Origin of the sequence: Phycicoccus jejuensis (assembly GCF_000720925.1) — a bacterium.
GTDB lineage: Bacteria > Actinomycetota > Actinomycetes > Actinomycetales > Dermatophilaceae > Phycicoccus > Phycicoccus jejuensis.
In genome coordinates this window covers 450,728-507,627 of record NZ_JOEE01000004.1, presented here as the reverse complement: position 1 = coordinate 507,627, position 56,900 = coordinate 450,728, and the positions used below count along the sequence as shown (strand labels likewise).

Sequence of the window (56,900 nt, the reverse complement as noted above, 5' to 3'; positions counted from 1 at the left end):
GCTGACGCGGCCGACGTCCTCGCGCCCGTCGTCGAGATGCTCGAGGGTCGGTAGACCCCCGCACGGCGGCAACGTCGGGCTCTCGGGGGCTTCCCGGACGCCCGACCGGCTGCTACGTTCTCCCCCACTTGGGGTGGTGCACCAAGGTCACAGGGGGTTCATCGTGCGTAGGTTCTCAGTTCCGTCCTTCCTCGCCGGCGTCCTCGGATCAACTTGCGTCGTGGGAGCGTGACATGAGACGTGTGATCTCGATCGTCGCGGCGGGCTTGGGGCTGAGCCTGGGGCTGACCGGATCTTCCATGGGGGCCACGGGGGCGGCCTCGACATCGACCTGGCTGCAGCCCCAGAGCGATGCGGCCCACAGTAACCGCAGCCTCAACGAGACAACGATCACGGCCGGTTCGGTGCTGAACCTGAGCGTGGAGTACTCACTCGGGCGACTCCCGGACTACGGTGCGTGCGGTCGCCCCAGCGAGCACGCCGCGGTGTCGACGGCGACCGCGCTCTACTACTTCGACGGCCGGCGGGTCGTCGCCGTCGACCTGGCAACAGGCCAGCCTCTGTGGCGGGGCACGGATCTGGGAGGATCCGACGGCTACAGGGTGACGGACATCGCCGTCACAGGATCTCGCGTCATCATCCAGGGAAGTGGAGGGTGCTGGTCGCAGAGCGATCCCGGGGTCACCGTCAGGGGCCTCGACATCGCCACCGGGCGGCAGGTGTGGTCGGCCGGCCGCTCCGGGTACAACCTCAGCATGCTGGTGTCAGGCAACACCGTGCTGTCCGACGGCGAGGCTCCTGGTGGCGGCGTCAGGACGGTGTGGGCATACAACGCCACTACCGGCGCTCAGATGTGGACCCGAGATGGGTGCTCCAGATCTCAATACGGCCCCGCAGGTGGATTGTTCGCGTCCAACGACAACATCATGACGACCTGTGGCGCCATCTCGTTCTCCAAGGCGGGAGCGACGAACTGGACCAAGCCGGCAGGGTGGACCTATCTGCGCGCCGATCCCAGCGGCACCACCTCGCCGAACATCTATGCGACGGACCCACTCGGCAGGATCTCCGCGCTCGGCCCCACCGGCACGCTCAGATGGACCTCTGCCGAGAAGGGTGCAGTTCTCGCGGCGGGGCCGTCACGGCTGCTGGTCACGTGCGACTCCGGCAGCATCTGCGCGCTGAACCGGACAACGGGAGCCCGGGCCTGGAAGGCCACGAGGACCACTCCCGCAGCCAGTGCCATCCTCGCCGGCGACCTCGTGTACGTCATCCCCGGCCGAGAGCCCCTGAACGCCACCACCGGACAGCCGATTCCCGAACCTGACGAGGACTTCCTGGGCCCGTTCACCTTCCTCGGAAGCGGGTCCGTACAAGTGGCGGGTGGCCGTCTCATCCACATCACCCCTCGCAACATCGATGTGTACGCCGTCCGGTGACCGAACACGGCGGTGGCTACGAGGAGCACATTTAATCTTCGGCTCTTCCCGGATGAGCAAGTGGCTGCTACGTTCTCCCCACTTGGCGTGATGCACCAAGGACACAGGGGGTCATCGTGCGTAGATTCTCGGCTCCGTCCTTCCTCGCCGGCGTCGTGGTCGCCGCCAGCCTGGTGGCCGTTCCGGCGAGCGCTCTGCCGGGCTCCGGAAGCGCCGCTGGACTGTCCGACAGCCCCGAAGGAGTCACCCCGTCGCTGTCGGTCGACCCCTTGAGCTTCCGGCTGGGCGAGAGCATCGACGCGACGACGGCATCCAGCGACTGGTGTGACACCGTCGGTTACCACTCCGACATCCCGTTGCGGCTCACCTGGTCCGCCACCGACGCGGGCAGTGGGCTGCAGGGCTTCGACGTCATCGAATACAGCGACAACGTCTTGACCTACGAGGCCCAGGACACGAGCCAGACCTCCTTCGATGTCAGAGGCATCACGTACGACGGCCAGTGCGGAGGCGGCCCGGGTGGGGTGCGGTACACCGTGAAGGCCAGAGACCACGTCGGGAACACCGCGATGTCCCGCCTCAGCGGGAGTTCGTTCGTTTCTGTGTGGCAGCAGGACGGCAAGCCCAACCCCCCGTACTCGACGTACACCGGCGATCTGGGTGTGACACGAGTGGGGACCTGGCAGACCGCCCCGTGCGTCTGCTTCGACGCAGGCTCGACGTGGTACTCGACGAAGGGCGGGAGCTCGTTGACCTACGCGGTGACAACCGGGCCCGGTCAAACCTTCGCGGTCGTCATGGAGAAGAACAGCAACCGAGGCCGAGTCGGCATCCGGGTCAACGGCGGCGCCGCGACGACCGTCGACACCTACTCATCGACCGGGAAGCACCGGGTCATCGTCTGGCAGAGCCAGCTCACCGAGGGCACGAGCACGATCACGGTGACGAACCAGGCAACGGCCGGAAGACCACGTGTGGACATCGACGCGGTGATGTTGACGTCCCCTCCCACGGGAGAGGTCCCCATGTTCCTCACCCCGGACTTCTGACACGGGTCCTGGAGCGTCAGCTCTCCGTCTCAGAGACATCCGGGGTGGCCCCCAGGTCGGCCTGGGCCTCGGCCAATGCCTGCGGCGTGTCGACGTCGCGCGCCGCGGCCGTCCCGACGCGCACGGCGACGTAGCCGGCGTCGAGCAGCGCCATCGCCCGGCCGCCGTGGCCGGTGCCGAGCCCGAGGTGGGCCAACGACGAGCGCCGGTAGACGCCGAGCAGCGGCGTGACCCGGCCCTCGTCGTCCTCGGCGACGGCGGCGCCGACCGTCTCTTCAGCACCGAGCGCGGCGACGAGCGACGGCAGCACCACCCCACCGGCCGGCATGTCGCCGGCGAGCACGGCGACCACGTCGCCGTCGCACGCCGCGAGACCCGTGAGCACCGCGGCCAGCGGACCGCCGCCGGGCGGGTCCTCGCGCACCCATCGGGCTCCCGGACGGGCCAAGGGGCGCGCAGGACCGACGAGGACGACCGGCCACCCGGACGGGATGCCCGCCACCGCCCGCTCGAGCACGCTCGACCCACCCAGGGGCGCCGCGAGCTTGTCGGCCCCGAAGCGGCGTGACGACCCGCCCGCGAGGACGACGACCGGGACGCCCTCCCGAGGCGCCGTCACCAGTCGGTCCCGTGGCAGGCCGCGGCGCCGGGCGACTCGACCTGCACCGTCGCGTGCGCGATCCCGAACCGCTCGCGCAGGACACCGGCGGCCCGCTCCAGCACCGCTTCCCCCGCCTCGTCGCTCACGAGGTGCGCGGTGGCGACGTCCATCCCGGAGGTGAGCGTCCACAGGTGCAGGTCGTGCACCTCGACGACGCCGTCGACCTCCTCGAGCGCCGTGCGCACGGCCTCGGGGTCGACCCCGGCCGGGGCGTGCTGGCCGAGCACGGCCAGCACCTCGCGCCCCAGGTGCACGGCGCGGACGAGGACGAACACGCCGATCGCCAGCGCGACCACGGTGTCCCACAACGGGTTACCGGTCGCACCCACCAAGAGCGCCGCCACGATGACGCCGACGGACCCGGCGGCGTCGGCGAGGACCTCGAGGTAGGCGCCCCGCACGTTGAGGCTCTCGGCCGCCCCGCCGCGCAGGAGGGCGAGTGAGACGAGGTTGACGACGAGCCCGATCGCCCCGACGCGCACCATCGTCCCGGAGGCCACCTCCGGCTCGGCGCCGAGGCGACGCAGGGCCTCGACGACGACGTACACCGACACCCCGACCATGACGAGGACCGCGAAGCCGGACGCGAAGACCTCGGCCCGGTAGGAGCCGTACGTGCGCCGCCCGGTCGTGTCCGGACGCGTCGCCATCCGGGTCGCGACGAGCGCCGCGCCGAGCGTGACGACGTCGGCCGCCATGTGGCCGGCGTCCGAGAGGAGGGCCAGCGAGCCCGACGCGAGGCCGGCGAGCAGCTCGACGACGAAGAAGGCCGCAACGAGGCCGAACGCGACGGCCAGCCGCCAGCGGTGCCGCCCGCCGGCGTGCCCACCGTGGCCGTGCGAGCCGCTCACGCGGTGGCCGCCCTGGCGCCGTGCCGGGCGTGGTCGCGCGCGACGCCGAGCAGCGTGCGGACGTGCTCGTCGGAGAGGGAGTAGTGGACGTGGCGTCCCTCGCGCCGGCCGACGACGACCCCCGACGCGCGCAGCAGCCGCAGCGCCTGGCTCGCCGTCGACTCCGCCGTCCGGGTCGCCTCGGCGAGGTCGTGCACGCACAGCTCCCCCGCGTCGTGCAGCGTCAGCAGCAGCCGGACCCGCGTCGGGTCACCGAGCAGCCGGAAGACCCGGGCCATCTCGTCCGTCTCGTCCACGTCTCTCCTGACATCTGATCGTCTGCTCAGATGTCATGATGCCACGTCCGGCCCGGCAGCCCGTCAGCGCGGGCGCACCGTGACGCACTGCGCGAGCGACCCGAGCGGGCCCCTCGCATCGTGCAGGCGGCTGCTGGTCAGCCCGATGCCGTTGTCGCCGAACGTGATCGACGCATCGACGCCGAGCCACTCCCCCACGGGCTCACGCAGCAGGTGCGCCGTGAGGTCGATGTTCGGGTAGTGCACCTCGCGTGGGTCGGCACGGACCGTCATCCCGTTGGCGATGTCGAGCAGGCCGGCGACCCGCGCCGTGGCACCGACCGGCTCGCCCTCGACGAGCGGCACCGGCGTCCGCACCCAGAACCACCCGCGGCCCGGCTCCTCGAGGTGGCGGCGCACCTCGACACCACCGATGAAGCCACCGGGCCACGTCTCACCCGGCGCCCAGGCCTCGAGCTCGTCGGGTCCGGGGATGCCGGGCAACGCGGTCCCGGCGACGGCGGCCGTGTCGCGCTCCGCCATGAGCCAGGCCCGCAGCAGCGCGACCGGACGGCCGGCGTGCGAGAGGCTCGCCTCGACGAGCTCGATGGTCCGTCCGGGCCGGACGACGCGCACCTCGGTGGCCACCTCGGCGACCGGGACCGTCCCGAGGATGTCGTAGCAGAGGCGCGAGAGCACGAGCCCGTCGTCGCGGCGCGCGTCCCGGTCGCGCTCGACGACGTGGGCGAGGAGGCCGAGGGCCGGCGCGATGTGCTGCTCGTCCTCGCGCCACGCGCCGCCGGTGTGCTCGCTCGCGCGGAAGGTGTGCTCGTCCAGCCGGTGGAAGTACGCCACGCCGTCGTCCTCTCGTCGGGTCCTCCAGACCCTACGCACGCCGATGCACGCGAGCGCGAACGCCGCCTTGGTGTCCTCGCGAACCCTTGCCTGAGCAAACACCGCTGCGTAAACTTGAGTGCACACCACTCATGGCGACTCCGGTCGCCACCGATCCCGAGGAGGTTCCCATGGCCACCACCTTCGACCCGTTCCGCGACCTCGACCGCATGCTCACGGGCAGCTTCCGTCCCGCGGCGACCGCCATGCCGATGGACCTCGTGCGGTCGGCCGACGCCTTCGTCGCGCGGATCGACCTGCCCGGCGTCGACCCCGCGTCGATCGACGTCGACGTCGAGGACCGGACGCTGACGATCCGGGCCGAGCGCCGCGAGGCACCGGGCGGCGAGGTCCAGTGGCTCTCGCACGAGCGCCCGACCGGCACCTTCGCCCGACAGCTGACCCTCGGCCACGGCGTGGCGCTGGACCGCATCGCGGCCGACTACGCCGACGGGGTCCTCACGCTGACCATCCCCGTCGCCGAGGAGGCGCGTCCCCGGAAGATCAGCGTCAACCACAGCGGCTCGCGCCGCAGCATCGAGGCCGAGGCCAAGCAGCCGGCCACGGTCTGAGCGCACGCGTCCGCACGGCGGCGCCGCCCACGGTCGTGGGCGGCGCCGTCCGTTGCGCACGAGCAACCGGCGTGCGACGGGGCCGGCTGTGCGCGTACGGTCGACGGCGGCCGTCCGGCCCCGCACCACGACCACCGACCCCAGGAGCACCGTGCGCCGCCTCGTCTACTACGTCGCGACCTCCCTCGACGGCTTCATCGCCGACCCCGCCGGGGATGCCTCGGCCTTCCCGGTCGCGCCCGACACCCTCGCGGCGCTCTTCGCGGAGTACCCGGAGACCTGCCCGGCGCACGTGCGGGCCGCGCTCGGGGTCGACGCCCCGCCGCGGCACTTCGACACCGTCGTCATGGGTCGCGCCACCCACCAGCCCGCTCTCGACGCGGGCCTGACCAGCGCCTACCCGCACCTGCGGCAGTACGTCGTGACCCGGCGCGAGGACCTGCCCGAGGACCCGACCGTCACGGTCGTCCACGACGACCCGGTCGCCCTCGTGCGGGCGCTCAAGGCCGAGGAAGACGGGCTCGCCGTCTGGCTCTGCGGCGGCGGCGACCTCGCCGGCCAGCTGCTCGACGAGGTCGACGAGCTGCACCTCAAGGTCAACCCGGTGCTCCTCGGCGAGGGCGTGCCGCTCGTGCGCGGCGCGGCCGACCCCGCCGCGTGGCGCCTCGCGAGCAGCACCCCGCTCCCCCACGGCGTGCTCCTCACGCGGTACGTGCGCGCCTGACCCGGCCCGCGCTCCGGCGTGCGCCATGATCACCTCGTGACCCCGACCCGCGCCGACCTCCTGGAGCAGCTCGTCGACACCGGTCGGCACGTCGTCGAGCGCGGCCTCGTCCAGGCCTCGGGCGGCAACCTGTCGGCCCGGCTGCCCGACACTGACGCGTTCGTCGTCACCGGCACCGGGACGTGGCTGGACCGCCTGCGTCCCGAGGAGTTCGCCGAGCTGTCGCTCGACGGCGAGCACCGCGGCGGCGCAGAGCGGCCCTCGGTCGAGTGGAAGCTGCACGCCCGCACCTACGCGGCCCGCCCGGACGTGGGCGCCATCGTCCACCTCCACCCGCAGCACGTCCTGCTCGTCGACCTGCTCGGGGCGCCCATCCGGTTCACGACCCTCGACCACCAGTACTACCTCGGCTCCGCCGGACGGGTGCCGTTCCTCCCCTCCGGCACCGAGGAGCTCGCCCGGGCGGCGGCCGACGCGGCCCGTGACCACGACGCCGTCGTCCTCGCCCACCACGGCTGCTCGACCCTCGGCGACACCGTGCCGATGGCCCTGCGTCGCGCCCTCAACCTCGAAGAGGCGGCCGCAATGACCTACCGGCTGCTCGTCGCGGGCGACACGACGGCCGACTTCCCGGCCGAGTACCGGGGCCGCATCATCGACGTCTGAGCGGGCGTCAGCGGGCGAGGACGAGCGTGCCGAGCGCGAGCAGCCACGACACGAAGGACCCGACGAGGAAGTACTCCGTCACCTCGTCGATGCCGACGCCGTCGACCGACTCGCGCTCGGAGCGCTTGCTCTGCAGCTCGGGGAAGCGGATGAGGCCCTTGGCGGCGATGACGAGCCCGGCGGCGCCGAGCTGACCGGCGAGGCCGAGGCCGATGATGAGGACGCGCTCCATCGGGCCGAGCAGCCGCCCGCCGCGCAGCTGCTCCGACGCATCGGGCCCCGGTGCCGAGGCGACGAGGCCAGCTACGACGGCGGCGTCCTGACGCTGCAGATCCCGGTCGCGGAGCACGCCAAGCCGCGCAAGGTGGAGATCAGCAGCAAGAACGAGGGTCGGCGCGCCATCAGCGCCTGACCCCGCTCCCCCGGCGCCGGCCCACCGCCGGTGGGCCCACCGCCGGCACCGCCACATCAGTGCGCCCACCGGGCCGAGGAGCTTCTCGGCCCGGTGGGCGCTGACCTGCGATGCTGCGAGCGACTCCACGAGACCACCGGGGTGGGAGGGGACCCGCCGTGGCGCCGTCAGGATCACCGGGGTCGGATCAGGGGTCAGGAGGTCGCCCCCAGCTCGGCGTCCTCGACGGCAGCCTCCTCCTTGGACTGCTCGATGTGCTCCACCACCGCGTCGGCCGGCAGCGCCACTCGGGTGGCGATGATGTAGACGAGCACCGACAGAGCGGCGAGGAGCACCGCGGACCACTCGAAGTTCAGCACCCCGAGGTTCCCGGCGCCGGCCGACTTCTCCGGGAAGTTGCCCAAGTAGGAGATCAGGGCCAGGCCGCCCAGCCAGGGGAAGAGCCACGAGACGCCGTTCCAGAAGTGCAGCGGCGCCTGACGCACGCCGCCGAACACCTTGAACAGGCCGAGCAGCACGAAACCGACCAGCACGGAGAGGTAGAGCTTCCAGCCGGTCAGCCACCCGGACCAGTACACGATCAGGTTCGACGCCCAGAACGCGAACAGCGGGAGGGCGTGGCCGCCGGGCAGCCGGAACGGACGCGGCTGGTCGGGAACCCGCTTGCGCAGTGCCGTCAGCACCAGCGGCCCGGAGGCGAAGGAGAGCACGGTGGCCGAGGTGATGAAGCCGACCAGCTGCTGCCAGCTGGGGAAAGGCAGGAACACGATGAGGCCGACGACGAACGTCACGATCAGGCTGAACAGCGGCACGCCGCGATCGGTCGTCTTCGCCAGTCGCTGCGGGGCGTTCCCGTTGCGCGCCATCGCGTAGGACAGTCGAGAGGTCAGCGTGGTGTAGATCAGGCCGGTGTCCCCGGGGGAGATGATCGCGTCGATGTAGAGCAGCACCGCCAACCAGCCCAACCCGAGGGCCGTGGCCAGGGCGGCCAGGGGCCCGAAGTCGTTCTCGAAGCTGAGGTTGCTCCACGCCTGGGGGCCACTGAGCAGGCTCGGGTCCAGCGCTCCGATGAAGGCGACCTGCAGGGCGATGTAGATGACCGCCGTGATGAGCACCGAGCCGATGACCGCGATGGGGACGTTCTTGCGCGGGTTGTCGGTCTCGCCGGCGAGCTCGACGCCCTGGCGGAAGCCGAGGTAGGAGAAGACGATCCCCGAGGTGGCGATCGCGCTGAAGACGCCGTGCCAGCCCGCCGGCTTGAACCCGTGGCTGGAGAAGTTCTCGCCGTGGAACGCGCTGACGAGGAACGCCACGACGACGAGCACGATGATCCCGAGTTTCCACCAGACCAGGGCGTTGTTGATACGCGCGAACCAGCGGATGCCGAAGTAGTTGATGACCACGAAGATGGCCATGAGCACCACGGCGACGGCGTAGCCGAGCCCGGTGAGCGTGTGCACCGTCTGGCCGCCGGCCTGGGCCTCCTGCGTGAACGGCGCGTACTTGGTGCCGTACTGCAGCGCCGCCAGCACCTCGATGGGAGCGGTCGTACTCGCCCCCACCCAGGTGATCCAGCCGGTGGTGTAGCTGGCGAACGAGCCGAACGCCAGGTGTGGGAAGCGGATCACCCCGCCGGACAGCGGGAACATCACCCCCAGCTCCGCGTAGACCAGCGCGATGGCGAGGACCATCACCCCACCCAGGGCCCACGAGATGATCGCCGCGGGACCTGCCTCCTTCGAGGCGTTGAGAGCGCCGAACAACCAACCCGACCCGATGATCGAACCGATGCTCGCGAAGAGGAGACCGATGATCCCGACGTGACGCTTGAGCGCGGGTTGTTCTGTCTCGACAGCCGCCGAGGTGTCTGTGGCCATGGCAGATCGCTTTCTCTGGAGACCGAAGGCTCAGGAAAACGGTGCCGCAGGATATGGCGATCCCCCGTTACACCACGTGCCATTGTCCGCGCCCAATGGCATCAATGGTGGTTCCGTGTCCGTGCAATTCACATTCCGACAAACGTCGAGGTCAGGGGACATCGGGCCGGGAACTGGAGCCCGCAGCGGCCAGTTCCGCGCGCCGCCGGTACTCGGAGCACGTCGGCGGCTGCCTTCGCCGCCGTCGTCGCTCAGAGCCGGTCGACGCCCCAGGACGCCACCAGCACGAGCCATCCGCCCACGACGAGCAGCGCGAAGCCGGCCGCCACAGCAGCCGCCACGGCGCCGGTACGCCGCAACAACCGGTCGCCGGGGAGGCGTCCTCGACGGTCCGACCTCCAGGTCAGCCACGCCGGGAGGAGCACGAGCGGGAGGACCGCCGTCACGACCACGAGTCCCTGACCCGGCGTGGCCGTCCCCTGGTCGGGCACCCCCACCATCGTGGCCACGCCGTCACCCACCACGAACGCGGCCAGCACCCCGACGAGGGTCACGCCCAGCCACCCCCGGGCCCACCGGTCCGGGCCCGGGCGCGGCTCCCCTGCCGGGCCGGCGGCCGTCGACATCACCCTGCCGGTCATCGGAGCTCCTCTCCACCATGGCCGGTCGCCGCGCCGGTCCGCCACGGCACCCACACTCGCGCGCCTTTCGGCGCGAGGCCCTGGCCGAAGGTCCCGGAGCGCCTGGAGCGCCCCGCCGCCCGCGGGACCTTCGGCTCTGTCCGGCGCCCCGGACGACGAGCACCGTGGGCCCCACCACTAGGAGGTCAGCCGTGCACCACGCCACCCCGGTCGGGTCCGTCGTCGTCGCCGTCGACGTCGACGCACCCGTGGGCCAGCCGGCTGGCCACCGACGGGCAGGTCGCCGTCACCTCGTGCACCGCCCTGGAGTCCCCGGCGGCGGCGATCGTGCGGGCCAGCGCCCACGCCGAGGTCGTCGTCATCGGCGCGGGGCGGCTCGGCCGGCTGGCCGGCGAGGTCCTCGGCGCCACCACCCACCAGGTCGCGATGCACTCCCGGTGCCCCGTCCTCGTCGTCCCCGAGGGTGTCCCCCTCCCCTCCCGCGGACCGGTCGTCGTCGGCGTCGACGCGGGCGAGCACAGCCGCCCGGCGATCGGTCTGGCCTTCGCGGAGGCCTCCCGCCGCTCGGCCCCGTTGGTTGCGGTCCATGCGTGGTGGATGGAGCACCCGGGCGCCTTCGACGACGCGAGCCGCTGGGCAGACGGTGAGCATCCCGCCTACGAGGCCGAGGAGCTCTCCGTCTCCGAGATGATGGTGGGCTGGGCGCAGACGTACCCCGACGTCGCGGTCCGCACCGAGATCCTCCGGGGTGAACCAGTGCCGGTTCTCCGGGAGACGGCCCGGTCGGCACAGCTGCTGGTGGTGGGCTCACGGGGCAGTGGCGGCTTCGCCGGGCTGCTCCTCGGCGGCGTCAGCAGCCGTCTGCTGCACGCCAGCCCGTGCCCCGTCCTCGTGGCCCCGTCCGCCGCCCGGCCGCCCCTCGAGCCCTGAGTCGTCCTCGGCGGCCGCCCCCGCCGGTGGCCGGCCTCCGCCGGGGGACGGCCTCAGCCGCGCACCCCGCGCACGTCGGGCGCACCCAGCCGCGCCGCGTCCGCCGTCCGGTCATCGGGCTGTCGCTGCGAGTCGAGCTCGGCCTCGACCCGCGCCCGGTAGTGCCGGACCTCGTTCTCGGCGTCCGCCTCCGACCACCCCAGCACCGGCGCGACGAGCTGCGCGACCTGGGCGGCCGCGCCCACCCCCCGGTCCGGGGTCTCGATCGAGATCCGGGTCCTGCGGGTGAGGACGTCGTCCAGGTGCAGCGCGCCCTCGGCCGACGCCGCGTACAGCGCCTCGACCGCCAGGTAGCGCGGGGCGTGTTCGAGCGGGCGCCCGAGCTCGGGCCGGTCCGCGACCAGGGCGAGCAGCTCGTGCGTGAGCGAGCCGTACCGCCGCAGCAGGTGCTCGACCCGCGCCGTCGACAGCCCCGCCTCGGCCGCGAGCCGGCCCCGGCCCTCCCAGAGCGCCGCGTAGCCCTCGGCGCCGGCGATGAGCACGTCCTCGGTTCGTGACGGGGGCACCCGGTCCGGGAGGTCGCGCACCGCGGCGTCGACGGCGTCGCGGGCCATCACGCGGTACGTCGTGTACTTCCCGCCGGCGACCATGACCAGGCCGGGGACCGGCCGGACCACCGCGTGCTCGCGCGAGAGCGTGCTCGTGTCGTCGGACTCGCCCGAGAGCAGCGGGCGAAGCCCGGCGTACACCCCCACGACGTCGTCGTGGGTCAGCGGCCGGCGCAGGAGGCGGTTCGCGTGCTCGAGCAGGTAGTCCACGTCGGAGCGGCTCGCGGCCGGATGCGCCAGGTCGAGGTCCCAGTCGGTGTCGGTCGTGCCGATGATCCAGTGCTCGTCCCACGGGATGACGAACAGCACGCTCTTCTCGGTGCGGCTGATCAGGCCGGTGCGCGAGTCGATCCGGTCTCGCGGCACCAGCACGTGCACGCCCTTGGAGGCCCGGACCGAGATCTGGCCGGTACCGCCCACGAGCTCCTGGATCTGGTCGGTCCACACCCCGGCCGCGTTCACCGTGCGCCGGGCCCGGACCGGCACCCGCTCGCCGGTCTCGAGGTCGGTGACGACGGCGCCGACGACACTCTCACCCTCGCGGAGCAGCTCCCCCACGCGGGCGCTGGTCGCGAGCAGCGCCCCGTGCGCCGCCGCCGTCCGGGCGATCATCATCGTGTGCCGGGCGTCGTCCACCTGGCCGTCGTGGTACTGGATCGCCCCGACGAGGACGTCGTCGCGCAGCCCCGGGAACTCCGCCATCGCCCGGCGCCGCGAGAGGTGCCGGTGGCGCGGCACGCCCTTGCGCCCACCCATCGTGTCGTAGAGCAGGACGCCGCTGCCGACGTAGGCCCGCTCCCACACCCGGTGCGACAACGGGTAGAGGAACGGAACGGGTCGGGCCAGGTGCGGCGCGAGCCGGTGCAGGATGAGCGAGCGCTCGCGCAACGCCTCCCGCACCAGCCCGAAGTCCAGCTGCTCGAGGTAGCGCAGGCCGCCGTGCACGAGCTTGCTCGAGCGGCTCGAGGTGCCCGCGGCGTAGTCGCGGGCCTCGACGAGGCCGACGCGCAAGCCGCGCGTCGCCGCGTCGAGGGCCGTGCCGGCCCCGACCACGCCACCGCCGACGACCAGGACGTCGAGGGTCTCCTGCGCCATCCGTCGCAGCGCGTCGGTGCGGGCGGCCGGGTCGAGGCGCCCCGTCGTGGCGGTCGGGCCGGCGCTCATCGCACCTCCACCCAGTCCAAGGTCCGGGTGACCGCCTTCTGCCAGCCGCGGTAGCCCTCCTGCCGCTCCTCCTCGGACCACACCGGCGTCCACCGCCGGTCCTCGTTCCAGTTGGCGCGCAGCTCCTCCGGGTCGGACCAGAAGCCGACGGCCAGGCCGGCCGCGTAGGCCGACCCCAGGGCCGTGGTCTCGGCGACGACCGGACGGCTCACCGGCACCCCGAGGACGTCGGCCTGGATCTGCATGCACAGGTCGTTGGCCGTCACCCCGCCGTCGACCTTGAGGACCTCCAGGCGCACCCCGGAGTCCTTCTCCATCGCGTCGGCGACGTCGCGGGACTGGTAGCAGATCGCCTCCAGGGTGGCCCGGGCGATGTGGGCGTTGGTGTTGAAGCGCGAGAGCCCGACGATGGCGCCGCGGGCGTCGGAGCGCCAGTAGGGCGCGAAGAGGCCCGAGAAGGCGGGCACGAAGTACACCCCGCCGTTGTCCGGCACCTGACGCGCGAGCGCCTCGCTGTGGGCCGCGCCGCTGATGATGCCCAGCTGGTCGCGCAGCCACTGCACCGCCGACCCGGTGACGGCGATCGAGCCCTCGAGGGCGTAGACCGGCTTGTCCTCGCCGAACTGGTAGCAGACGGTCGTCAGCAGCCCGTTGTCCGACCGCACCAGCTCGGTGCCGGTGTTGAGCAGGAGGAAGTTCCCGGTGCCGTAGGTGTTCTTCGCTTCGCCGGGCGCCAGGCACACCTGGCCGACCATGGCGGCCTGCTGGTCGCCGAGCGCCGCCGTGAGGGGCACCTCGGCCGCGAGCGGGCCCTCGGCGAGGGTCGTGCCGTACCCGCGCGGGTCCGACGACGGCCGGATCTCGGGCAGCATCTGCCGCGGGATGTCGAAGAAGCCCAGCAGCTCGTCGTCCCAGTCGAGGGTCTCCAGGTCCATGAGCATGGTGCGGCTGGCGTTGGTCACGTCGGTGACGTGGACCCCGCCCCGGACGCCGCCGGTGAGGTTCCACAGCAGCCAGGTGTCGGTGGTGCCGAAGATCGCGTCGCCGGCCTCGGCGGCCGCGCGCACGCCGTCGACGTTCTCGAGGATCCACTGGATCTTGCCGCCGGAGAAGTACGGCGCCGGCGGCAGCCCGGCCTTGCGGCGGATCACCTGGCCCCGCTCGTCCTCGTCGAGCCGCTTGGCGATGGAGTCGGTCCGGGTGTCCTGCCAGACGATCGCGTTGTAGTACGGGCGGCCGGTGCGGCGGTTCCACACCACGGTCGTCTCGCGCTGGTTGGTGATGCCGAGCGCGACGAGGTCGTTCCCGGTGAGGCCGGAGCGACCGAGGGCGGTCTGCAGGACCGAGCTCGTGCGCTCCCAGATCTCGACCGGGTTGTGCTCGACCCAACCGGCGCGCGGCATGATCTGCTCGTGCTCGAGCTGGTGGCGCGCCACCTCGTTGCCGCCGTGGTCGAAGATCATGAAGCGGGTGCTGGTGGTGCCCTGGTCGATGGCGCCGACGTAGTCAGCCATGGGGTGTCTCCTTTGACGCGGGGATGGGGTTCAGGCGCGGGCGTCTGCGGTCTCGGGGGTGGGCTCGGCCGCGACCCGGCCCACCTTCTCGGGCTCGGCCTCGTCGGGCATGAACCGCCCGAGGCCGAGGGTGTAGGCGGCGCCCCCGAGGAGGCCACCGATCAGGGGAGCGACGATCGGAACCCAGAAGTAGAGGCCGCCGTACTGGTCCTCGAAGGCCGTGGAGTAGCCGGTGAAGAAGCTGGCCAGGCGGGGCCCGAAGTCACGCGCCGGGTTGATGGCGTAGCCCGCGTTGGTCCCCCACGCCATCCCGATCGCGACGACGAGCAGCCCGATGACGAACGGCGCGAACCACGCGACGGGGGCGGCGTTGCGGGTGTCGGTCAGCGCGAGGATGACGAAGAGCAGGATCGCGGTCCCGACCACCTGGTCGAGGAACGCCGTGCCCACCCCGATGTCGAGCGACCCGTTGCCGGGGAGGGTCGAGAAGATGCCCTGCGTGGCGATGGTGTGGCCGGGGTCGACGAGGCTGATGGCGTCGTCGTACACCCACCGGACGATCAGTGCGGCCACGAAGGCGCCGGCGATCTGGGCGATCGAGTACGGCAGCACCTTGCGCCACGAGAAGCCGGCGAACGCGGCCAGGGCCACGGTGACGGCGGGGTTGAGGTGCGCCCCGCTGATCCGGGCGGCGGCGTAGACGCCGAAGGTGACGCCGAGGCCCCAGGCCCAGGCGATCGAGTCGTGGTCGCCGAGCGCGCCGGCGCCCGTGACGACCTGCGCCACCACGCCCACCCCGAAGAGGATGAGGATGGCGGTGCCGGCGAACTCCGCGAGGAGCTCACCGACCAGCGTTCTCCGGGTGTGGGTATCCATGTCTGACTCCTATGTCAGGGAACGGGTTTGCGTGATGCGGACGGTAAGCAGCCCGCGAGGACGGTCCAACGGCTCGCGTTCGACACCGTCGAACGTTGGGGCGTTCGGGATTGCCGAACGCCACGGCGACGGTGCGCGTCGTACCGTGCTGACATGCCAGGGCGGGTCCAGTCGGTCGAGCGAGCGGCCGCGATCCTGCAGATCCTCGCGGTCGAGCAGGAGCCGGTGAGCCTCGCCCACCTGGCGGGGGCGCTCGATCTGGCGAAGACGACCGTGCACGGCCTGGTGCAGACCCTGCGCGACGTCGGGTTCGTCGACCAGGACGCCGAGTCGGGCTGCTACTCGGTGGGCGCCGACCTCCTGCATCTCGGCGCCGCTCCCCTGGACCGCAACGAGCTGCGCGCCCGTGCCATCAACTGGACCGATGCCTTGGCCGGCCACACCCACGAGGCCGCTCTCGTCGCGCGCTACGAGGCGGGCGAGGCACTGGTCGTCCACCACGTGTTCCGCCCCGACGCCAGCGTGCAGTCGCTCCAGACCGGCTCCGCGAGACCACTGCACGCCACCGCGCTGGGGAAGGCCATCCTCGCGCACGACCCCCGCGCCGCCCGCACGATCAACGACGGCGCCCTCGAGAGCCACACCTACCGGACCGTGGTCGACCCGCCCCGGCTGCACCGGGAGCTCGCCGACGTGCGCGACACCGGGTGGGCCGCCTCGGTCGAGGAGTGGCGCCCCGGCCTGGCCTCGATCGCCGCCCCGGTGCGTGACCGGTCCGGCTACGTCGTGGCGGCCGTCGGCATCGAGGGCCCCGTCGACAGCATCTGTGACCCGCGCCAGCGGCCGCGCGCGGCCCTCGCCGAGCACGTCGTCGACGCGGCCCGGGCGGTCTCCCGCGAGCTCGGCCACGGGCGGCGCGGATGAGCCGCAGCGTGGTCGCGGCGATCGACCAGGGCACGACCTCCACTCGCTGCCTCCTCTTCGACCACGCCGGCCGGATGGTCTCGGTCGCGCAGCGACAGCACCGACAGATCTACCCCCGTCCCGGATGGGTCGAGCACGACGCCGAGGAGATCTGGGGTCTGGTCCGTGAGCTGCTGCCTCAGGCCCTGGAGGACGCCGGGCTGGGGCCGGAGGACATCGCCGGGCTCGGGATCACCAACCAGCGCGAGACGACCGTGGTCTGGGACCGCGACAGCGGCCGCCCGGTCGCGCCGGCCGTCGTCTGGCAGGACACCCGCACCGCCGGGCAGCTCGACGCGCTCACCGACCACCTCGACCCCGCGGAGCTGCTCCGGCGCACCGGCCTTCCCCTGTCGCCCTACCCGTCGGGGCCCAAGCTGCGCTGGCTCCTGGACAGCGACGCCGACCTCCGGGCGCGGGCCGAGCGCGGCGAGCTCCTGTTCGGCACGATGGACACCTGGCTCGTGTGGAACCTCACCGGCGGCCGCCTCCACGTCACCGACCCGACGAACGCCAGCCGCACCCTCCTCATGGACCTCGAGACCATGCAGTGGGACCCCGAGCTCCTCGCGGCCCTCCACGTGCCGGCGGCGATGCTCCCCGAGATCAGGCCGTCCATCGGCGAGCTGGCGACCACGGTCGAGCCGCTGGCCGGCATCCCGATCAGCGCGGTCCTCGGTGACCAACAGGCCTCGCTCTTCGGCCAGGCCGCCTTCGACCCGGGCGATGCCAAGTGCACCTTCGGCACCGGCACCTTCCTCCTCATGAACACCGGCCCCGACATCGTCCGGTCCGGGTCCGGGCTCATCACCACCGTCGCGGTCTCGGAGGAGGGCGCGCCCCCGGTGTACGCGCTCGAGGGGTCGGTCGCGGTGGCGGGCGCGCTCGTGGAGTGGTGCCGCACGAGCCTGTCCCTGGTGCGCTCCCCCGCCGAGATCGAGACGCTCGCCCGGACCGTCGACGACTGCGGTGGCTGCTACGTCGTCCCCGCGTTCGCCGGGCTGTTCGCGCCACACTGGGAGCCCAGCGCGCAGGGGATCGTGGTCGGGCTCACCGGCTACACGACCAAGGGTCACATCGCCCGCGCGGTGCTCGAGGCGTGCGCCTGGCAGGCCAAGGACGTCATCGACGCGATGGTGGCCGACGCCGGCGTGCCCATCGCCTCACTCGCCGTCGACGGCGGGATGACGGCCAACAACCTCCTCATGCAGACGCTCGCCGACGTGCTCGACGTCCCGGTGATCCGCCCGATGATGGCCGAGAGCGTCGCCCTGGGTGCGGCGTACGCGGCCGGTCTGGCCGTGGGCTACTGGCCCGACCGGCAGGTGCTGCGTGCCAACTGGCACCGGGCCGCCGAGTGGCGCAGCCAGATCGGCCCGGTCGAGCGCGAACGGGCCCACGCCCTGTGGTCGGCCGCGGTCCGCCTGGCCATCGGCTGGGGCCACGCCCGGCTGGGTTGAGAGCCGGCGCCCGCCGTGCCGTCAGCCGCGGGGACGCGGACGGACGGTGAGGGTCTGGGCCAAGGTGCCGAGCGGGCCGGTCTCGTCGTGGAGCCGGCTGCTGGTGAGGCCGATCCCGTTGTCGCCGAACGTGACCGTTGCATCCACCCCGAGCCAGCCCTCGGCGGGCAGCCGCAGCAGGTGGGCCGTCAGGTCGATGTTCGGGTAGTGCACCTCACGCGGGTCGGCCCGCACCGTCATCCCGTTGGCGATGTCGAGCAGCCCGGCGGTGCGGGCCAGGGTGCTCACCGGCTCGTCGGCCAGCAGGGGCACGTCGGTGCGGACCCAGAACCAGCCACGGCCGGGCTCCTCGAGATGGCGCCGCAACTCGACCGACCCGATGAACCCGCCCGGCCAGAGGGCGCTCGGCCCCCACGGCGCGAGCTCCGCGGGGGCCGGGATCGAGGGCAGCGCGGTGCCGGCCACCGTCGCCGTGTCGCGCTGCGCCATGAGCCAGGCCCGCAGCAGCACCACCGGACGCCCCGCGTGGGACATGGCGGCCTCGACCAGCTCGATGGTCCGGCCGGGCCGCAGCACGCGGACCTCGACGTCGACCTCCGCCACGGGGACGGTGCCCAGGATGTCGTAGCAGAGCCGCGTCACCACCAGGCCGTCGTCGCGCCGGGCGTCGCGGTCGCGCTCGACCAGGTGCGCCAGCAGGCCCAGGGCCGGTGAGATGTGCTGCTCGTCCTCGCGCCAGGCGCCACCGGTGCGCTCGGTGGCACGGAACCGGTTCGCGCCGAGTCGCTCGAAGTAGGCCACGCCGTCATCCTCCCTGGTGCCGATGTCCGACGCCGACCCTACGACGGGCGAGGATGAGGACATGAGCGACTCCCCCACCGCACCCTCCTCGTCGTCCGTCCCGCCCCCCGCCGACCGGGCGGGCGCGCTCCCACGCCGTGTCGCCGTCACCGGCGCCCACGGCAAGCTGGGCCGCGCCGTCGTGACCCACCTGCGGGCGATCGGTCTCGACGTGCTGGCCATCGACCGCGACCCGGCCGGCGACCCCCGCGACGTGCCGGGCGAGTTCGTCGTGGCCGACCTCACCGACTACGGCCAGGTGGTCGAGGCCTTCGGGGGCGGGGTCGACGAGCACGACGCCGTCGACGCCGTGGTGCACCTGGCCGCCATCCCGGCCCCGGGGATGACGACGAACGCGGCCACCTTCGCGAACAACTCGGCCGCCACCTACAACGTGTTCGCCGCGGCCCGTGCCCTCGGCATCACGACACTGGTGTGGGCCTCGAGCGAGACCGTCCTGGGCCTGCCGTTCGACACCCCGCCGCCCTACGCCCCCGTCGACGAGGAGTACGCGCCGCGGCCGGAGTCGACCTACTCGCTGAACAAGGCGCTCGAGGAGGATCTGGCGCGGCACTTCTGCCGCTGGCAGCCCGCGCTGGTGGCGGTCGGCCTGCGCTTCTCGAACGTCATGGACGTCGAGGACTACGCGCAGTTCCCCTCGTTCGACGCCGACCCGCAGCTGCGGCGCTGGAACCTGTGGGGTTACATCGACGCGCGCGACGGCGCCCAGGCCGTCGAGAAGGCGCTGGCCCACGACGTGCCCGGCGCGGACGTCTTCGTCATCGCCAACGCCGACACCGTGATGAGCCGCTCCAGCGCGAGCCTGATGGCGGAGGTCTACCCGGACGTTCCGCTGACCAAGGAGCTCGGCGAGCACGAGACGCTGCTCGGCATCGACAAGGCCCGCCGGGTGCTCGGCTACGAGCCGCGGCACTCCTGGCGCGACCACGTCGGCTGAGCGCGCCCACCGCGGGCCCCGGGCCGGGAGCGGTGCGGCATGATCGCCCCGTGAGCGCGAACCCACCCTCCGAGACCGGCTCCGGGGCCGCCCCCGGGCCGGCCGAGATCCTCGACCAGCTCGTCGACGCCGGCCGACAGGTGGTCGCCCGAGGGCTGGTGCAGGCCAGCGGCGGCAACCTCTCGGCCCGGGTCCCCGGCACCGACCGGTTCGTCGTCACGGCCACCGGCACCTGGCTCGACCGCCTCACCCCGGACGACTTCGCCGAGCTGACGCCCGCGGGTGAGCGGGTGGGCGGCGCCGCCCGCCCCTCGGTGGAGTGGAAGCTGCACCAGCGCACCTACGCCGTCCGCGAGGACGTGCGCGCCATCGTGCACCTGCACCCCCAGCACGTGCTGCTCGTCGACATGCTCGGCGCGCCGATCCGGTTCACCACCCTGGACCACCAGTACTACCTCGGGAGCGCGGGGCGGGTGCCGTTCATGCCGTCGGGCAGCGACGAGCTCGCCGAGGCCGCTGCCGGGGCCGCCCGCGACCACGACGCCGTGGTGCTGGCCCACCACGGCTGCTCGGCCCTCGGCGACACCGTGGCGATGGCCCTGCGCCGGGCCCTGAACCTCGAGGAGGCCGCCGCCATGACCTACCGGCTGCTGCAGGCGGGCGACACCGGCACCGACTTCCCGGCGCAGTGGAAGGGCCGCATCATCGACGTCTGAGGCGGCCGGCCGCCCCGGGTCACCGGGCCAGGAACAGGCTGCCCAGCGCGATGAGCCACGACACGAACGAGCCGACCAGGAAGTACTCGGTCACCTCGTCGATCCCGGTGCCGGCGAGGCTCTCGCGGTCGCTGCGCTTGCTCTGCAGCTCGGGGAAGCGGATCAGGCCCTTGGCCGCGATGACCAGGGCGGCGGCGGTGGGCTGCCCCGCGAGCCCGAGCCCGAGGATGACGACGCGCTCCATCGGGCCGAGAAGGCGCCCGCCGCGCAGCTGCAGCGCCGGCTCGGGCATCGCCACGGCCGCGGCACGGGCCCGCCCCAGCGGGCGCAGGGCCCCGATGCTGACCAGCACCAGCCGGACGACGACGTTGCCGGTGGCCAGGTTCGCCACCAGGAGCCCGAGCACGAGCAGGACCTGCGCCACCGTGGCGCCGGCCAGCGCGCTCGGCAGCTCGGCCCAGCGCAGCCAGCGCCCGACGAGGCCGCCGGCGGGTGACGCCCAGCCGGACAGCGCCACGAGCCAGGCCGCCCCGCCGCCGAGAGCGGCGAGCGAGCGGGCGTGCCCGCGGCCGTTGGCCAGGGCGGCGTCGGACCACCGCTGCCACAGCAGCAGCGACAGCACGGCGCCGACCAGGGCCACGGCGTCGCCGACCCCGAACAGCCCGGCCGCGGCGCCGACGAGCACCACCAGGGCCACCCCGGCCCAGGACGCCCAGCGCGACACGGCCGGCCGCCGGGCGGCACGGACCAGGTCGGCCACGCCGACCCCCAGCAGCCACACCCCGAGCCAGGTCACGGCAACGCTCGCAGCAGCTCGTGCGCGGCGAGCACGGCGCCGACCCCGTCGGAGCGCACGCGCTGGGACACCGCGGAGGCACTGACCCCCTCGCGCGCGGCGAGGTCGGCCTGGGTGGTCCCGGGATCCATGAGCCCCCTCAGCAGCCGCAGTGAGCGTTCCGAGAGAGATCCAACCAGGTGGTCCCGACACAGCAGCGCCGCGTTGACGGCGTCGACCCGCGGGTCGGGCCCCCCGGCGTCGCGCAGGCCGGTGCGCAGGAGGCGGGTGGGGGCCCGGTCGGCGGCGGCCTCGACGGCGTCGATGGCGTCGCGGGCCGCCCACCAGGCCGACCCGTCCTCGATGCCGCGCTCGGCATCCAGCAGCGTCGCCGTGCCGCCGCCCACCCCCAGGCGGACGTCGACGTCGGGCAGGAGCTCGAGGCGCACCCGCAGGGCGGCGTCCAACGCCTCACCCAGCGAGCGGTAGGCCCCCTGGAACTCGTCGCCCACCGTCACCCGCAGGCCGCGCAGCGACGGCACCGCCGCCTCGGTGGCGGTCAGCGCCCGGAGCACGGCATCGTGGACCCTCCGCCGGTCCTGGGCGCGCCGGGACGCGACGATGTCGCCGATCAGGACGTGCGCTGAAGCCTCCGGCTTCATCGGTGTCATGTGAAGAGCATACCTTCATCCGGACCAGATGAGGCGCATACCTTCAGGCTGGCGGCGCGGTGTCGCCCGGTGTCTGTCCGGCGGCGGGCTCGATGACTCCTCGTTCGGTCGCCACCGCCGCGACGAACCGCGCCGGGGTCACGTCGAAGGCGGGGTTGAACCCCGCCGAGGAGGCCGGGGCCGTGCGGACCCCCGCGAGGGTGGTGACCTCGTCGCCGGCGCGCTCCTCGACCTCGATGCCCGCACCGTCGGCCATGGCGAGGTCGACCGTCGACCACGGCGCGGCCACGAGCAGCGGGACGCCGGCCTCGTGACACGCGAGCGCCACCCCGAGGGTGCCGATCTTGTTCGCGACGTCACCGTTGGCCGCGATCCGGTCGGCTCCGACGACGGCGCAGTCGACGAGCCCGCGCAGGATGGTCGAGGCGGCGGCGCTGTCGACCTGCACCGCGTGCGGAATGCCGTCGGCGGCCAGCTCCCAGGCGGTGAGCCGGGCGCCCTGCAGCAGCGGGCGGGTCTCGTCGGCGTAGACGAACTCGACCGCGCCGCGGGCGTGCAGCTCGCGGACCACGCCGAGCGCGGTGCCCCACGCCGAGGTGGCGAGCATCCCCGCGTTGCAATGGGTGAGGATGCGCAGCCGGTCGCGCCCGGTGCGGGCCAGCAGCCAGTCGGCGGCCTGGCGCGAGAGCTCACGGTTGGCGGCCTCGTCGTCGGCGGCCAGCTCGAGCGCGGCCCGCAGGACGGCCTCACGCCCCTGCGGCATCAGGCCCCGGACCTGGTCCACGCCCCACGCGAGGTTGACCGCCGTGGGGCGGGCGTTGCGGACCCGGTCGATCTCGAAGTCGAGCCGCCCGGCATCCCAGCCCACGCGCCGGCCCTCGTCGAGGGCCACCACCACGCCGAGGGCACCCGCCACCCCGAGGGCCGGCGCACCCCGCACGGCGAGGACCTCGATGGCCGCGACCAGCGCGTCGACGGTCTCGAGGTCGAGGTAGGTGGTCGAAGCGGGCAGGACGGTCTGGTCGAGGATGCGCAGCACACCCCGGCCGTCGGTGCCCGCGCCGGGGACCCATTCGATCGCACGCACGGTCATGGCGCGAGCCTACGACCCCGGGCGTCGGCCCCTGCACGCCAGGGTCGCCGCCGCGGAGTCGACGCCAGGGACGCCGCCGCCGGGGCCACGGACCGGGCACCCCCTTGCTCCGGAGAGCGCACGGTGGGACGGTCGGAGGTGGAGGCACCCCACCTCCCTCGACGACGGACCTCCCGAAAAGTCGCAGCCCGCCGCCGGGTGTGCTGCACGGGAAGGACGAGTCGATGAACCAGTCCCGGGTCGTCGTCGGGGTCGACGGGTCTCCGCTCTCGGAGGCCGCCGTCGTCCAGGCCGCCCACTTCGCGAGCACCCGCGGGATGACCCTGCACGTGCTCCACGCCTTCGCGCCCGACCTGCCGATGCTCGGCTTCGGTGCGCTGGCCGACCGCTCGGTCGTCACCGACCACGGCCGGCGGCTCCTCGACGTCGCGGTGGCCCGCGCCCACGCCGCCCATCCCGACCTCACCGTCACCTCCGCCCTGCACGACGGCTACGCCAGCACCTCCCTCGTCGCCTCCTCGCAGACCGCCGCGCTCGTCGTCGTCGGCGTCGCCGGCCACGGGGTGCTCAGCCGCGCCGGGCTGGGCGCGGTCGCGATGCAGGTGCTCACCCACGCCCGCTGCCCCGTGCTCGTCGTCGGCCACACGAGCGCCGCCAGCACCCCGGTCTCCGGCGGCCGGGTCGTCGTCGGGTTCGACGGCTCCGACTCCTCCGTCGGAGCGCTGCGGACGGCCGTCCGGGAGGCGGACGTCCTGAGCGGGACGGTCGACGCCGTCCACGCCTGGCAGGCGCGCGCCGCGACCGACCCGACCCTCGCCGACGCCTCGAGCTGGGAGGACTACGTCGCGGGCGTCGAGCAGATGGTGGAGCGGGAGGCCGCGGCCCCGGGCCCGGAGCACCCCGACGCCAAGGTCGAGGTCCACGTCGTGCGCGACGACCCGGTGCACGCCCTCGCCGCGAGCAGCGAGGGCGCGAGCCTCCTCGTCGTCGGCGCGCGGGGACGCGGCGGCTTCGAGGGCCTGCGCGTCGGGTCGAGCGCGCTGCGCGTCGTCTCGCGCAGCGCCTGCCCGGTGCTCGTCAGCCGCTGAGGGTCCCGGGGCCGTCGACGCGCTCGGTGGCCCCGAGCCGGTCGAGGACGAACGCCCACTCCCACGCGATCTGCTCCCAGGCGGCGTAGCGGCCCGAGCGGCCGCCGTGGCCGGCGGACAGCTCGGTGCGCAGGAGCACCGGGTGGGTCGCGGGGTCGTTGGTCACGGTCTCGCGCAGGCGGGCGACCCACTTGGCCGGCTCGGTGACGTAGACGCGCGTGTCGTGCAGGCTGGTCGTCGCGAGGACCGCCGGGTAGGCCTCGGGCCGCACGTTCTCGTACGGCGTGTACGCCCGCATCGTCGCGTACACCTCCGGGTCCTCGAGCGGGTTGCCCCACTCCTCCCACTCCCCCACGGTGAGCGGCAGCTCCGGCTGGAGGATGGTGGTCAGCGCGTCGACGAAGGGCACCGCCGCGTGCGCGACGCGGAACAGGCCGGGCGCCGCGTTGAGGACGGCGCCGACGAGCAGCCCGCCGGCGGAGCCACCCTCGAGGCCGAGCCGGTGCGGCGCGACCCATCCCGTCGCGACGAGGTGCTCTGCGGCGGCGACGGTGTCGGAGAAGGTGTTCGGCTTGGCGAGCAGCTTGCCCTCGTCGTACCAGCGGCGGCCCATCTCGCCGCCGCCGCGGACGTGCGCGACGGCGAACACGACGCCGCGGTCGAGCAGCCCGAGCCGTGCGACCGAGAAGTACGGGTCGGACGAGATCTCGTAGGCGCCGTAGGCCGCGAGCAGCCCCGGGTTGGTGCCGTCGGCCACGACGCCACGACGGCGCACGACGGACACCGGCACGGGCGTGCCGTCCGGCGCCGTGGCCCACTCGCGCGACTCCTCGTAGTCGGCGGCGTCGAACCCGCCGAGCACCGGCTGGCGCTTGAGCTCGGTCCGCTCCCCCGTCGCGAGGTCGACGTCGAGCACCGTCCGCGGCGTGGTCCACGACTCGACGACCACCTGGACCGACCGCTGGTCGGGCTCCGGGTTGTCGCCGAGGCCGATCGAGTGCACCGCCGTCCCGACCTCGACGTCCCACGGGGTCCCGTGGCCGGAGACGGAGGTGACGTCGCGCGGCAGCACACGCAGCGCGGTGAGGCCACCCGTGCGCAGCGAGAGGACGGTCGCGTCGTCGAACGCGTCGACGCCGACGAAGCGCTCCCCGTCGCCGGAGGCCAGCAGCGGCACCCACTGCTCGTGGCTCGTCGCGTCGAGCGGCGCCCACGCGAGGTCGGAGTCCGGGTCGTCGGCGTTGTGCACGACGAGCAGCCGGTCGTCGGCCGGCTCGACGTCGTACTCGACGCCCTCGCGCCGCGGCGCGACGACGCGCCACTGGCCCTCGGGGTCGTCCGAGGGGAGCATCCACACCTCGGAGGTGGTCTTGGAGCCGAGCCCGAGCAGGAGCCAGCGCTCGTCGCGGCTGCTGCTCACACCCATCCAGAAGCGCTCGTCGGTCTCTTCGTGGACGAGGACGTCGTCGCCGGGGTCGCCGCCGACGCGGTGGCGCCACAGCTGGTGCGGCCGCCAGGCGTCGTCGACGCGGGTGTAGAAGACGAAGGAGCCGTCGCGGCTCAGCTCGACCCCGTACCCGATGCCGGTCAGCGTGTCGTCGAGGACGCGGCCCGTCGCCACCTCGCGGACGACGAGGTCGAAGCGCTCGTCACCGGCGGTGTCGACGGCGAAGGCGAGCAGCCGGTGGTCCGCGCTGACCGTGAGGGCCCCGAGCGAGAAGAACTCCGACTCACCCGCCTCGACGTTGCCGTCGAGCAGCACCTGCTCCCCCGGCAGGGCCTCACCCTCGGGGTCGGGGCGCGGGTCGCCGTCGGTGCGCGGCACCCGCACGTGGATGGCGTACTGCTTGCCCTCCGCGGTGCGCGAGAAGTACCACCACGGACCGCTCGCGACGGGCACCGAGAGGTCGTCCTCCTTGACCCGCGCGCGGATCTCGTCGAAGAGCGTCGTCCGCAGCGGGGCGAGGTGCTCGGTCATCGCCTCGGCGTAGGCGTTCTCGGCCTCGAGGTACTCGCGCAGCGCGGGGTCCTCGAGGTCGCGCATCCACCAGTACGGGTCGAGCACCCGGTCCCCGTGGTGCTCGCGGACGTGCTCGCGGCGCGGGGCGGTGGGCGGGGTCGGGCTCGGCATGGCGTCACCCTAGCCACGGACACGGCGAGGGCCGCACCCCGGTGGGGTACGGCCCTCGTCGGTGCCTCGCGGGTCAGAGCCCGGCGACGCGGTCCGCCGGAGCGGTGAGGTTGGGCGTGGCCCCGAAGTAGTCGACGAGGTTGGCCAGGTCCTCCTTGCCGCCGAGGACGTTCTTCCCCGCGGAGAACGCGGTGAAGGAGTCACCCCCGTTGGCGAGGAAGTTGATGGTCGCGACGCGGTAGGTGGCGTTCATGTCCATCGGCGTGCCGTTCAGGGTCATCGACCCCGGCACGACCCGGCTGCCGGCCGGCTGGGTGGCGTCCCACGTGTAGGAGAAGCCGTCCGAGACACCGAGCCCGAGCGCGTCACGGCCACCGGCGCGGCCGGGGACGTACTGCTGCTCGAGGACGGCCTTCAGCTCGGCCCCGGTGAGGTCGAGCGTCGTGAGGATGTTGCCGAACGGCGCGACGTCGTAGGCCTCGGCGTAGGTGATCTGGCCGGTGCCCTCCGCGTACTTCGGCGCGAGGAGCAGGCTGGCGCGCACGCCGCCGACGTTCATCAGCGCGAGCTGGGCGCCACCGTTGGCCGGGGCCTGGGTCCCGAAGAGGATCGCGTCGGCGACGAGGTCGGCCATCGGGGTCTCGATGCCGCGGTTGCCGCTGGAGTCACCGGTGATGTCCTGCGTGTTGCTGCCGACGACCTGCGCGGCGAGCGGGCCCGACAGGGCCTTCCACTTGTCGATGATCGCCGTCTGCGTCGCGTCCTTCGCGAAGGCGGTGCGGCTCACGAGGTGGTTGACCGAGGTCGACTTCTTCCGGTCGACCTCGCCGGTGCGGCGGTCGATGACGAGGTTGGTCTCGGAGACGACCTGGCCGTAGGACGCGGCGCTGGTCACCAGGCGCGGGTTGCCCTTCGGGTCCGGGATCGAGCAGGTGTAGGGCTGGTGGGTGTGCCCGGTGATGATGGCGTCGACGTCGGCGGTCATCGTCCTGGCGATCGTCGCGATCGGGTCGGAGATGCCGACGCACTGCTGGTAGGTGCCGCTCTGGACGCCGCCCTCGTGGAGCAGGACGACGATCGAGCTGACGCCCTTCTTGCGCAGCTCGCGCGCCTGCTTGTTCGCGGTCTCGACCTCGTCCTTGAAGTCGACGTTCGCGACGCCGGCCGGGTCGACGAGGCTCGGGGTGCCCTCGAGGGTCATGCCGATGAAGCCGACCTTGACGCCGTTGACCTTCTTGATCGAGGTCGCCGGCAGGAGCGTGCGCTCCTTGTCGTGGTGGTGGTGGTGGCCCTTGCGGTCCTTGTCCTTGCTCGCCTGCTGCTTGAGGACGACGTTGGCGGCGAGCCACTGGAAGTCGGCGCCGGCGTAAGGCTGCGACGGGAAGTAGCAACCGTCCGTCGGGTGGCAGCCACCCTTCTGCATGCGCAGCAGCTCGGTGGTGCCCTCGTCGAACTCGTGGTTGCCGACGCTGCTGACGTCGAGCTTCATCGCGTTGAGCGACTCGACCGACGGCTCGTCGTGGAAGAGGCCCGAGAGGAACGTCGAGCCGCCGATGAGGTCACCGGCCGCGACGGTCAGCGAGCTGCCCTTCGGGGCCTTGGCCCGCAGCGTGGACAGCGCGGTCGAGAGGTACTCGGCGCCGCCGACCGGGGTCTGGCTCGGGTCGAGGGTCTTGCTCAGCGGACCGTCGGTCGCCTCGAGGTGACCGTGGTAGTCGTTGAACGAGAGCAGCTGCACCGTCGTCGTCGCCGGCGGCTTCGGGTGGTGGCCACGGCCGTGGTGGTCGTCGTGGCCCCCGGCCAGCGCGGCAGGCGTGCCGGCGGCGAAGGTCGCGAGGGCGGCGGCGGCGACACCCGCACCGAGGACGCGTCGTCGGGTCGATCTCATCGTGGGGGTTCTCCTGGGATTCTCCGGGCGGGCCACCCCCTGTCCGGGCGGCCGCACGGGGTAGACCCTAGGAGAAAGTCCACGCGACGGCACCTCCTGGCGGGCAGCGGGTTCCCGGTGTCGCCGGACGTTCACCGCGCGGTCGACCCGCGGGCGCTCAGGACAGACAGCGCGGGCCGAGCAGCACCTTGAGGTCACCGAAGAGGGCACCGTCGGCGGAGACCCGGTAGGCCGGGTCGAGACGGATCTCGACGGTCCGCCCGGGCTTGACGAGCTTGAGGTGGACCTCGGTCGTGCCCGGGTGGTTGGTGAGGACGCCCTTGAGCTCCTCGATGCGCTGCGGGGTCGCCCGGACGGTCTCCATCGTCACGACGACCGGGCCGCGCGGCCCCTCGCTCACGTCCGGCAGGGTGAGCTCCTGGGCATAGATCGACACCGAGTCGTCGCGCTTGTTGAGCTTGCCGCGCACCACGGCGATCTGGTCCTGCTGGAGCATCCCCGCCACGGTCATGTACGCGCTGGGGAAGAACAGGCACTCGATCGAGCCGGCGAGGTCCTCGAGGGTCGCGATGGCCCAGAGGTCGCCCTTCTTCGTGCGCTTGATCTGCAGGCCGGTGATGAGGCCGGCGATGGTGACCATCGCCCCCTCGGGCCGGCCGGCGTCGTCGCCGGTCAGGGCGGCGATCTGGGTGTCGGCGTGCGCGGAGAGGACGTGCTCGACCCCGAAGAGCGGGTGGTCGGAGACGTAGAGGCCGAGCATCTCGCGCTCGAAGGAGAGCAGGGTCTGCTTGTCCCACTCGACCCCGGGCACGGGCGCGAGGCCCATCATGTCGCCGCCGCCCCCGCCGGAGCCGGCGTCGTCGGCGAAGGCCCCGAAGAGGCTGTCCTGCCCGATCGCCTCCTGCCGCTTGACCGCGACGAACGCGTCGACGTACTCCTCGTGGATGCGCAGCAGGCCCATCCGGGTCTCGGCCAGGCCGTCGAACGCGCCGCCCTTGATGAGCGACTCGATGGTTCGCTTGTTGCAGACGACCGCCGGCACCTTGGACATGAAGTCGCGGAAGGAGGTGAAGCGTCCCTTCTCCTCGCGGGCGGCGATGATCGCCTCGACGACGTTCTGGCCGACGTTGCGGATCGCGTGCAGGCCGAAGCGGATGTCGGTGCCGACCGCGGCGAACGGCCCGACGGAGTCGTTGACGTCCGGCGGGAGGACCTTGATGCCCATCCGGCGGCACTCGCCGAGGTAGAGGGCCGACTTGTCCTTGTCGTCGCCGACGCTCGTGAGCAGCGCGGCCATGTACTCGGCCGGGTAGTTGGCCTTGAGGTAGCCCGTCCAGTACGAGACGAGGCCGTAGGCGGCGGTGTGCGCCTTGTTGAACGCGTAGTCGGAGAACGGGACGAGGACGCCCCACAGGGCCGCGACGGAGGCCTCGTTGTAGCCGTTGGCCTTCATGCCGTCGGAGAAGGGGACGTACTCCTTGTCGAGCACCTCCTTCTTCTTCTTGCCCATCGCGCGGCGCAGGAGGTCGGCGTTGCCGAGGGTGTACCCGGCGAGCTTCTGCGCGATCTCCATGACCTGCTCCTGGTAGATCACCAGGCCGTAGGTCGTCTGGAGGATCGGCTCGAGCGCCTCGACCATCTCGGGCTGGAGCTTGCCCTTCAGCTGCGGGTCGAGCGGGACGAGCTCCTGCTTGCCGTTCTTGCGCAGGGCGAAGTTCGTGTGCGCGTTGACGCCCATCGGCCCGGGGCGGTAGAGCGCGAGGGCCGCGGAGATGTCCTCGAAGTTGTCCGGCTGCATCAGCTTGAGCAGCGTGCGCATCCCGCCGCCGTCGAGCTGGAAGACCCCGAGGGTGTCGCCCCGCGCGAGGAGGTCGTAGGTGGCCTTGTCGGTCATGTCCTTGGACAGCGCGTCGAGGTCGATCTCCTCGCCGCGGTTGGAGCGCACGTTGATGATCGCGTCGTCGAGGATCGTCAGGTTGCGCAGCCCGAGGAAGTCCATCTTGACCAGGCCGAGCGACTCACAGCTCGGGTAGTCGAACTGCGTGATGACCTGCCCGTCCTGCAGGCGTCGCATGATCGGGATGACGTCGATGAGCGGCTCGCTCGACATGATGACGCCGGCCGCGTGCACGCCCCACTGCCGCTTGAGGCCCTCGAGGCCCTTCGCGGTCTCGACGACCTCCTGGAGGTGCTGCTCCTGCGCGACGAGGTCGCGGAACTCCTTGCCCTCGCCGTAGCGGGGGTGGTTCGGGTCGTAGATGCCCGACAGCGGCACACCCTTGCCCATGACGTCCGGCGGCATCGCCTTGGTCAGCTGCTCGCCGACGGCGAACGGGTGGCCCATGACGCGGGCGGAGTCCTTGACGGCCTGCTTGGCCTTGATCGTGCCGTACGTGACGATCTGCGCGACCCGCTCGGCGCCGTACTTCTCGGTGACGTAGCGGATGACCTCGCCGCGCCGGCGCTCGTCGAAGTCGACGTCGAAGTCGGGCATCGACGCGCGCTCGGGGTTGAGGAACCGCTCGAAGATCAGGCCGTGCGGGACGGGGTCGAGGTCGGTGATCTTCATCGCGTAGGCGCACATCGAGCCCGCACCCGAGCCACGGCCCGGGCCGACGCGGATCCCGTTCTCCTTGGCCCAGGTGATGAAGTCGGCGACGACGAGGAAGTACCCCGGGTAGCCCTTGGAGACGATGACCTCGGCCTCGTAGTCCGCCTGCTTCTGGGCGTACTCGGGGATGCCGCCGGGGAAGCGCTCGTGCAGGCCCTTCTGGACCTCCTTGACGAACCAGCTCGTCTCGTCCTCGCCGGGCGGGCAGGGGAAGCGCGGCATGTACCGGCCCTCGCCCTCGGTGAACGAGATGTCGCACATCTCGGCGATGAGGAGCGTGTTGTCGCAGGCCTCGGGCAGCTCGCGCCAGGTGTGGCGCATCTCGGCCGGGCTCTTGAGGTAGAAGTCGTCGGCGTCGAACTTGAACCGGCCCGGGTCCATCATCGTCGAGCCCGACTGGACGCACAGCAGCGCGCCGTGGGCCTTGGCGTCCTCGGGGCTCGTGTAGTGCAGGTCGTTCGTCGCGACGAGCGGGAGGTCGAGCTCACGGGCCAGGCGCAGGAGGTCCTGCTGCACCCGGCGCTCGATGTCGAGGCCGTGGTCCATCAGCTCGCAGAAGAAGTTCTCGCGGCCGAAGATGTCGCGGAAGTCCGCGGCGGCCTGCTTCGCGAGGTCGTACTGGCCGAGGCGGATGCGGGTCTGGATCTCGCCGGAGGGGCAGCCCGTGGTCGCGATGAGGCCCTGGCCGTACTGGTCGAGCAGCTCGCGGTCGACGCGCGGCCACTTCGCGTAGACCTGGTCCAGGGAGGCCTGGCTGTCCATCCGGAAGAGGTTGTGCAGGCCGGTGTTGTCGCGGGCCAGCAGCGTCATGTGCGTGTAGGCGCCGGAGCCGGACACGTCGTCGCCGGGACGGGTGCGCTCGTCGCCCCACTTGACGCGCGTCTTGTCGGTGCGGTGGGTGCCCGGGGTGACGTACGCCTCGACGCCGATGATCGGTTTGACCCCCGTGCCCTGGGCCTTCTTCCAGAACTCGTACGCCCCGAAGACGTACCCGTGGTCGGTCGTCGCGAGGGCGGGCATCCCCATCTCGGCGGCGCGGGTGAACAGGTCGCCGATGCGGGCCGCGCCGTCGAGCATCGAGTACTCGGTGTGCACGTGCAGGTGCACGAACGAGTCGCCCTTCGAGGACGACGTGGGGCTCGGGGTCGGGGCGGCGGGGGTGGACATCGCGGACCATCCTAGGTCGCCCCGGGGACACCCTCGGCGTGTCGGGGTCCGTGTCGCCGCGAGCCCCCGCCGGAGCGGCTCAGAGCCGGTCCAGCGCCTCCTGGAGGTCGGCCGGGTAGCCGCTCTCGAAGGTGACCCACTCCCCCGAGCCGGGGTGCTCGAAGCCGAGCCCGACCGCGTGCAGCCACTGCCGCTCGAGGCCGAGACGGCGGGCGAGCGTGGGGTCCGCGCCGTAGGTCGGGTCGCCGACGCAGGGGTGGCGCACGGCCGCCATGTGGACGCGGATCTGGTGGGTGCGCCCCGTCTCGAGGTGCACCTCGAGCAGGCTGGCGTGGCGGAACGCCTCGAGCAGCTCGTAGTGCGTGACGGCCGGCTTGCCGGAGTCCATCACCGCGAACTTGTAGTCGTGGCCGGGGTGGCGCCCGATGGGGGCGTCGATCGTCCCGACGAGCGGGTCCGGGAGGCCCTGGACGAGCGTGTGGTAGGTCTTCTCGACCCGCCGCTCCTTGAACGCGCGCTTGAGCACGCTGTAGCCGCGCTCGCTCTTGCAGACGACCATGAGCCCGGAGGTGCCGACGTCCAGGCGCGAGACGATGCCCTGGCGCTCGCTCGCGCCGCTCGTCGAGATGCGGTAGCCGGCGGCCTTGAGGCCGGCGAGGACGTTCGGGCCGGTCCACCCGACGCTCGGGTGCGCCGCGACGCCGACGGGCTTGTCGACGACGACGATGTCGTCGTCGTCGTGGACGACCCGCATCCCCGGCACCGGCTCGGCGACGACCTCGAGGGTCGGGCTCGCCGGGCCGCTGGGGATCGAGACCTCGAGCATGTCGCCGGCGCTCACCCGGTGGCTCTTGCCGACCGGGCTCGCGTTGACGGCGACCTCGCCTGAGGCCGCGAGGTCGGCGGCCCGGGTGCGGGAGAGGCCGAAGAGGCGGGCGATGGCGGCGTCGACGCGCTCGCCCTCCAGCCCGTCGGGGACGAGGACGGTGCGCTGGTCAGCCATCGGCCGGCTCCGCCGCGTGCTGGCCCACCGGGCCGAGCGGGGTCCCCCGGTAGGCGAGGACCATGACGAGCCCGGCCGCGACGACGATCGCGATGTCGGCGACGTTGCCGACGAACCAGCCGAAGTAGTCGATGAAGTCGACGACGTGCCCGCGGCCCGGGCCCGGCTCGCGGACCAGCCGGTCGACGAGGTTGCCGACGGCGCCGCCGAGGAGCAGCCCGAGGGCCACCGCCCACGGCCGGTTGCCGACCCGGCGCACCGCGACGAGGACGAACACGAGGATGACGAGCGAGAGGACGGTGAGCATCCACGTCCTGCCGTCACCGAGCGAGAACGCCGCCCCCGGGTTGCGGATGAGGTTGAGCCGGATCGCGTCGCCGACGAGACCGACCGGCTGCCCGGGGGTGAGGGCCGCGAGGGCCCACACCTTCGTGGCCTGGTCGAGCACGAGGACGACCACCGCGATGGTCAGCAGGAGGGCGCGCAGACGGCTGCGTCGCTCGCTCCGGGGCTCGGAGGGACGGGTGGGGGTGGCGTCGGCCGCCGTCAGCGGCGCTCCTGCTTCGTCTTGCATGGCATGCACAGGGTCGCACGAGGAGCGGCCTGGAGCCGCATCTTGCCGATCGGGTTGCCGCACGACTCGCACGTGCCGTAGGTGCCGTTCGCGAGCCGCTCGAGGGCGTGCTCGGTCTGGTCGAGCATCTCGCGGGCGTTGTTGGCCAGCGAGATCTCCTGCTCGCGCTCGTAGGTCTTGGCGCCGGCGTCGGCCTGGTCGTCGCCCGCGCCGTCGCCCGAGTCACGCATGAGGTGGACGAGGTCGGAGGCGGCGTGGGCGATCTCGGTGCGCAGCTGCTCGGCGTCGTGCTCGAGCTCGCGGCGCACCTCCCGCAGCTCGGCGGCGGTCCACGGGCTCTCGTCCCCGCGGACGGGCAGCGAGGCGGCGGTGGCGGCCTTCTTCGCCGGCGCCTTCTTCGCGGGCGCCTTCTTCGCGGGCGCGGCCTTGGTCGCGGCCTTCTGCGCCGGTGCGGCCTTCTTCGCGGGCGCGGCCTTCGTGGCGGGAGCCTTCTTCACCGGGGCCTTCTTCGCGGGCGCGGCCTTGGTCGCGGTCTTCTTCGCGGGCGCCGCCTTCGTGGCGGGAGCCTTCTTCACCGGGGCCTTCTTCGCGGGCGCGGCCTTGGTCGCGGCCTTCGTGGCGGGGGCCTTCTTCGCCGGGGCCTTCTGCGCGGGGGTGGCCTTGGTCGGGGTCTTCGTCGTCGCCGCCTTCGTGGCGGGCGCGGCCTTCTTCGTCGCCGCGGCCGGCGTGGCGCCTCCTCCCGACCCGCGCGTCACCGCCTTCCGGGCGGCGCCGGCCGCCCGGGAGGTCGTCTGCTTCGCGGCGGACAGGGCCCGCTTCACCACCATGGCCTGCGCCCTTTCGGGGACGGGGTGGGCCCTCGCGGCCCGCCCGGTGCGCCGAGGATACGGGCACGGCCGGGACGGTGGGGACCCGAAACGCCGGGTCCTGCCTGTGCGTTCGCTGGACGCACGAGGGGCCCGGGATCGCTCCCGGGCCCCTCGTGGGTCGACGCGTGCGTCAGGCCTGCTGCTCCTGCGGCTGGTCGGCGGGCGCCTCGTCGTCGTCGGCGGCGACGTTCTTGAGGTCGGCCAGCTGGCCCTGGATGTAGTCGTGCAGGCGGGCGCGGTAGTCGCGCTCGAAGCTGCGCAGGGACTCGATCTTGCGCTCCAGGAGGTTCCGCTCGCGGCCGAGCTCCTCGAGGATCGAGGCCTTCTTCTGCTGCGCCTCGGCGACCATGCCCGTCGAGCGCTCGCGCGCCTCGGTGAGCATCTCGTCGCGCTGGGTCGTCGCGGTGCCGATCATCTCGTCCCGCTGGGCCGTCGCCGTCGACACGAGCTCGTCGTGCTGCGCCTGGCCGGTCGAGACGAGCTCCTCGTGCTGCGCCTGGCCGGTCGAGACGAGCTCGTCGTGCCGGGCCTGACCCGTGGTGACGAGCTCCTCGTTGCGGGCCTGGCCCGTCGAGATGAGCTCGTCGTGCTTGCGCTGCGCGGAGCCGACGAGCTCGTCGTGCTTGCGCTGACCCTCGGACACGAGCTCGTCGCGCTTGGACTCACCGGCGGCGACGTGCTCGTCGTGCAGGCGCTGCGCGAGGGCGATGACGCCCGCGGCGCTCGCGCCACCACCGGCGCCCGCGAGGGCGGCGGCGCCACTGGCGGAGTCGCCCTGCGCCTGCTCGGGCTTCTCGTTCGCCCGTTGCTCGGCGGCCTCGGCGCGCTGGGTCGCCTCCTGGACCTGCTGCTCGGCCTCCGCGGCGCGGCGCTCGGCCTCGGCGAGGCGCTCCTCGACGGCGGCGACGCGCTCGTCGGCCTCGCGGCGCGACTCCTCGAGGCGGGTCGTGAGGACCGACACCTGCTCGTCGACGGCGTCGCCCTGCTCCTGGCGGGCGGCGGCGAGGGCGGCGGCGTGGTCGTCGCGCTCCCCGGTGACCCCGGCCAGCTGGCCCTCGAGCTCACGGACCCGCTCCTCGAGGGAGGCGGCGCGGCGCTCGGCCTGGGCGCCCTGGTTCTGGAACTCGCCGGCGCGGCGCTCGGCGTCGGCGACGCGGGCGTCGACGTCGCCGCTCTCGCCACGCAGCGCCTCGATCTCGGCGTCGCGCTGGGCGAGGAGCTGCTCGAGCTCGGCGGTGCGCTCACCCATCTGCTTCAGCTCGCCGCGCAGCTCCTCGAGCTGCCCCTGGGCCTCGGCGACGCGGGAGTCGCCCTCGCCGCTGCTCTGCTGCAGCTCCTCGAGCTGTGCCGCGAGGTCGCTGCGGGCGCCCTCGAGCTCGGAGACGCGGGCGGCGAGGGTCGCGTTCTTGGAGCGCAGCTCCTCGGTCTCGCGCGAGGAGTCCGCGTCCGGCCGCGCGAGGGCGGCGGTCGGGGCCATCCCCCGGCCCTCGCGGCTCGCGGAGAGCTCGCCGCGCAGGTCCTCGGACTCCTTGGACATCCGGCGCATCTCGGCGACGATGTCGTCGAGGAAGTCGTCGACCTCGCGCTCGTCGTAGCCCCGACGGAACTGGGTCTGGGTGAACGTCTTGTTGAGGACGTCCTCGGGCGTGAGAGCCATGCACAACTCCTGGTGGCCGGTGGGGGACACGGTCATGGCGCACGGCAGCACGACGTGCTGGGCTCCGGGCGTCCGCAGGCCAGCCTAGACGATCGCCGACCCCCTGTGACGGGTGTGGCCTGCGGGGTCCGTCCCGGCGCGCGTCAGGCGGCGAGGCCCTCGAGGATGCGCTGGAGGATGATGACGCCGACGAACAGGACCATGAACGACAGGTCCACCGACACCGCCCCGAGGCGCAGCGGCGGGATGACCTTGCGCAGCGCCCGCAGCGGCGGCTCGGTCAGCGTGTAGACCGGCTCGGCGACGAGCAGGACCGGGCCGCGAGGCCGCCACTCGCGGGCCAGGATGCGGATCCAGTCGAGGACGACCCGCCCGATGAGCACGACGAGGTAGAGGAACACCACGAAGGCGAGAACGGCGAAGACGGCACCCATGGGTCGAGTGTGACGGATGGACCTGGGCGACCCGTGCGCGGGGCGCCGGTCAGCTCTGGTTGAAGACGGTGCGGCCGGCGACGGCCTGACCGTCCTCCGCGAGGACCTCGACGGTCTCGGGCGAGAGGAGGAAGACCTTGGAGGTCACGCGCTCGATCGAGCCGTGCAGGCCGAACACGAGCCCGGCGGCGAAGTCGACGAGGCGCTTGGCGTCGGCGTCACCCATGTCGGTGAGGTTCATGATGACGGGGACGCCGTCACGGAAGCTCTCGCCGATCGTCTTGGCCTCGTTGTACGTGCGCGGGTGGATCGTCGTGATCCGCGAGACGCTGGCGGCCTCGTGCGTGCGCACGACCTCGGCCACGGGACGGCGGGTGGGGAGAGGGGTCACCTCGGCTCCTCGGTGCTCGACGCGGTCGTGGTGGCCCTGCTGGTCGGCGTCGAGGTCGTCGTAGGCCTCGTCGTACTCGTCGTCGTAGCGGCCCTGGTCCTCGGCGAGGCCCAGGTAGACCATCGTCTTGCGCAGCGCGCCAGCCATCCAGTGCTCCTCGGTCGTCGGTCCTGCGGGTCAGGGCCGTTGCGTCGGGACCGAAGTTACCGGTGGGACTGGCGAGAACCGAGGATTGCCGACCCGACACGCAGGTGTGTCGCGCCTTCCGCGACGGCGTCCTCGAGGTCGCCGCTCATCCCGGCCGACAGCCAGGTGGCGTCGGAATGGTCCGCCCGCACCGCCTCCGCGAGGGCGCGCAGCCGGGCGAAGGCCGGCCGGGGCTCCTCGCCGAGCGGCGCGACCGCCATGAGGCCGCGCAGGCGCACGTGCTCGAGGCCGCCGACGACGTCGGCGAGGTCGCGGACGTCGTCCGGCGCCGCTCCCCCGCGCCCGCCGGCGGCGTCGAGCCCGACCTGGACGAGGACGTCGAGGACGCGGCCCTCGCGCTCGGCGGCGCGGTCCAGCGCCCGGGCGATCTTCGCGCGGTCGAGGGACTGCACGACGTCGGCGTAGCGCGCGACCGACCCGGCCTTGTTCGACTGGAGCTGGCCGATGAAGTGGACGGTGAGCCGGTCCCGGTGGGCGAGCCCGGCGACCTTCGCCGAGGCCTCCTGGTCGCGGTTCTCGCCGATGTCGCGCACCCCGAGCCCGGCGAGCAGGTCGACGTCGGAGGCGGGGAAGAACTTCGTGACGGCGACGAGCGTCACGGGGTCGGTGCGTCCGGCCGCGGTGACGGCGGCGGCCACGCGCTCGCGCACGGCGGCGAGGCGTCGCTCCAGCTCGGCCGCGCGCTCCGGCGTGCTCACCGCGACCTCGCGACGACACCGGCGAAGCGCCCCGTCGTGCCCTCGCCGCGGTAGGAGTAGAGGTCCTCGCGCTCGCGCGTGCAGCCGGCCACCCACGTGACGGGCACGTCGAGGTCGGCGAGCTGCCCGACGACACCGGCGGCGACGTCGACGCCGGGGGTGCCGGTCCACGAGACGGTGGCGCTGACCGGGGCGACGCGCGCGACGTCCGCGCGCATCGCGGCCGGGACCTCGTAGCACCGGCCGCAGACAGACGGCCCGACGACCGCGTCGACCGAGCGCGCACCGAGGTCGCGCATCGCCGTGACGGCGCGGCCGACCACGCCGGCGACCAGCCCGGGACGGCCGGCGTGCACGGCGGCCACGACACCCTCCGGGCTCGCGAGGAGAACGGGGACGCAGTCGGCGACGAGCACCGCGAGGGCGAGGTCCGGCGCGGTCGTGACGAGCGCGTCGCACCGCGGTGCGACCTCCCGCACGGCGTCGACGACCGCGACCTCGGCCCCGTGGCACTGGTCCATCCAGACGAGCGGGCGGCCGACCGCCTCCCCGAGGCGGCGCCGGTTCTCGCGGACGTCGGCCTCGTCGTCCGCGACGTGCAGCCCGAGGTTGAGCCCGGCCCACGGCCCGCGGCTCACCCCGCCCGGGCGGCCGGTCAGGGCACGCCACGCCGCGGGGGCGGAGTCCTCCCACAGGAGCACCCCGCCCCCGGTGGGCGTCGACGTCGTCACTACTTGAGGAAGTCCGGGACGTCGAGGTCGTCGTTCTCGTCGAACGTCACGGTGCGCGGCGGCTGCTGGCGCACCGGCTCGGCCGGGGTCGACTCGCGCTCGGTGCGGACCGGGGCGTCGTCCTGCTCGGGGCGCGGGGCCGCGACCGGCGCGGGCGCCTGCGGCTGCTGCACCGGGGCCGCCTGCTGCACCGGGGCGGGCTGGTGGACCGGGGGCTGCTGCACCGGCGGCTGCACGGGCGGGGCGGCCGGTGCGGCGGTGGGCGCGGCCGGCGCCGCCGGGCGGCCCTGGATGGTGCCGAGCGCCCGGTCGTCGGCCCGGCGGACCGGGGCGCCACCGTCGAAGCCCGCGGCGATGACGGTGACGCGCACCTCGTCGCCGAGCGCGTCGTCGATGACGGCACCGAAGATGATGTTCGCCTCGGGGTGCGCGGCCTCCTGGACCAGGCGCGCGGCCTCGTTGATCTCGAAGAGGCCGAGGTCGCTGCCGCCCTGGATCGACAGGAGCACGCCGTGCGCGCCGTCGATGCTCGCCTCGAGCAGCGGGCTGGAGATCGCGAGCTCGGCGGCCTGGACCGCGCGGTCCTCGCCGCGGGCCGAGCCGATGCCCATGAGCGCGGAGCCCGCCCCCTGCATGACCGACTTGACGTCGGCGAAGTCGAGGTTGATCAGGCCCGGCGTCGTGATGAGGTCGGTGATGCCCTGGACACCCGAGAGGAGCACCTGGTCGGCGCTGCGGAACGCGTCGAGCATCGACACGCCGCGGTCGCTGATCGAGAGCAGCCGGTCGTTCGGGATGACGATGAGGGTGTCGACCTCCTCGCGCAGCGCGGCGATGCCGTTCTCGGCCTGGTTGGCGCGACGACGACCCTCGAAGGTGAAGGGGCGGGTGACGACACCGATGGTCAGGGCGCCCAGGCCCTTGGCGATGCGGGCGACGACGGGGGCGCCACCGGTGCCGGTGCCACCGCCCTCGCCGGCGGTGACGAAGACCATGTCGGCCCCCTTGAGGACCTCCTCGATCTCCTCGGCGTGGTCCTCGGCCGCCTTCTTGCCGACCTCGGGGTCGGCGCCGGCGCCGAGGCCGCGGGTCAGCTCGCGGCCGACGTCGAGCTTGACGTCGGCGTCGGACATGAGGAGCGCCTGCGCATCGGTGTTGACGGCGATGAACTCGACACCCTTGAGGCCGACCTCGATCATCCGGTTGATGGCGTTGACACCGCCTCCGCCGATGCCGACGACCTTGATGACGGCGAGGTAGTTCTGGGGTGCTGCCACGGGATTCGGCCTTCCACTTCAGGTCACAGGCGTGTGTGCGACTCGGGTAACCCTCGACCTCAGGTACAGGGTTACAGTTCGGTCACGGTTGTCGATGGGGTGACGCTACGTCGCGGCGTGGTGGTCCTGCACCCTCCGGCTGGGCGTGTCGCGACATCGCGTCGGGCAAATCCTGTCACGGCTCTCAGGCCGCGCCTCACCCGCCCCACCGGTCACTCCGGCCCCGTCGGCCTCAGCGCGTGACGGGGGTGTCCGGCGCGCTGACGTCGACCGTCTTCGCCTTCGTCGTCAGCAGGGCCCGCAGGACCCGGATCTTCAGCGCGGACTCGTCCTCGCCGCCCCACACGACGGTCTTGCCGCGCAGCGTGAAGGTCACGAGGTCGGCGCTGCTCACGGTGACCGACCGCACGTCGTCGGAGAGGTCGGAGGGCAGGTCGCGCAGCAGCGCCAGGGCCGCCTGCAGCGCCTCGGGGGTCATCGCCCGGGACCCGGTGGCGGTGACGACCGGCACGCCCTTCGGCGCCTTGTCGACGCTGCCGAACGAGACCCCGGTGGCGTCCACGACCTCCAGTCGACCTTGAGGGTTCTTGACGACGATCGAGGGCACCCGCGGGACCACGTCGACGACGAGGGTCCGCGGCCAGGAGCGGCGCACCGACACCTCGGCGACGGTGACGCGCGTGCGGACGTCGGTCTCGACGGCGGCGGTGTCGACGCGCACGAGCGGCGTGCCGGTGGGCACGTCGACGAGCTCGCGGACGGCGGCGGCCTCGGCCCCCGAGACCCCGACGACCTCGACGTCGTGGACCCCGAGGGCGCCGGTCCAGCCGACGAGCCACCCCGTGCCCGCGACGAGCGCCAGCACGACGAGGGCCGCGAGCCCGCGCAGCCACGGTCGACGGCGACGGGCGAGCGCGCGCTCCCGGAAGCGGGAGGCCGACGACTCGAGGCCGCGGGCCCCGGGGCGCCGGGTCGCCGTGTGGCTCATGCCCGCTCCCCCGCTCGTGCGCGCAGCGCCTCGAGGAGCGGCGCGCCGAGACGGGTCACGTCGCCGGCGCCGACGGTCAGCACGAGGTCCCCGGGGGCGGCCGCCGCCGCGAGGAGCTCGACCGCCCGGTCGGCGTCGACCCCGACGTCGACGCGTCGACGCCCGGGCAGCTCGACGAGGGGGTCGCCGACGAGGGCCGAGGTGACGCCGGGCAGCGGCGCCTCCCGGGCGCCGTAGACGTCGAGGAGCACGACGTGGTCGGCCGGCGCGAGGGCCTGCGCGAAGGCGTCGGCGAAGTCGCGCGTGCGGCTGTAGAGGTGGGGCTGGAAGACGACGAGGACCCGCCCGCGGCCGGCCCGCGCCACGACCCCCGCCGCGGTCGAGACCACCGCGGCCACCTTGGCCGGGTTGTGCGCGTAGTCGTCGACGACGGTCACGCCGTCGACCTCGCCGCGCACCTCGAACCGCCGGCGCGCGCCGGTGAAGTCCCCGAGCCCCTCGACCACGGCGTCGAGGTCGGCGCCGAGCCCGTCGACGGCGGCGCCCAGCGCGCCCACGGCGTCGAGGACGTTGTGCAGGCCGGGGACCCGGAGGGCGAGGCTGACCTCGCGCCCGCCGTGCCGGACGCGCGCGGTGGTGCCCAGCCCGGCGGGCTCGACGGCGAGGACCCGGACGTCGGCGTCGGCGTGCTCGCCGTAGGTGAGGACGCGGTGTCCGCCGGCCCGGTGGTGCTGCGCGAGGGCGAGCGCGCCGGGGTCGTCGTGGCACGCGACGAGCAGCCCGCCCTGGCGGACCGTCCCCGCGAAGACGTCGTAGGCCTCGGTGACGGCCTCGGGCGTGCCGTAGAAGTCCAGGTGGTCCGGCTGCACGCTCGTGACGACGGCGACCTCGGGCCGGTAGACGACGAAGCTGCCGTCGCTCTCGTCGGCCTCGACGACGAACGCCTCGCCCGAGCCGAGGGCCGCGTTCGTGCCGAGCTGGGCGATCTCGCCGCCGCTGGCGAACGAGGGGTCGGCGCCGGCGTGGACGAGCGCGGCGGTGAGCATCGAGGTCGTCGTCGTCTTGCCGTTGGCCCCGGCGACGGCGACGACGCGGGCGCCGGCCGAGACGGCGGCGAGGGCCTGCGAGCGGTGCAGGACCCGCAGACCGCGCTGCCGGGCGGCCGCGAGCTCGGGGTTGTCCTCGCGGATCGCCGACGAGACGACGACGGTGTCGACGCCGTCGACGTGCGCCGGGTCGTGACCGACCCAGACCGTCGCGCCGGCGGCCCGCAGCGCCTCGAGCACCGGGGAGTCGGCCACGTCGGAGCCGCTGACCGCCACCCCGCGCTGGAGCAGCAGCCGGGCGACGGCGGACATCCCCGCGCCGCCGATCGCGACGAGGTGGACCGCGCCCAGCTCCTCCCACGCGGGGACGGCGGCGGCGAGGTCGAAGCGCTCGTTGGTGACGGGCACGCTCAGCGCCTCCCGGCGGCGCGGACGACGAGGTCGGCGAGCAGCTCGTCGCCGCCGCGCTCCCCCACCGACGCGGCGGCCGTGGCCATCGCGGCCACCCGCCCGGTGTCGGTGACGAGCGGGACGACGGTCGAGCCGACCCACGCCGGGTCGACGGCGGCGTCGTCGACGAGCAGCCCGCCGCCGGCCTCGACGACGTGCGCGGCGTTGAGCCGCTGCTCGCCGTTGCCGACCGGCAGCGGGACGTAGACGGCGGGCAGGCCGACCGCGGTCAGCTCGCAGACCGTGTTGGCGCCGGCGCGGGCGACGACCAGGTCGGCCGCGGCGTAGGCGAGGTCCATCCGGTCGCAGTACGGCAGGACGACGTAGGGGGCGCCGGGGACCGGCCCGGGGTCGAACTCCTTGCCGGCGCCGGTGACGTGCAGCACCTGGACCCCGGCGGCCGAGAGCTCGTGCACCGCGCCCGCGAACGCGGCGTTGAGGCGAGCGGCCCCGAGGGAGCCGCCGGTGACGAGCAGCGTGGGGGCGTCGGTGAGCCCGAAGCGTTCTCGCGCCTCCGCCCGGTGCGCGGCGCGGTCGAGGGTCGCGATCTCGTGGCGCAACGGCATCCCGGTGACGGTCGCACCGGGCAGCGACGTGCCGGGGAAGGTGACGCCGACCTCGGCGGCGACGCGCGCGCCGAGCCGGTTCGCCAGCCCCGGGCGGGCGTTCTGCTCGTGGACGACGACGGGCACCTTGCGGCGGCGCGCGGCGAGGTAGGCCGGCGACGCGACGAACCCGCCGAAGCCGACGACCACCTCGGCGCCGGTCGACTCGATGGCCTCCTCGGCCGCCGCCACGGCCCGGCGCAGGTTGCCCGGCAGCCGCAGCAGGGCGGCGCCCGGCCTGCGGGGGAACGGGACCCGCGGCACCTCGAGCATCGGGTACCCGCGCTCGGGCACGAGCCGGGCCTCGAGCCCCTGGGCGGTGCCGAGCGCGGTGACCCGGACGTCGGGGTCGCGTCGGCGCAGGCAGTCGGCGAGGGCGAGCAGCGGCGAGACGTGCCCGGCCGTGCCCCCGCCCGCGAGGAGGACCGAACCGGGGACGCCGCTCACGACCGGCCCCGTCGCCCGCGGACCGCGCCGGAGACCACGGCGAGCGAGCGGCGCACCGACGACGGGCGGGCCGAGAGCGCCTCGCGGCACCCCGGCTCATGACGTGCGAAGGACAGGAGGATGCCGAGCGCACCCATCGTCGTGATGAGCGAGGAGCCACCGGAGGAGACCAGCGGCAGCGGCACGCCGATGACCGGCAGCAGGCCGATGACCGCTCCGATGTTGACCATGGCCTGGACGATGATCCACGTCATGATCCCGGCCGTGACGACGCGGACGAAGAAGTCCTCGGAGCGGCTGACGAGGCGGTAGCAGGCGAAGGCGAAGCCGGCGAACAGGAGCAGGACCGCGAGGGTGCCCGGCAGCCCGAGCTCCTCGCCGATGATCGCGAAGATGAAGTCGTTGTGGGCCTCCGACAGCAGGCCCCACTTCTCGCGGCTCTGGCCGAGGCCGAGGCCCAGCCAGCCGCCGTCGGCGAGGGCGTAGCGCCCGTGGATGGACTGCCGCGCGACGCCCCACTCGTCGGTGTCGCGGCCGAGCCACACGTCGAAGCGACCGAGGCGGTTGGGGCTCGTGAGGACGAACGCGACGACGGCCCCGAGGAACGGGATGCCCGCGATGACGAACCAGCGCACGGGGATCCCGGCGGCGAAGAGCACACCGGCGACGACCGCCCCGAGGATGAGGACGGTGCCGAGGTCGTGGCCGAGCGCGACCGTGCCGACCCCGAGCGCGGCGAGCGGGACGAGGTACGGGACGAGGACGTGACCGAGGTCGCACAGGTGACGGCGCTTCTTCGCGAGGACGGCACCCCCCGCGAGGGCGAGCCCGACCTTGATGGCCTCGGAGGGCTGGATGCTGATCGGCCCGATGAACACCCAGTTGCGGTTGCCCTGGAAGCCGCCGCGGCCGAGCGGCGTGAAGACGAGCAGCTGGAGGGCGACGGCGGCGAGCAGCGCGGGGACGGCCAGACGGCGCCAGGTCCGCGTGGACACGCGCGACGCGACCGCGAGGGCGACCACGCCGATCGTCGCGTAGACCGCCTGGGTCGCGAAGATCGCGTAGGCCGAGCCGTCGGTGTCGAGCGCGGTGATGGCGCTCGCCGACAGGACCATGATGAGCCCGAAGACGACGAGGGCCCCGGTGAGGAAGAGCAGCACGTAGTACGTCGTGACGGGCGAGTCGAAGCGGTCGACCCACGCCTGCACGCGCGAGGTGCCGCGCGCGGTCTGCCGGGCCGGTGCGGTGGCGGACGACACGGGCTACCCCTCGCCGGTGAGCCGCCGCACCGCCGCAGTGAAGGCGTCGCCGCGCGCACCGTAGTTCGCGAACATGTCCATCGACGCCGCGGCCGGTGCGAGCAGGACGACGTCGCCCGGGCGGGCGAGGTCGAGGGCGTGCTCCACCACGGTGTCCATGGCCCCAGTGTCCGTTTGCGCCACGTCGACGACGGGGACATCCGGGGCGTGTCGGGCGAGCGCCTCGGAAATGGCCGAACGGTCACGCCCGAGGAGGACGACGCCACGCAGCCGGTCGGCGACCGCGGCGACGAGGCCGTCGACGTCGGCGCCCTTGAGCAGCCCGCCCGCGACCCAGACGACGTGCTCGAACGCGGCCAGGCTGGCCTGCGCCGCATGGGGGTTCGTGGCCTTGGAGTCGTCGACCCACCGCACGCCGCGCACGACCCCGAGGTCGGCGATGCGGTGCGGCTCGGGCACGAAGTCCCGCATCCCCTGGCGCACGGCCGACGGCGGCACGCCGTGGGCGCGGGCCAGCGCCGCGGCGGCGAGGGCGTTGGCCACGAGGTGCGGACCCGGCATCGGCGCGTCGGGACCGGCGCGCAGGTCCTCGAGCGTCCCGAGCTCGGCGGCCGAGGTGCGGCGCTCGGCGACGAAGGCGCGGTCGGCGAGGACGTCCTCGACGAGCCCGAGCTCGGACAGGCCCGGCGTCCCGAGCCGGAAGCCGACGGCCCGGCAGCCCTCCTGGACGTCGGCGTCCTCGACGAGGCGCCGCGTGGCCTCGTCGTCGACGTTGTAGACGCACGCGACCTCGGTGTTGGCGTAGACCTTGCCCTTGGCGGCGGCGTACTCCTCGAGCGAGCCGTGCCAGTCGACGTGGTCGGGCGCGATGTTGAGGCAGACCGACGCCTCGGGCGCGAGGGAGTGCGACCAGTGCAGCTGGAAGCTCGAGAGCTCGACGGCGATGGCGTCGTAGGGCTGCGGGTCCATGACGGCCTCGAGGATGGGCGTGCCGACGTTGCCCGCGCTGCACGCCCGCAGCCCGGCGGCGCGCAGCATCGCGGTGAGCATCTGCACCGTCGTCGTCTTGCCGTTGGTGCCGGTGACGGTGAGCCACGGCGCCGCGCCCTCGCGCGGCCGCATCCGCCAGGCGAGCTCGACCTCGCCCCAGACCGGGAGGCCGGCCGCGGCCGCGGCGGCGAGCAGCGGCTGGTCGGGGCGCCAGCCCGGGGAGGTGACGACGAGGTCGAGGGGCTCCTCGGGCAGCGCCGACACGGTCTCGCTCCCCCAGCGCAGCCGGGCGCCGAGGATGTCGAGGATGCGCGCACGCTCCGACATCGCCGAGCCGTCGGCGGGCTCCTGGCCGTCGACGACGAGGACCTGCGCGCCGCGCTCGAGGAGCGCGTCGGCGGCGGCGAACCCGGACACCCCGAGACCGGCGACGAGCACGCGCAGCCCGGCCCAGTCGGCCTCGCGGTGGGTCAGCGCGTCGGTGCGGGCGGACCCGGTGCTCATCCGGCCCCCACGACCCACTCGGCGTAGAACAGCCCGAGGCCGAGCGCGACGAAGAGGCCCGCCACGATCCAGAACCGGATGACGATGGTGACCTCCTGCCACCCGAGCAGCTCGAAGTGGTGCTGCAGCGGTGCCATCTTGAACACCCGCTTCCCCGTCGTCTTGAACGAGGCGACCTGGATGATGACCGAGAGGGTGATCGTGACGAAGAGGCCGCCGAGGACGACGACGAGCAGCTCGGTGCGGGTGAGGATGGCCAGGCCGGCGAGCCCGCCGCCCAGCGCGAGCGAGCCCGTGTCGCCCATGAAGATCTTGGCCGGTGAGGCGTTCCACCAGAGGAAGCCGAAGCAGGCGCCCATGCCGCACGCGGCGACGATCGCGAGGTCGTGCGGGTCGCGGACCTCGTAGCACTTGGTGCCGGGGTTCCACTGGCAGTTCTGGTTGAACTGCCAGATGCCGATGAGCACGTACGAGGCGAAGACCATGACCGACGCCCCCGTCGCGAGGCCGTCGAGCCCGTCGGTGAGGTTCACGCCGTTGGACGTCCCCGCGACGATGACGTTGGCCCAGATGACGAAGAGGATGACGCCGACGACCGTCCCCGCGAAGGCGAGGTTGACCGGGGTGTCGCGGACGAACGAGATCGCCGTCGACGCGGGCGTGCGGAAGGAGCTGTTGGGGAACTGCAGCGCGAGCACGGCGAAGACGACGGCGACGAGCGTCTGCCCGGCGAGCTTCTGCCCGGAGCGCAGGCCGAGGCTGCGCTGCTTGCTGATCTTGATGTAGTCGTCGAGGAACCCGACCAGGCCCATCCCGGCCATGAGGAAGAGCACGAGCAGGCCGCTGACCGAGGGCACCTGGCCGGTCACGAGGTGCGCGACGGCGTACGCGGCGAGCGAGGACAGGACGATGACGGCGCCGCCCATCGTCGGCGTGCCGCGCTTGGTGTGGTGCGAGGTGGGCCCGTCGTCACGGATGAACTGGCCGTACCCCTTCTTCACGAGGTAGCGGATGAAGGTGGGGGTCCCGAACAGGGCCAGCACGAGGGAGACCACGGCGGCGATGAGGACGGCCTTCACGGGTGCTGCTCCTGGGGGGTCGCGAGCGAGTCTCCGAGCAACCGTAGCCCGGCGTCGCGGCTCGACTTGAACAGGGCCACGTCGCCCGCGCGCAGCTCCGCGCGCAGCAGCGACTCGGCCTCGGCGGCGTCGGCGACGGTCCGGACGCGGGTGCGCCCCCCGGCCGCGGACGCGCCCTCGGCGAGCGGCGCCGCGGCCTCCCCGACGACGAGCAGCTCGTCCACGTCGTGCGCGACGGCGTCCGCGCCGACCTCGGCGTGGAGGGTGTCGGACTCGGGGCCGAGCTCGAGCATCGTGCCGAGCACGGCCCAGGTGCGCCGGCCCTCCCCCATCCGGCGCAGCGCCTCGAGGGCGGCGTGCATCGAGTCCGGGTTGGCGTTGTACGCGTCGTTGACGAGGGTCACGCCGTCCGCCCGCTCGGTGACCTCCATCCGCCACCGGCTGACCGGCGTGGCCGCGCCGAGGGCGGCGACGACGTCGGGCAGGGCGAGGCCGAGCTCGAGCGCGACGGCGAGGACCGACAGGGCGTTGCCGACGTGGTGGCGCCCGACGAGGCCGAGCGTCACGTCGGCCGCGCCGACGGGCGTGTGCACGGTGAAGGACGCGCGGCCCCCGGCGTCGAGGACGACGTCGGTGGCCCGGACGTCGGCGTCGTCGGCCTCGCCGACGAGGACGACCCGGGCGTCGGTGACCGACGCCATCGCGCGGACGGCGGGGTCGTCGGCGTTGAGGACGGCGACGCCGTCGGCCGGCACGGCCGCGGGCAGCTCGGACTTGGCGCGGGCGATGGCCTCGCGCGAGCCGAACTCGCCGACGTGCGCGGTGCCGACGTTGAGGACGACGCCGATGCGCGGCGGGGCCATCCGGGCGAGGTAGGCGATGTGGCCGACGCCGCGCGCACCCATCTCGACGACGAGGAACCGGGTGTCGGGGGCGACGCGGCAGACGGTCAGCGGCACGCCGACCTCGGAGTTGTACGAGCCGACGGGCGCGACGGTCGGCCCGGCGGTCGCGAGGACGGTGCCGAGCAGGTCCTTGGTGCTCGTCTTGCCGGAGCTGCCGGTGATGCCGACGACGGCGAGGTGCGGCGAGCGCTCGACGACCGCCCGGGCGAGGGCGGCGAACGCCTCCTGGGTGTCGTCGACGACGACGCACGGCAGGTCCTCGAGCGGGCGCGTGGTCAGCGCGGCGACGCAGCCGGCCGCGATGGCGGCGGCGGCGAAGTCGTGGCCGTCGGCGTGCTCGCCGACGCGGGCGACGTAGAGGCCGCCGGGGGCGGCCTCGCGCGAGTCGGTGACGACCGGGCCGTCGACGAGCAGCGGGACCGCGTCGGCCTCCGTGACACCGGTAAGCCGGCCGGAGGTCAGCGCGACGACCTCGGCGAGGGGGATCGGGATCACGGCGCCACCACCGCGGCGGCCAGGCGCAGCGCCTCGCGCAGCTCGTCCCGGTCGTCGAAGGGATGGACCACTCCCCCGACGTCCTGACCGGTCTCGTGGCCCTTCCCGACGACGGCCACCGTCGCGGCCGAGCCCTCGGCGGCGACCGCGGCCACGGCCTCGCGGACCGCGCGACGGCGGTCGCCCACCTCGACGACCCGCACCTCGCGGCCCTGCGCCCGCACCGACTCGACGCCCTCGAGCACGGCCGCGCGGATGACGGCAGGGTCCTCGGATCGCGGGTTGTCGTCGGTGACGACGACGAGGTCGGCGGCCTGCGCGGCGGCGGCGCCCATCGCGTGGCGCTTGTCGCGGTCGCGGTCGCCGCCGGCGCCGGTGACGCACACGAGCGTGCCGGGGGTCGTCGGCCGCAGCGCGCGCAGGGCGGCGGTGATCGCGTCGGGGGTGTGCGCGTAGTCGACGACGGCGCGCGGCAGGTCGACGGCGCCGTCGAGGGCGACCCGCTCCATCCGGCCCGGCACGTGCGGGTCGGTGAGGACGGCCTCGGCGACGCGCTCGGGGGCCTCGCCGGCGATGACGAGCGCCGCCGCGGCCATCGCCGTGTTCGTCACGTTGAAGTCTCCCGGCAGCGCCGAGCGCAGGGCCAGGTCGACGCCGTCCGGACCGGTCAGCCGGAACGCGGCCGGGTCGGTGTGGTCGGCGTGCACGCTCCAGTCGGCTCCGGCCCCACCGGCGAGGGACGCGACGGGCACCGACGCCTCCTCGAGCAGCCGTGCGCCCCAGGCGTCGTCGACGCAGACCAGCCCGCGGCGGGCGCGCTCGGGGGTGAAGAGCGAGGCCTTGGCCGCGAAGTAGTCGTCCATGTCGTGGTGGAAGTCGAGGTGGTCCTGGCTGAGGTTGGTGAAGAGCGCGACGTCGTAGACGACCCCGTCGACCCGGTGGAGGGCGAGGGCGTGGCTGCTCACCTCCATGACGCAGGTGTCGAGGCCGCGCTCGGCCATCACCGCGAGGAGGGCGTGCAGGTCGGGGGCCTCGGGGGTGGTGCGGACGCTGCCGACGCGCTCGTCGCCGATGCGGGTCTCGACCGTGCCGATGAGCCCGACCTCGTGGCCGAGGGCGGTCAGCGCCGAGTGCAGGAGGTAGGCGGTCGTCGTCTTGCCGTTGGTGCCGGTGATGCCGATCATCCGGACCGGCAGCTCCTCGGTGCCGTGGACGCGCGCGGCGACGGCGCCGAGGACGGCGCGCGGCTCCTCGACGACGACGGCCGGCAGGTCGACGCCCGCGGCGGCGAGCCGGTCGCGGCCGGCGGCGTCGGTGAGGACCGCGACCGCCCCGGCCGCGGCGACCTCGGCACCGAAGTCGGCGCCGTGGGCGCGGGCGCCCGGCAGGGCGGCGTACAGGTCCCCCGGGCGCACCGCGCGCGAGTCGAGGGTGACCCCCGTGACGGCGGGGTCGGAGGCGGGCGCCGGCGCACCGACGAGGGTCGCGAGCTCGTGGAGCGGGATACGGCGCGGCGAGGACGGCCGGGGGGAGAGCATCCGGACGACCTTACCGCCTCGGCTGCTTCGTGCCGTCACGCAGCACGTCGGGGTCCGCGAGCGCCTCCTCGGGGTCCACCTGGAGGGTCAGGTGCTGCGCCTTCTTCCCCGTCGGCGGGATCTTCAGCTCCTGGAGGGCGTAGGTCATCACGTCCTTGAAGACCGGCCCCGCGACGTAGCCGCCGAAGAAGGGGTAGGTCGGCTTCTGGACGATGACGGCGACGACGACCTGGGGGTCGTCGGCCGGGGCGTAGCCGATGAAGCTCGCGGTCTTGCCGCTGTACTTGCCCACCTTGTCGTCGTAGAACTCGGCGGTGCCGGTCTTGCCCGCGATGCGGTAGCCGGGGATCGTCGCCTCCTCGGCGGTGCCGTCGGGGCTGACGACGCCCTCGAGCATCTTGCTGACGTCGCCCGCCGTCTGCTCCGAGACCACGCGGCTGCTCGCGGACTTCGGCATCTCCGTCACGGTGCCGTCGGCCTCGCGGACGCTGTCGACGAGGCGCGGCGCGACGCGCACGCCGCCGTTGGCGATCGTCTGGAACACCGAGGCCGCCTGGATGGCCGTGACCGAGATGCCCTGGCCGAACGCGACCGTGGCCCGCTGGGAGCCGCTCCACGTCGAGGACTTCGGCAGCAGGCCGGCCGACTCGCCGGGGTACCCGACGCCGGAGCGGGAGCCGAGGCCGAACTTGTGGAAGTAGCGCTCGAGCGTCGAGGACTTGAGGGTCTCGGAGACGAGGATGGTGCCGATGTTACTCGACTCCGCGAGGGTGCCGGCGACCGTCCGGTACTGCGTCGGGTGCTCGTGCGAGTCCTTGAAGGACCGGTCGTAGCGCGGCAGCCGGTTGGGGATGACGACCGGGGTCGACGGCGTGACCGTCTTCTCCTCGAGGGCCGCGGCCATCGTCATGATCTTGGCGGTCGAGCCGGGCTCGAAGACGTCCGAGAACGCCTTGTTGTCCAGCTGCGCCCCCTTCTTGCCCACGTCGGTGTCGGGGTCGAAGGTCGGGTAGGAGGCCACGCTCAGGAGGTCGCCGCTGCGCGCGTCCATGATGACGACGGTGCCGGCCTTGGCCTTGGTCTCCTTGATCCGCTGGGCGAGCGCGTTCTGCGCGTACCACTGGAGCGAGGAGTTGACCGTCAGGGTCACGTCGCGGCCGTCGACGGCAGGGGTCGTGCTCGACGCCGCGGCCGGGATGGCGGTGCCGTCGCGCCCCTGCTCGTAGGTCGTCTTGCCGGGGGTGCCCTCGAGGTCCTTGTCGACCATGAGCTCGACCCCGCCGCCGGGGGTGCCGTCGTCGGTGACGTAGCCGACGAGCGCGGCCGTCGTCGTGCCCTGCGGGTAGGTGCGCTCGGAGCGGGTCTCGCGGCGATCGCGCAGGACGCCCGGGATGCCCAGCTTGGCGATCTTGTTCCAGGTCAGCGGGGTGACGTCGCGGCTGAGGACGCGGTAGCGGCTCGTGCCGGTCAGCTGGGTCACGAGCTCGCTGACCGGGGTGCCGAGGAGCGGCGCCAGCTGCTCGGCCGCGCGCTGCACCGCGTCCGCGGAGGTCGTCGGGTCGCAGGTGTTCTTCTTCGTGCCGTAGGTGCAGACGACGGTCTGGTCGACGGTGACGACCTCGCGGACGACGCTCGAGGCGAGGACGGTGCCGTCGGCGGCGAGGATCTGCCCGCGCATCGCGGGGATGATCTGGGCCGTCACGCGCTTGCTCTCGGCCTCCGCGGCGACCGCGCTGGCGTCGAGGCCCTGGATGCGCACGAGCTGGGCGCCGAACACCGACAGGACGAAGATCGTCGCGACGGTGAGGGCGCGCATCCGGCGGCGGGTGCTGGGCCCCGGGTCCTCGCGGCGCCGGCGGGCCGGCGGACGGCCCCCTCCCCCGTCGCCGACGCCCGACGGGCGGGGGCGCGGACGCGACGCCTGGCGCGGAGCGGGCCGCGCGCCCTGGCGAGGCGCCGGGCGCGAGCCCTGCCGGGCGGCCGGGCGGGCGGGGGCGCGACGGGTCCGGGGGCCGGGCGGCGGCGTCGTGGGCGGGGTCACGGGCGGCGGGTCCTCGCGGTCGTCAGCGGCTGGTGGGCGTGGAGGAGGCCGTCGGGCGGGCGCCCGAGGACGACTCGGTGACCACGCTAAACGCCTCGTCCTTGCTCGCCTTCTTCGCCACGCCGACGACCTTGCCGTCGCTCAGGCGCAGGAAGGCCGGCGTCTCGGCCGGGACCATCCCGAGCGAGCGCGCCTCGCGGGCGAGGGGGCCCGGGCCCGAGACCGCGTCGAGCGCGTGGCGCAGGTCGTCCTGGGTGTCGGCGAGCGCGTCGGAGCGGTGCTGCAGGTCGCGCATGGTGAACGAGCCCTTGGCCATCGCCGTGTTGAGCAGGAGCACGCCGACGAACCCCGCCACGACGAGCCCGATGCACAGGGCGAGGAAGGCGCCGCTGCCCGCGCTGACCGGCGGGGCGACGACGCGCAGCCGCCGCGGGGCCGGAGCGGTCGCCCGGCGGGGTGCCGGGCGGACCTGGGTGCGGGCCGTGGCGAGCTGGCTCATGCGGGGGCTCCGTTCGGGGAGAGACGTTCTGCGGCCCGGAGGCGGACCGAGGCGGATCGGGGGTTGGACTGCAGCTCGGCGTCCGAGGGGGTCTCGGCGCCGCGCGTCAGCAGGCGGAGGTAGGCGGCGTGCTCGGGCAGCTCGACGGGCATCCCGGCGGGGGTGCGGCTGCGGGCGCCCTCGGCGAAGGCCTGCTTCGTGATGCGGTCCTCGAGCGAGTGGTAGGACTCGACGACGATCCGGCCACCGGGTGCCAGGGCGTCGATGCCGGTGCGGACCGCCCGCTCCCAGACCTCGAGCTCGGCGTTGACCTCGATGCGCAGCGCCTGGAAGGTGCGCTTGGCCGGGTGGCCGCCGGTGCGCTGCGACGCCGCCGGCACCGCCGTCCGCAGGACCTCGACGAGGCGGGCGGAGGTGGTGAACGGCTCCTTCTCGCGCTCCCGGAGGATCGCGGAGGCGATGCGGCCGGCGAAGCGCTCCTCGCCGTAGGTCTTGAGGATGCGCGCGAGGTCGCCGTGCGCGTAGGTGTTGAGGACGTCGGCCGCGGTCATCCCCCGCGTCTGGTCCATCCGCATGTCGAGCGGGGCGTCGTGCCGGTAGGCGAAGCCGCGGTCGGCCTCGTCGAGCTGGAACGAGGACACCCCGAGGTCGAAGAGGATCCCGTCGGCGCGGCCGTCGGCGTGCTCGGCGAGGACCTCGGCGAGCTCGTCGTAGACCGCGTGCACCGCGACGAAGCGCTCCCCGAACGGCGCGAGCCGCTCGGTGGCGAGGGCGATGGCCTCGGGGTCGCGGTCGAGGCCGACGACGCGCGCCTGCGGGCAGCGGGTGAGGATCGCCTCGGTGTGCCCACCCATCCCGAGCGTCGCGTCGACGCAGACCGCACCGGGGTGCTGCAGCGCGGGCTCGAGGAGGTCGACGCAGCGCTCGAGGAGCACGGGGACGTGGCGGGCGCCGGCGTCGCCTCGGCTGCTGGTCATCTCACTCCTTCGCGGGTGTCGTGGCGGGTCGTGGTGCGGGGCGACCCGGCGGCTGGTCCCCATCCGATCCGCGCCCGGCGCGGGGGAAGACGCGTCGGGTGTCGGGTCGGCTGGAGGCCGGCGGTCGGGTCGTGGTGCGGGCGGGTGCTGCGGTCGGGGTCGGTCGGGGGTCGTGGTCTCTACAGGCCCGGGACGACCTCCTCGGTGCCGGCGGAGTAGTCGGAGTAGGCCGGCATGACGGCCTCGAGGTAGGCCTCCCAGCGGCCGGTGTCCCAGACCTCGAGGCGGGAGCCGTTCCCGATGACGGTGCAGTCCTTGTCGAGCCCGGCGTAGGTGCGCAGGGCGGCCGGGACGGTGACGCGCCCCTGCTTGTCCGGGGTGTCCGGGTGGGCGCTGGCGCGGAAGACGCGGATGAAGTCGCGCACGCCCTTGGCCGAGCCGGAGACCGACTGCATCTCCTGCGAGATGCGGTGGAACTCGCTCGTCGGGAAGACGTAGAGGCAGCCCTCCTGGCCACGGGTCACGACGAGGCCGTCGGCGAGGGCGCCACGGAAGCGGGCCGGGAGGAAGAGCCGGCCCTTCTCGTCGAGCTTGGGCGTGTGCGTGCCGAGGAACTCGTCCACGTCCCGCACCTCCTCGACCCGACGGCGGCTCCCTCTACCTCCGTGTTCCACCACTTTACTCCACTGATTGCCCCCGCAAGGGGCTTTTCGGGCCGTCCGAACGGCTGAATCCCAGGAACTCGCAGGTCAGCAGCGGTGGAGCGAAGTGGGGAATTTTTTCGTGGATGCCCCACGCCTCGGAGTCCGACCGCCGCGCCGCGGGGCCCGGGCCGCTCCGGCGACGCGCGGGACCCCCGCGGTGGGGCGTGGTGGGGCCGGGGGTGGGGCGTGGTGGGGAACCGGGTGGAGGGTGGTGGAGGCCGTGGCGGCGGGGCATCTTGCGTGCGCGAACCCATGGCCCCCGACCGCGGCCTGTTGCACGATGAGGGCACCACCGGCGGCCCTCGGTCGTTGGACGCACTCAGCAGGAGCCGACGAGAGGACCACCGGCGTGAGCGACGTCGAGCACGACCCCCAACCGAGCCCGGACGCGAGCGCGCGCGGCGCCTCCCTCGACCAGGTGCTCCAGGTGTCCAGCCGCCTGGCCACCGCGATGAGCTCGGTCATCGAGGGCAAGCAGGCCGTCGTGCGCACCGCGGTCACGGTGCTGCTCGCCGAGGGGCACCTCCTCGTCGAGGACGTCCCCGGGGTCGGCAAGACCCTGCTGGCCAAGACCCTCGCCCGGTGCATCGACGCCCCCGTGCGCCGGGTGCAGTTCACCCCGGACCTGCTGCCGAGCGACATCACCGGCGTCTCGGTCTACAACCAGGACGTGCGCGACTTCGAGTTCCGCCCCGGCGCCATCTTCGCCAACGTCGTCGTCGGCGACGAGATCAACCGCGCCTCCCCGAAGACCCAGTCGGCGCTGCTGGAGTCGATGGAGGAGGGCCAGGTCACCGTCGACGGCACGACCTACACGCTGCCGCGGCCCTTCATCGTCATGGCGACCCAGAACCCCATCGAGATGGAGGGCACCTACCCCCTGCCCGAGGCGCAGCGCGACCGGTTCATGGCCCGCATCTCGATGGGCTACCCGTCACCCCGCTCGGAGCTGGAGATGCTGGACCTGCACGGCGCCGGCTCCCCCCTGGACGCGCTGCGGCCGGTCACCGACGCCGCGACCGTGCAGCAGATGATCGAGGCGGTGCGGCGGGTGCACGCCTCCCCCGCCGTCAAGCAGTACATCGTCGACCTCGTCGGCGCCACGCGCTCCTCGTCGGCGCTGCGCCTCGGCGCCTCCCCGCGGGCCACGCTGCACCTGCTGCGCGCCTCGCGCGCGCACGCCGCCCTCGCCGGGCGCGACCACGTCCTGCCCGACGACGTCCAGCAGGTCACCGTGCCGGTCCTGGCGCACCGGCTCATCCCCACCGGCGAGACGCAGATGGCGCGCCGCACCACGGCCGACGTCCTGACGGACCTGCTCCAGCGGGTGCGCGTCCCGGCCCCCACCCGCTGACCCGTGGACCTCCTGCGCCGCACCCTGACCACCCGAGGAGCCTCCTTCCTCGGGTGCGGGACCGTGCTCGTCGCGGCGGGCGTGCTCCTCGGCCAGCACGACGTCACCCGCATCGGCGTCCTGCTCCTCGCGCTGACGGCCGGCTCGCTCGTGCTCGTGCGCCGGCACGGCCTGCGCCTGGAGGTCACCCGGTCGGTCGAGCCGGGCCGCGTCGCCATCGACCAGCGCTCGGTCGTCACGCTGCGGGTCCGCAACCTCGAGCCCTCGCCGACGCCGGTGCTCATGGCGGAGGAGGGCATCGACTACGCGCTCGGCGACCGGCCCCGCTTCGTCATCGCGTCGATGCGCGGTGGCACGACGCAGGAGGTGCAGTACAGCGTCCGCTCGCACACCCGCGGGGTCCACCACCTCGGTCCGCTGCGCGTCCGGGTCCGCGACCCCTTCGGCCTCACGCTGCGCACCGCCGCCGTCAGCGGGCACGCCGAGGTCGTCGTCCTCCCCCGCGTGCTGCCGCTGACGGCCGGGCGCTCGCTCGGCCGCGGCATCGGCAGCGAGGGGTCGATCCCCCACATGGTCGCGCTGCACGGCGAGGACGACCAGACCATCCGCGAGTACCGCGACGGCGACGACCTGCGACGCATCCACTGGCCGGCCACGGCGCGCACGGGCGAGCTCATGGTCCGCCAGGAGGACCGCCCGGCCAAGCGGCGCGCGGTCGTCCTCGTCGACTCGCGCGCGGCGGGGCACGGCGGCTCGGGCCGTTCGGGGTCGCTCGAGTGGGCGGTGACGCTCGCGGCGTCCGTCCTCGTCCACCTCGTCGACGGCGCCCACGCCGTCCACCTCCTGACCGCCGACCCGGGCGACGACACCGGGGTGCGCCACGACGACACGGTCGACGGCGGGCTCGACGCCCTCGCCCGGGTGGGCCTGGGCACCGACGACGGCACCCGCGCGGTGCTGCACGCGGCGAGCGGCCTGACCGGCCAGGGCGGGCTCGTCGTCTACGTCGGAGGACCCCTCTCCGACGACGACGCGCACACCCTCGCCGCGCTGCGCCAGCCCGGGTCCACCGGCGTGGCCCTCGTCGTCGACCCGACCCGCTTCGGACGCACCGCCGGCGGGGAACGGCCCTCCGAGGGCGGCGCGGCCGCGACGGTCGCCACGCTCCAGGGCTCCGGCTGGCTCGCGTCCGCCGCCGACGCCGGCACCGGGCCGGCCGAGGCGTGGTCCGGGGCCGTCTCCACCACCCTGGCGGGGGCCCGATGACCCGCGCCAAGCCGCTCGAGACCCTCCTCGTCGCCCTCACCGCGCTCGCGGTCACCCTCCCGCTCACCGACCTCTTCGCGCCCACCGGCGACTGGTTGCGGCCCAGCCTCGTGCTCGTGCTCCTCGTCGCGCTGACCGGCGCGGCCCTGCGCGCCCTCACCGTCGCCCGGCCGCTCGTCGTCGCCGGGCAGGTCCTCGTGCTCACCGAGGCCGTCGCGCTCCTGCACGGCCAGGGGCACCTGTGGGGAGGGCTCGTCCCCACCCCCGAGACCGGCCGGGCCCTCGGGATCCTCCTCGACCAGGCGTACGGCACGGTCACCGCCTACTCCGCCCCGGCGCCGTCCGACCGCGGCGTCGTGCTCGCGGTGAGCCTGCTCGTCGGCCTCGCCGCGCTCGTC

Annotated in this window: 54 protein-coding genes (2 of these 54 running past the window's edge); 15 read left to right on the top strand and 39 right to left on the bottom strand. The window is 73.6% G+C overall.

Annotation, left to right across the window (positions count from 1 at the left end; all coding sequences use genetic code 11):
• From IG69_RS0110890 to IG69_RS0110880, 3 genes are all read left to right on the top strand, one after another.
• Positions 1-54, top strand: partial view of an LLM class flavin-dependent oxidoreductase gene (locus IG69_RS0110890; RefSeq protein ID WP_030528195.1) — the 3' end only. It extends 774 nt beyond the left edge of the window; the window shows 54 of its 828 coding nt (coding positions 775-828); its start codon lies beyond the left edge, outside the window; its stop codon occupies positions 52-54.
• A 188-nt stretch (positions 55-242) separates the two neighbouring features.
• Positions 243-1,439, top strand: coding sequence for an outer membrane protein assembly factor BamB family protein (locus IG69_RS0110885; protein ID WP_030528194.1), 1,197 nt, complete (start codon positions 243-245; stop codon positions 1,437-1,439).
• A gap of 116 nt (positions 1,440-1,555) precedes the next feature.
• Positions 1,556-2,488, top strand: coding sequence for a hypothetical protein (locus tag IG69_RS0110880; protein ID WP_030528193.1), 933 nt, complete (start codon positions 1,556-1,558; stop codon positions 2,486-2,488).
• Positions 2,489-2,504: 16 nt separating this feature from the next.
• On the opposite strand, the gene mobA is transcribed toward IG69_RS0110880, so the two are convergent.
• The 4 genes from mobA to IG69_RS0110860 form a co-directional block, all read right to left on the bottom strand.
• Complete coding sequence (mobA, locus tag IG69_RS20195; RefSeq protein WP_051750432.1) at positions 2,505-3,107, bottom strand: molybdenum cofactor guanylyltransferase; 603 nt, start codon at positions 3,105-3,107, stop codon at positions 2,505-2,507.
• Positions 3,104-4,000: a cation diffusion facilitator family transporter gene (locus IG69_RS0110870; RefSeq protein ID WP_030528192.1), complete on the bottom strand. Its 897-nt coding sequence runs from the start codon at positions 3,998-4,000 to the stop codon at positions 3,104-3,106. The genes mobA and IG69_RS0110870 overlap by 4 nt, the downstream gene beginning before the upstream one ends.
• Positions 3,997-4,296, bottom strand: coding sequence for an ArsR/SmtB family transcription factor (locus tag IG69_RS0110865; protein ID WP_342666161.1), 300 nt, complete (start codon positions 4,294-4,296; stop codon positions 3,997-3,999). Before IG69_RS0110865 ends, IG69_RS0110870 begins: the two co-directional genes overlap by 4 nt.
• A gap of 63 nt (positions 4,297-4,359) precedes the next feature.
• Complete coding sequence (locus IG69_RS0110860) at positions 4,360-5,130, bottom strand: thioesterase family protein (RefSeq protein ID WP_030528190.1); 771 nt, start codon at positions 5,128-5,130, stop codon at positions 4,360-4,362.
• A gap of 170 nt (positions 5,131-5,300) precedes the next feature.
• Here IG69_RS0110860 and IG69_RS0110855 point away from each other — a divergent pair, with 170 nt between their 5' ends.
• From IG69_RS0110855 to IG69_RS0110845, 3 genes are all read left to right on the top strand, one after another.
• Entirely contained in the window at positions 5,301-5,741 is a 441-nt protein-coding gene (locus IG69_RS0110855) for an Hsp20/alpha crystallin family protein (protein WP_030528189.1), read from the top strand.
• Positions 5,742-5,892: 151 nt separating this feature from the next.
• Entirely contained in the window at positions 5,893-6,465 is a 573-nt protein-coding gene (locus tag IG69_RS0110850; RefSeq protein WP_030528188.1) for a dihydrofolate reductase family protein, read from the top strand.
• Between the two features lie 36 nt (positions 6,466-6,501).
• Positions 6,502-7,131 carry a class II aldolase/adducin family protein gene (locus IG69_RS0110845; protein WP_030528187.1) on the top strand — a complete coding sequence of 210 codons (630 nt, stop codon included), beginning with the start codon at positions 6,502-6,504 and terminating at the stop codon, positions 7,129-7,131.
• Between the two features lie 7 nt (positions 7,132-7,138).
• On the opposite strand, the gene IG69_RS20190 is transcribed toward IG69_RS0110845, so the two are convergent.
• From IG69_RS20190 to IG69_RS22955, 4 genes are all read right to left on the bottom strand, one after another.
• Entirely contained in the window at positions 7,139-7,480 is a 342-nt protein-coding gene (locus IG69_RS20190; RefSeq protein ID WP_051750431.1) for a hypothetical protein, read from the bottom strand.
• Between the two features lie 257 nt (positions 7,481-7,737).
• Positions 7,738-9,420, bottom strand: coding sequence for an APC family permease (locus tag IG69_RS0110835; protein WP_030528185.1), 1,683 nt, complete (start codon positions 9,418-9,420; stop codon positions 7,738-7,740).
• A 251-nt stretch (positions 9,421-9,671) separates the two neighbouring features.
• On the bottom strand, positions 9,672-10,061 hold the full coding sequence (locus IG69_RS22960; protein WP_051750430.1) for a hypothetical protein: 390 nt from the start codon (positions 10,059-10,061) through the stop codon (positions 9,672-9,674).
• Between the two features lie 185 nt (positions 10,062-10,246).
• Positions 10,247-10,423, bottom strand: a complete 177-nt coding sequence (locus IG69_RS22955) for a hypothetical protein (protein ID WP_235504535.1) — start codon at positions 10,421-10,423, stop codon at positions 10,247-10,249.
• Here IG69_RS22955 and IG69_RS22950 point away from each other — a divergent pair.
• Positions 10,365-10,991 carry a universal stress protein gene (locus tag IG69_RS22950; protein WP_245616128.1) on the top strand — a complete coding sequence of 209 codons (627 nt, stop codon included), beginning with the start codon at positions 10,365-10,367 and terminating at the stop codon, positions 10,989-10,991. The two genes, IG69_RS22955 and IG69_RS22950, sit on opposite strands and share 59 nt — an antisense overlap.
• Before the next feature lie 53 nt (positions 10,992-11,044).
• On the opposite strand, the gene IG69_RS0110825 is transcribed toward IG69_RS22950, so the two are convergent.
• Genes IG69_RS0110825 through IG69_RS0110815 form a run of 3 tightly spaced genes read right to left on the bottom strand, consistent with a single transcriptional unit; the run spans position 11,045 to position 15,153 of the window.
• Entirely contained in the window at positions 11,045-12,763 is a 1,719-nt protein-coding gene (locus IG69_RS0110825; RefSeq protein ID WP_030528183.1) for a glycerol-3-phosphate dehydrogenase/oxidase, read from the bottom strand.
• The gene (glpK, locus tag IG69_RS0110820) at positions 12,760-14,277 is read right to left on the bottom strand and encodes a glycerol kinase GlpK (protein ID WP_030528182.1); all 1,518 of its coding nucleotides are present in this window, start codon (positions 14,275-14,277) and stop codon (positions 12,760-12,762) included. Before glpK (IG69_RS0110820) ends, IG69_RS0110825 begins: the two co-directional genes overlap by 4 nt.
• 30 nt (positions 14,278-14,307) lie before the next feature.
• Entirely contained in the window at positions 14,308-15,153 is an 846-nt protein-coding gene (locus tag IG69_RS0110815; protein WP_030528181.1) for an MIP/aquaporin family protein, read from the bottom strand.
• A gap of 153 nt (positions 15,154-15,306) precedes the next feature.
• Between IG69_RS0110815 and IG69_RS0110810 the strand changes: the two genes are divergently transcribed.
• Both IG69_RS0110810 and glpK (IG69_RS0110805) read left to right on the top strand, forming a co-directional pair.
• Positions 15,307-16,077 carry an IclR family transcriptional regulator gene (locus IG69_RS0110810; protein ID WP_030528180.1) on the top strand — a complete coding sequence of 257 codons (771 nt, stop codon included), beginning with the start codon at positions 15,307-15,309 and terminating at the stop codon, positions 16,075-16,077.
• The gene (gene glpK, locus IG69_RS0110805) at positions 16,074-17,576 is read left to right on the top strand and encodes a glycerol kinase GlpK (RefSeq protein WP_030528179.1); all 1,503 of its coding nucleotides are present in this window, start codon (positions 16,074-16,076) and stop codon (positions 17,574-17,576) included. Before IG69_RS0110810 ends, glpK (IG69_RS0110805) begins: the two co-directional genes overlap by 4 nt.
• A 21-nt stretch (positions 17,577-17,597) precedes the next feature.
• On the opposite strand, the gene IG69_RS0110800 is transcribed toward glpK (IG69_RS0110805), so the two are convergent.
• Positions 17,598-18,377, bottom strand: a complete 780-nt coding sequence (locus IG69_RS0110800) for a thioesterase family protein (RefSeq protein ID WP_030528178.1) — start codon at positions 18,375-18,377, stop codon at positions 17,598-17,600.
• Between the two features lie 61 nt (positions 18,378-18,438).
• Here IG69_RS0110800 and IG69_RS0110795 point away from each other — a divergent pair, with 61 nt between their 5' ends.
• Entirely contained in the window at positions 18,439-19,374 is a 936-nt protein-coding gene (locus IG69_RS0110795; protein ID WP_084696726.1) for an NAD-dependent epimerase/dehydratase family protein, read from the top strand.
• A 50-nt stretch (positions 19,375-19,424) separates the two neighbouring features.
• Positions 19,425-20,090, top strand: coding sequence for a class II aldolase/adducin family protein (locus IG69_RS0110790; protein WP_051750428.1), 666 nt, complete (start codon positions 19,425-19,427; stop codon positions 20,088-20,090).
• Between the two features lie 19 nt (positions 20,091-20,109).
• Here the strand turns inward: IG69_RS0110790 and IG69_RS0110785 are convergent, their stop codons facing one another.
• From IG69_RS0110785 to mtnA, 3 genes are read right to left on the bottom strand one after another with little or no spacing between them, the layout of a single operon-like run.
• Complete coding sequence (locus tag IG69_RS0110785; protein ID WP_030528175.1) at positions 20,110-20,886, bottom strand: hypothetical protein; 777 nt, start codon at positions 20,884-20,886, stop codon at positions 20,110-20,112.
• A complete protein-coding gene (locus tag IG69_RS0110780; RefSeq protein ID WP_036829687.1) occupies positions 20,883-21,536 on the bottom strand; it encodes a SatD family protein in 654 nt (217 codons plus the stop codon). Before IG69_RS0110780 ends, IG69_RS0110785 begins: the two co-directional genes overlap by 4 nt.
• 43 nt (positions 21,537-21,579) lie before the next feature.
• Complete coding sequence (gene mtnA / locus IG69_RS0110775; RefSeq protein WP_030528173.1) at positions 21,580-22,629, bottom strand: S-methyl-5-thioribose-1-phosphate isomerase; 1,050 nt, start codon at positions 22,627-22,629, stop codon at positions 21,580-21,582.
• Between the two features lie 224 nt (positions 22,630-22,853).
• Between mtnA and IG69_RS0110770 the strand changes: the two genes are divergently transcribed.
• Complete coding sequence (locus IG69_RS0110770; RefSeq protein WP_157577500.1) at positions 22,854-23,717, top strand: universal stress protein; 864 nt, start codon at positions 22,854-22,856, stop codon at positions 23,715-23,717.
• On the opposite strand, the gene IG69_RS0110765 is transcribed toward IG69_RS0110770, so the two are convergent.
• From IG69_RS0110765 to mraZ, 24 genes are all read right to left on the bottom strand, one after another.
• Positions 23,707-25,848 carry a S9 family peptidase gene (locus tag IG69_RS0110765; protein WP_036829686.1) on the bottom strand — a complete coding sequence of 714 codons (2,142 nt, stop codon included), beginning with the start codon at positions 25,846-25,848 and terminating at the stop codon, positions 23,707-23,709. The genes IG69_RS0110770 and IG69_RS0110765 overlap by 11 nt on opposite strands.
• 73 nt (positions 25,849-25,921) lie before the next feature.
• Positions 25,922-27,736, bottom strand: coding sequence for a bifunctional metallophosphatase/5'-nucleotidase (locus IG69_RS0110760; RefSeq protein WP_036829684.1), 1,815 nt, complete (start codon positions 27,734-27,736; stop codon positions 25,922-25,924).
• Between the two features lie 157 nt (positions 27,737-27,893).
• A complete protein-coding gene (gene dnaE / locus IG69_RS0110755) occupies positions 27,894-31,514 on the bottom strand; it encodes a DNA polymerase III subunit alpha (RefSeq protein WP_030528169.1) in 3,621 nt (1,206 codons plus the stop codon).
• Positions 31,515-31,593: 79 nt separating this feature from the next.
• Complete coding sequence (locus IG69_RS0110750) at positions 31,594-32,517, bottom strand: RluA family pseudouridine synthase (RefSeq protein ID WP_030528168.1); 924 nt, start codon at positions 32,515-32,517, stop codon at positions 31,594-31,596.
• Positions 32,510-33,091 (bottom strand): signal peptidase II, encoded by a 582-nt coding sequence (gene lspA, locus IG69_RS20185; RefSeq protein WP_084696725.1) that lies wholly within the window; start codon positions 33,089-33,091, stop codon positions 32,510-32,512. The genes IG69_RS0110750 and lspA overlap by 8 nt, the downstream gene beginning before the upstream one ends.
• A complete protein-coding gene (locus IG69_RS21005; protein WP_084696724.1) occupies positions 33,064-33,918 on the bottom strand; it encodes a TraR/DksA family transcriptional regulator in 855 nt (284 codons plus the stop codon). The genes lspA and IG69_RS21005 overlap by 28 nt, the downstream gene beginning before the upstream one ends.
• 172 nt (positions 33,919-34,090) lie before the next feature.
• Positions 34,091-35,617, bottom strand: a complete 1,527-nt coding sequence (locus IG69_RS0110735; protein ID WP_030528165.1) for a DivIVA domain-containing protein — start codon at positions 35,615-35,617, stop codon at positions 34,091-34,093.
• Between the two features lie 143 nt (positions 35,618-35,760).
• Positions 35,761-36,051 (bottom strand): YggT family protein, encoded by a 291-nt coding sequence (locus IG69_RS0110730; protein WP_030528164.1) that lies wholly within the window; start codon positions 36,049-36,051, stop codon positions 35,761-35,763.
• 49 nt (positions 36,052-36,100) lie between these two features.
• On the bottom strand, positions 36,101-36,589 hold the full coding sequence (locus tag IG69_RS0110725; RefSeq protein ID WP_030528163.1) for a cell division protein SepF: 489 nt from the start codon (positions 36,587-36,589) through the stop codon (positions 36,101-36,103).
• Between the two features lie 56 nt (positions 36,590-36,645).
• Positions 36,646-37,347, bottom strand: coding sequence for a YggS family pyridoxal phosphate-dependent enzyme (locus IG69_RS0110720; RefSeq protein ID WP_030528162.1), 702 nt, complete (start codon positions 37,345-37,347; stop codon positions 36,646-36,648).
• Positions 37,344-38,078, bottom strand: coding sequence for a purine nucleoside phosphorylase YfiH/LACC1 family protein (locus tag IG69_RS0110715; RefSeq protein WP_425414804.1), 735 nt, complete (start codon positions 38,076-38,078; stop codon positions 37,344-37,346). Before IG69_RS0110715 ends, IG69_RS0110720 begins: the two co-directional genes overlap by 4 nt.
• Complete coding sequence (gene ftsZ, locus IG69_RS0110710) at positions 38,078-39,355, bottom strand: cell division protein FtsZ (protein ID WP_030528160.1); 1,278 nt, start codon at positions 39,353-39,355, stop codon at positions 38,078-38,080. Before ftsZ ends, IG69_RS0110715 begins: the two co-directional genes overlap by 1 nt.
• Before the next feature lie 232 nt (positions 39,356-39,587).
• A complete protein-coding gene (locus IG69_RS0110705) occupies positions 39,588-40,343 on the bottom strand; it encodes a cell division protein FtsQ/DivIB (RefSeq protein ID WP_030528159.1) in 756 nt (251 codons plus the stop codon).
• Complete coding sequence (gene murC / locus IG69_RS22945) at positions 40,340-41,797, bottom strand: UDP-N-acetylmuramate--L-alanine ligase (RefSeq protein WP_342666160.1); 1,458 nt, start codon at positions 41,795-41,797, stop codon at positions 40,340-40,342. Before murC ends, IG69_RS0110705 begins: the two co-directional genes overlap by 4 nt.
• Before the next feature lie 2 nt (positions 41,798-41,799).
• Positions 41,800-42,891, bottom strand: a complete 1,092-nt coding sequence (gene murG / locus IG69_RS22940) for an undecaprenyldiphospho-muramoylpentapeptide beta-N-acetylglucosaminyltransferase (protein WP_030528157.1) — start codon at positions 42,889-42,891, stop codon at positions 41,800-41,802.
• Positions 42,888-44,150, bottom strand: a complete 1,263-nt coding sequence (ftsW, locus tag IG69_RS0110690; RefSeq protein WP_030528156.1) for a putative lipid II flippase FtsW — start codon at positions 44,148-44,150, stop codon at positions 42,888-42,890. Before ftsW ends, murG begins: the two co-directional genes overlap by 4 nt.
• Positions 44,151-44,153: 3 nt before the next feature.
• Positions 44,154-45,644, bottom strand: a complete 1,491-nt coding sequence (gene murD / locus IG69_RS0110685; RefSeq protein ID WP_030528155.1) for a UDP-N-acetylmuramoyl-L-alanine--D-glutamate ligase — start codon at positions 45,642-45,644, stop codon at positions 44,154-44,156.
• Positions 45,641-46,723, bottom strand: a complete 1,083-nt coding sequence (gene mraY, locus IG69_RS0110680) for a phospho-N-acetylmuramoyl-pentapeptide-transferase (RefSeq protein ID WP_030528154.1) — start codon at positions 46,721-46,723, stop codon at positions 45,641-45,643. Before mraY ends, murD begins: the two co-directional genes overlap by 4 nt.
• The gene (locus tag IG69_RS0110675) at positions 46,720-48,123 is read right to left on the bottom strand and encodes a UDP-N-acetylmuramoyl-tripeptide--D-alanyl-D-alanine ligase (RefSeq protein WP_030528153.1); all 1,404 of its coding nucleotides are present in this window, start codon (positions 48,121-48,123) and stop codon (positions 46,720-46,722) included. Before IG69_RS0110675 ends, mraY begins: the two co-directional genes overlap by 4 nt.
• Entirely contained in the window at positions 48,120-49,661 is a 1,542-nt protein-coding gene (locus tag IG69_RS0110670) for a UDP-N-acetylmuramoyl-L-alanyl-D-glutamate--2,6-diaminopimelate ligase (RefSeq protein ID WP_030528152.1), read from the bottom strand. Before IG69_RS0110670 ends, IG69_RS0110675 begins: the two co-directional genes overlap by 4 nt.
• Positions 49,662-49,671: 10 nt before the next feature.
• Positions 49,672-51,477, bottom strand: a complete 1,806-nt coding sequence (locus tag IG69_RS0110665) for a peptidoglycan D,D-transpeptidase FtsI family protein (protein WP_051750427.1) — start codon at positions 51,475-51,477, stop codon at positions 49,672-49,674.
• A 247-nt stretch (positions 51,478-51,724) separates the two neighbouring features.
• Positions 51,725-52,201 carry a cell division protein FtsL gene (ftsL, locus tag IG69_RS0110660; protein WP_051750426.1) on the bottom strand — a complete coding sequence of 159 codons (477 nt, stop codon included), beginning with the start codon at positions 52,199-52,201 and terminating at the stop codon, positions 51,725-51,727.
• Positions 52,198-53,178 carry a 16S rRNA (cytosine(1402)-N(4))-methyltransferase RsmH gene (gene rsmH / locus IG69_RS0110655; protein WP_036829679.1) on the bottom strand — a complete coding sequence of 327 codons (981 nt, stop codon included), beginning with the start codon at positions 53,176-53,178 and terminating at the stop codon, positions 52,198-52,200. Before rsmH ends, ftsL begins: the two co-directional genes overlap by 4 nt.
• 179 nt (positions 53,179-53,357) lie before the next feature.
• Complete coding sequence (gene mraZ, locus IG69_RS0110650) at positions 53,358-53,801, bottom strand: division/cell wall cluster transcriptional repressor MraZ (protein WP_030528148.1); 444 nt, start codon at positions 53,799-53,801, stop codon at positions 53,358-53,360.
• A gap of 430 nt (positions 53,802-54,231) precedes the next feature.
• On the opposite strand from mraZ, the gene IG69_RS0110645 reads away from it, so the two are divergent.
• The 3 genes in view from IG69_RS0110645 to IG69_RS0110635 are tightly spaced (at most 3 nt apart) and all read left to right on the top strand, a layout consistent with a single transcriptional unit that may run on beyond the window.
• A complete protein-coding gene (locus tag IG69_RS0110645; RefSeq protein WP_030528147.1) occupies positions 54,232-55,236 on the top strand; it encodes an AAA family ATPase in 1,005 nt (334 codons plus the stop codon).
• Positions 55,237-55,239: 3 nt separating this feature from the next.
• Positions 55,240-56,502 carry a DUF58 domain-containing protein gene (locus tag IG69_RS0110640; RefSeq protein WP_051750425.1) on the top strand — a complete coding sequence of 421 codons (1,263 nt, stop codon included), beginning with the start codon at positions 55,240-55,242 and terminating at the stop codon, positions 56,500-56,502.
• A protein-coding gene (locus IG69_RS0110635; protein ID WP_157577498.1) for a transglutaminase TgpA family protein crosses the window boundary here: on the top strand, positions 56,499-56,900 show its 5' portion. The gene runs 1,923 nt beyond the window's last position; only the first 402 of its 2,325 coding nucleotides appear in the window; the start codon lies at positions 56,499-56,501; its stop codon lies off the right edge, out of view. Before IG69_RS0110640 ends, IG69_RS0110635 begins: the two co-directional genes overlap by 4 nt.

What these genes read in the sequence shown, in the direction of transcription:
- IG69_RS0110825 (WP_030528183.1), bottom strand. Translation starts at nt 12,763, where the DNA reads ATGAGCGCCGGCCCGACCGCCACGACGGGGCGCCTCGACCCGGCCGCC.
- IG69_RS0110760 (WP_036829684.1), bottom strand. Translation starts at nt 27,736, where the DNA reads ATGAGATCGACCCGACGACGCGTCCTCGGTGCGGGTGTCGCCGCCGCC.
- IG69_RS0110665 (WP_051750427.1), bottom strand. Translation starts at nt 51,477, where the DNA reads ATGCGCGCCCTCACCGTCGCGACGATCTTCGTCCTGTCGGTGTTCGGC.
- IG69_RS0110780 (WP_036829687.1), bottom strand. Translation starts at nt 21,536, where the DNA reads ATGACACCGATGAAGCCGGAGGCTTCAGCGCACGTCCTGATCGGCGAC.
- ftsL (WP_051750426.1), bottom strand. Translation starts at nt 52,201, where the DNA reads ATGAGCCAGCTCGCCACGGCCCGCACCCAGGTCCGCCCGGCACCCCGC.
- IG69_RS0110855 (WP_030528189.1), top strand. Translation starts at nt 5,301, where the DNA reads ATGGCCACCACCTTCGACCCGTTCCGCGACCTCGACCGCATGCTCACG.
- IG69_RS22955 (WP_235504535.1), bottom strand. Translation starts at nt 10,423, where the DNA reads ATGACGACGACCTCGGCGTGGGCGCTGGCCCGCACGATCGCCGCCGCC.
- IG69_RS22960 (WP_051750430.1), bottom strand. Translation starts at nt 10,061, where the DNA reads ATGACCGGCAGGGTGATGTCGACGGCCGCCGGCCCGGCAGGGGAGCCG.
- dnaE (WP_030528169.1), bottom strand. Translation starts at nt 31,514, where the DNA reads ATGTCCACCCCCGCCGCCCCGACCCCGAGCCCCACGTCGTCCTCGAAG.
- glpK (WP_030528182.1), bottom strand. Translation starts at nt 14,277, where the DNA reads ATGGCTGACTACGTCGGCGCCATCGACCAGGGCACCACCAGCACCCGC.
- IG69_RS0110810 (WP_030528180.1), top strand. Translation starts at nt 15,307, where the DNA reads ATGCCAGGGCGGGTCCAGTCGGTCGAGCGAGCGGCCGCGATCCTGCAG.
- IG69_RS0110795 (WP_084696726.1), top strand. Translation starts at nt 18,439, where the DNA reads ATGAGCGACTCCCCCACCGCACCCTCCTCGTCGTCCGTCCCGCCCCCC.
- glpK (WP_030528179.1), top strand. Translation starts at nt 16,074, where the DNA reads ATGAGCCGCAGCGTGGTCGCGGCGATCGACCAGGGCACGACCTCCACT.
- IG69_RS0110765 (WP_036829686.1), bottom strand. Translation starts at nt 25,848, where the DNA reads ATGCCGAGCCCGACCCCGCCCACCGCCCCGCGCCGCGAGCACGTCCGC.
- mtnA (WP_030528173.1), bottom strand. Translation starts at nt 22,629, where the DNA reads ATGACCGTGCGTGCGATCGAATGGGTCCCCGGCGCGGGCACCGACGGC.
- murD (WP_030528155.1), bottom strand. Translation starts at nt 45,644, where the DNA reads ATGAGCACCGGGTCCGCCCGCACCGACGCGCTGACCCACCGCGAGGCC.
- IG69_RS0110730 (WP_030528164.1), bottom strand. Translation starts at nt 36,051, where the DNA reads ATGGGTGCCGTCTTCGCCGTTCTCGCCTTCGTGGTGTTCCTCTACCTC.
- IG69_RS0110750 (WP_030528168.1), bottom strand. Translation starts at nt 32,517, where the DNA reads ATGGCTGACCAGCGCACCGTCCTCGTCCCCGACGGGCTGGAGGGCGAG.
- IG69_RS0110725 (WP_030528163.1), bottom strand. Translation starts at nt 36,589, where the DNA reads ATGGCTGGCGCGCTGCGCAAGACGATGGTCTACCTGGGCCTCGCCGAG.
- rsmH (WP_036829679.1), bottom strand. Translation starts at nt 53,178, where the DNA reads ATGACCAGCAGCCGAGGCGACGCCGGCGCCCGCCACGTCCCCGTGCTC.
- IG69_RS0110815 (WP_030528181.1), bottom strand. Translation starts at nt 15,153, where the DNA reads ATGGATACCCACACCCGGAGAACGCTGGTCGGTGAGCTCCTCGCGGAG.
- IG69_RS0110670 (WP_030528152.1), bottom strand. Translation starts at nt 49,661, where the DNA reads ATGCTCTCCCCCCGGCCGTCCTCGCCGCGCCGTATCCCGCTCCACGAG.
- IG69_RS21005 (WP_084696724.1), bottom strand. Translation starts at nt 33,918, where the DNA reads ATGGTGGTGAAGCGGGCCCTGTCCGCCGCGAAGCAGACGACCTCCCGG.
- IG69_RS0110770 (WP_157577500.1), top strand. Translation starts at nt 22,854, where the DNA reads ATGAACCAGTCCCGGGTCGTCGTCGGGGTCGACGGGTCTCCGCTCTCG.
- IG69_RS0110835 (WP_030528185.1), bottom strand. Translation starts at nt 9,420, where the DNA reads ATGGCCACAGACACCTCGGCGGCTGTCGAGACAGAACAACCCGCGCTC.
- IG69_RS0110735 (WP_030528165.1), bottom strand. Translation starts at nt 35,617, where the DNA reads ATGGCTCTCACGCCCGAGGACGTCCTCAACAAGACGTTCACCCAGACC.
- lspA (WP_084696725.1), bottom strand. Translation starts at nt 33,091, where the DNA reads ATGCAAGACGAAGCAGGAGCGCCGCTGACGGCGGCCGACGCCACCCCC.
- IG69_RS0110705 (WP_030528159.1), bottom strand. Translation starts at nt 40,343, where the DNA reads ATGAGCCACACGGCGACCCGGCGCCCCGGGGCCCGCGGCCTCGAGTCG.